The organism is Neorhizobium galegae (genome assembly GCF_017877055.1).
Taxonomy (GTDB): Bacteria; Pseudomonadota; Alphaproteobacteria; order Rhizobiales; family Rhizobiaceae; genus Neorhizobium; species Neorhizobium galegae_D.
In genome coordinates this window covers 1680034-1735324 of sequence record NZ_JAGIPG010000002.1, presented here as the reverse complement: position 1 = coordinate 1735324, position 55291 = coordinate 1680034, and the positions used below count along the sequence as shown (strand labels likewise).

Here is a 55291-nt window from a genome sequence, read left to right as displayed (position 1 = left end):
TCTGAAGCGTCGCAACCACCTTTGATCGTCACCGCCGCCATGCTCGCCATCGGCGACGAACTTTTGTCCGGCCGGACCAAGGACAAAAATATCGGCCATCTCGCCGATCTCTTGACGCTTTCCGGCATCGACCTCAAGGAGGTGCGCATCGTCGCCGACGAGGAGGATGCGATCGTCGAGGCGCTGAATGCGCTCCGCTCCCGCTACGACTATGTCTTCACCTCCGGCGGCATCGGCCCGACCCATGACGACATTACCGCAGACGCGATCTCGAAAGCCTTCGGCGTGCCCTGCATCCATGATCCCGATGCGATGAGGCTGCTTGCCGACATGTACAAGCGCCGGGAGATGGAATTCACCGAAGCTCGCCAGCGCATGGCCCGCATGCCCGAGGGCTCCAGGCATATTCCGAACCCCGTCTCGACCGCGCCGGGCTTCATCATCGGCAATGTCTATGTGATGGCCGGCGTGCCGCAGGTTTTCCAGGCGATGGTCGACAACGTGCTGCCGATGCTGCGCTCCGGCGCGAAAATGCTGTCGCGGGCGCTGCCCTGCCCCTATGGCGAAGGTGATATCGGCACGCTGCTGTCGGCCGTGCAGAAGGCGCATCCACAGACCAGCATCGGCTCCTATCCGAAATATGACGGGCAGCGGTTCTCGACCGAGATCGTCGTGCGCGCCCGCGACCCGCAGGTCCTGGACGCGGCCGCCCAAGCCGTGGCGGAGATGATCGCCGGCATCGACCGGGCCAAGATCCTCACCAATCCGACGGCCGACGCCTGACCCGCGGCACCCTGCCTTTCCTTCTATCGACGACCACTCCTTGACCGGGATCAAGGCGCGACACACCTATTTATCAGATACTGGTTCCCAATTCCGCAGAACCAGTTGATGAGGAGATACAGCTATGGCCTACAAGACCATTCTCGCCGTTCTCGACACCCCTCAAAACGCCAGGCAGATCACTGATTTCGGCATAGCGCTCGCCGAACGGTTCTCCGCCCATCTGATCGGCGTACATGCCGAAACGCTCGCCGCCGTGCCGCTGATTGCGCCGATGGAAATTCCCGACCCCGCCGCCGTGCAGATCCTCCAGGATGCGGCGCAGAAGGAAACCGCCGAGGTCGAGCGGATCTTCAAGGCCCAATCGGCCCGCGAGGGTCTTTCCATCGAATGGCGCAGCTTCATGTCGTCGGCCGGTTACGGTTCCCATTCGGTGATGGATACCGCCCATGCGGTCGACCTGATCGTCGCCAGCCAGAGCGATCCAGCCCATGCCGATCACCGCGCCGATCTGGAGACTTTCCTGTTCGACAGCGGCCGGCCGATGCTGCTCGTCCCCTATACGATGAAAGTGCCGCAGCCGATCAAGCGGGTGATGATCGCCTGGAACGGGTCGCGGGAAGCGGCGCGGGCAACCTTCGATTCGATGCCGTTCCTCAAAGGTGCCGACAGCGTCGAGGTGTTCTGCGTCGATCCGGGCGACCGCGGCGGCCAGACGCCGGACATGGCGGGCGCCGAGATCGCGACCACCCTTGCCCGGCACGGCATCAACGTGACGCTGTCGACGCAGGGAAAGAGCGGCATCTCTGCGGCAGCGGCGATCGAGAACCACCTGTCGGAAGGCAGCGTGGATCTTTTGGTGATGGGCGGCTATGGCCATTCGCGCTGGTGGGAAATGCTGTTCGGCGGCGTCACCCGCAGCCTGCTCGATTCGATGACGGCGCTGACTTTGCTTTCCCGCTGACAAATCCTTGCGTCACCGGGCGAATTGCCGCTATTAGCGAGAGCCAACAACATGCTTTCGCTAATGGTGGCCAGCCTCATGTCTCTTCCCGAAAAAGCCTTCCCCGTTTCCTGGGACCAATTCCATCGTGATGCCCGGGCGCTTGCCTGGCGTCTTGCAGGTCTCAAGCGGGATTTCCGCGCCATCGTCTGCATCACCCGCGGCGGCCTGGTGCCGGCGGCGATCATTTCGCGCGAACTCAATATCCGCCTCATCGAGACGGTCTGCATCGCCTCCTACCACGACTACGTCAACCAGGGCGAGATGAACCTGCTCAAGGGGATCACTCCCGAACTGACGGCCGACGAAGGCGCCGGCGTGCTCGTGATCGACGACCTGACCGATACCGGCAAGACGGCATCGGAAGTGCGCACCATGCTGCCGAAGGCGCATTTCGCCTGCGTCTATGCAAAACCCTCCGGCGTGCCGACCATCGACACTTTTGTCACGGAAGTCAGCCAGGACACCTGGATCTATTTCCCCTGGGACATGGGCTTTACCTATCAGGAGCCGATCGCCAAGGCGGACCGCAGCTAAGGTCTACAACCCTAACGTTTCGGGCGGGGCGCGACGACGTGGAGTGATCTCCGCGAGAACACGTCCTTCGGCCAGCCGCGAAATCCGTGCCTTTCGGCGTCGTGAAGGCGCGCGGAGGACTTCGTGTGCCCTGAATTTGGCATTCGTCAAGGAACTCGCATCGAGGTTTCGTTCCAAGCGCTATATTTCTGCTGCCTGATGCCGCTTTCCTCATGAGGGCGTGCTAATTTTATATTTTCTTCATATAAAGGAGGAACACTGTCGCCCGTAGGCTTTGCCTGACAATGGCGACACGGGCATGACGCCTGCCGTGTAACACTCCCAGCGTACGATGTCCGAATTCAATCCGCCTGACTGGGATCTCCCGGTCGCGTCTGCATGACATCGAGGCCCTGGATGCGTGATTTTTTGAATAGGATGCCGCTCACCACCAAACTGGCGGCGCTTATCGTCGCGGTCAACATTTGCGGCGTTTCCGCATTGGCAACCTATACCTGGATATCGGAAACACGCTTGCTGATCAGCACGGCGACGACACAGTGGTCACGCGGCGCGGAGCAATTCGCATCGGTTGCGGCCGGCGGCGTGAAATGGGGCAAGGTCAATGCGGTGCGGGAAGCCTACGCCTTGTCGCGCGACAATCCGGCCCTCAACCTGGTCCAGTTCGCCGCGTTCAACGCCGAACTCGCCCCAGTCGACATCTGGGCACGCGAAGGCGTACCAGGCGTCCTGTCCTCCGCCGAATTGGCCCAGGCGATCGGTCAGAAACCCGACGAAACGGTTGTCGATACGACACTGGCTTCCAGAGGTCTGGTCGGGATCATTGTGCCCCTGCCTCCAGACAAATCCGGCAAGGTCACAGGCTATCTCTTCACCGCCTGGTCGGTGGCGAAAATCCTCGCCACGGCACAGCAGGAGGTTTTGAATACGCTGCTTATCCAATTGCTCGTCATCACCGTAGCGGTCACAGCCTTCCTCTTTGCAATGCGCAGACTTGTCGGACGCCCCGTCAGGAACCTCAGTGCGCGCATCATCGCTTTGCAAACCGGCGACCTCACCTCCCCGGTCGAATACCAGCGCAATGGCGACGAGATAGGCGTTCTCTCGCGTGCCCTGGAAGTGTTCCGCGGAGAGGCTATTGCGAAGGTCGAAGAAGAGCGTATCGCCGCCGAGCAACGCCAGTCGCTTGACGAGGAACGCGCCCGCAATGCAAGGATCACCGAGGAAACCAGCAACACGCAACGGGCCGTCATGGCGCAGCTCGGACACGCGCTGGAGAGGCTTGCCGGAGGCGACTTTTCGACTCATCTCGATGGTCTCGGCCCGGATTTCGAAAAACTGCAGCAGGACTTCAACAACATGGTCGAGGCGGTTGCCGCCGCCCTGACGGAGATCAAGGAAGCCTCTCACCAGGTGGAGGATCGCTCCAGCGAGCTTGCTGGTGCCGCCGACCAGTTGGCTCAGCGCACCGAACGACAGGCCGCCGCGCTCCAGGAGACAGCCGCCTCCCTCGGTGAAGTCACAACAACGGTCAGAACCTCTTCGCAAAAGGCCGAGAGCGCCGGGCACCTCGTCGAAGAGACGAAGAAAGGCGCCCATTCCTCGGCAACCGTCGTCCGCAATGCAATCGGCGCGATGGACCGAATCCAGGCCTCCTCCAGCCAGATCGGCCACATCATCGGCGTTATCGACGAGATCGCCTTCCAGACCAATCTCCTGGCGCTGAATGCCGGCGTCGAGGCGGCGCGGGCGGGAGAGGCCGGCAAGGGTTTTGCAGTCGTTGCTCAGGAGGTACGGGAACTCGCTCAGCGTTCGGCCAACGCGGCCAAGGAAATCAAGGTTCTGATCACCAGCTCCAATCAAGAGGTGGCGGCCGGTGTCGGGCTTGTCAACGACACGGGCGACGCCCTTCTTCAGATCGGCGACCAGATCAACCGCATCAGCGACAGCATCGTTTCGATCGTGCAGTCCTATCGGGAACAGGCCATGGGCCTGCAGGAGATCAACACCGCCATCAATCAGATGGATCACGCAACGCAGCAGAATGCGGCGATGGTGGAAGAAACCAATGCCGCCTGCCAGGAACTGCTCTCTCAAGGCCGGCTGCTGCTGAGTTCGGCCAGCAGGTTTACTGTCGGAAAATCGGCCGGAGATGGCGCCCGGACCCACTCCGGATCGGGGAACCATCACTCTCTTTCCGACAAAAGATCCGGCCTTGCTGCTCCCATCAGACAGGCGTCCTGAAGACGCCTCTGCAGCCGCATGACTTCATAAACGTCAGCAACCTATGGAAGGGAAACACCTATGCATAAGATCGTCATCATGCTCCTTCTCGGCAGCACCGTACTCGCCCTGCCGCTTGGCACGGCTCTGGCCGAGGAGGCCCATGTCGCACCGGTGAGCGAATATGTCACCGCCAAGATAAAGCCCTGGCTCAACGATGCCGTGGTGATCTCGGCGATCAAGGCCCAGAACGCTGCCAATGCCAAGCTGAGCGACGCCGATATCCTGGCGCTCGACAAGAAATGGCGCGCCGAGGTCGACAGCTCCAATCGTGCGATGATCGACGGCGTGCTGAACAACGCTCTGTCGAAACTTCTCGTGGAAAAGAAGGAGAAGTCCGAGGGTGCCATTACCGAAATCTTCGTCATGGATGCCAAGGGGCTGAATGTCGGGCAGAGCGACATAACCTCCGACTACTGGCAGGGCGACGAGGCAAAGTTCAAGAAGTCCTTCGGTGCCGGCAAGAACGCGCTCTTCGTCGACGAGGTCGAAAAAGACGAATCGTCCCAGACGCTGCAATCGCAGGCAAGCGTGACGATTTCCGATGAGAGCGGAACGCCGATCGGCGCCGTTACCATCGGGATAAACGTCGATTCTCTCTGAGCCGGGCGAGATTGCTTCGGCGCTGCGGCATCGTTGAGGCCGCAGCGCCGGGACACATAAACCAGACTCTGGCCCCCCGATGACGAGCTTGTTCGGCAAACGTCCTCGCTTTTTCGAACAACCTACGTGGCCAGAGTTCTTGGGCTTAAGCCAGTCAGGACGCCTGGGCCTATTTCTTGGACAGAGCTTCACCCGTCGGGGGCCGTTCGCCAACGACTGATTCTCGTCAGCCCCTTCCAAAAATCCCGGTGCTTGTCATCAGCCCGCGCGGTCCAAAATCAGCGCGGGCTGATCTATTACTAGTGGCTGTGGATTCTTGAAGTGCCTCAATATGGTACGGCCGGACCTTCAAAACCGCGCTGAGCCGGGTTTGTCGTAGGGTATGGCTGTCACGAAATATTTCGGCACCTTCTTACGCAAGCTTCAAGCCGTCCTCGCAACTGCCTGAGAATCCTCGGCTATTTCTTCGTCCCCGTTATCCACAGCCTGACAGGCACAATATCTTGTGGTTACAAAAGCGTAGCGATCTACGCCTTGACGAATCTCTCGGGTCGTCCGACAGTGTCCCTTACGTTGCGGCGGCGACTGGACCGGAATCACGAGGCCGGTTCTTCTTCGAGTTTGACGGGAAAAGACCATGCAGTCCGGCTATGAGGGGCGGGCTGCTATCACGGTCTCCGTGCGTGCTCGATTTTCCGCTCCGGAACAACGGTTGGGACTGGCGGAAAGATTCTGTTAATACTATATGTAGTAGTGTTGCAGCCGTTATCACCACAACATACAGGTTGGCATCTACGGATGGTCACCTGGGATCGGAAACATTCAACCGGCTGCGCGCGTCGAACGCGTGGGCTGGAGCGGCACATCTGCGCTCTTCAATCGGGCGCCAACAGACGAGGGATTTAAGGCAATGCGCATCGAACGTCGTTTCACCAAGCCGGCCACAGGCGCTTACGGGGAAATCGAATTCCGCAAGGGGATCAGCGAGATCCGCAATCCGGACGGCTCGATCGTCTTCCGGCTTGCCGATATCGACGTGCCGGCGCAATTCTCCCAGGTCGCGACCGACGTTCTGGCGCAGAAATATTTCCGCAAGGCCGGCGTTCCGAAGATCCTGAAAAAGGTCGAGGAAAACGACGTCCCCTCCTTCCTGTGGCGCTCTGTAGCTGACACGGAAGCGATGAAGGCGCTGCCGAAGGAAGAGCAGTACGGCTCCGAAACCGATGCGCGCCAGGTTTTCTCCCGTCTTGCCGGCACCTGGACCTATTGGGGCTGGAAGGGCGGTTATTTCACCTCCGAAGAAGATGCCGCCGCCTTCATGGACGAGCTCGCCTACATGCTCGCCACCCAGCGCGTCGCCCCGAATTCCCCGCAGTGGTTCAACACCGGCCTGCACTGGGCCTATGGCATCGACGGCCCCGGCCAGGGCCATTTCTATGTCGACCCCTTCACGGGCAAGCTGACGAAGTCGAAGTCGGCCTATGAGCATCCGCAGCCGCATGCCTGCTTCATCCAGTCGGTCGAGGACGATCTCGTCAACGAAGGCGGCATCATGGACCTGTGGGTCCGCGAGGCGCGCCTGTTCAAATACGGCTCCGGCACCGGCTCCAACTTCTCGATGCTGCGCGGCGAAGGCGAAAAGCTTTCGGGTGGCGGCCGTTCTTCCGGCCTCATGAGCTTCCTGAAAATCGGCGACCGCGCCGCCGGCGCCATCAAGTCGGGCGGCACCACCCGCCGCGCCGCCAAGATGGTCGTCGTCGATATCGACCATCCGGATATCGAGGAATACATCAACTGGAAGGTCAAGGAAGAGCAGAAGGTGGCGGCCCTCGTCACCGGTTCAAAGATCGTCTCCAAGCACCTGAAGGCCATCATGAAGGCCTGCCTCAATTGCGAAGGCGGAAGCGGCGACGATTGCTACGACCCGCTCAAGAACCCGGCGCTGAAGCGCGAGATCAAAGCCGCCAAGAAGGACCAGGTTCCGGAAAACTATGTCGGCCGCGTCATCCAGTTCGCCCGCCAGGGCTACAAGGACCTGGAATTCAAGACCTATGACACGGACTGGGATTCGGAAGCCTACCTCACCGTCTCCGGCCAGAACTCCAACAACTCCGTCTCGCTCAAGGACGACTTTTTGCGCGCCGTGGAGACGGATGGCGACTGGAACCTCACCGCCCGCAAGGACGGCCGGGTGATGAAGACGCTGAAGGCCAAGGACCTCTGGGAACAGATCTCCTACGCCGCCTGGGCGTCCGCCGATCCGGGCATCCACTTCAACTCGACGATGAACGACTGGCACACGTCGCCTGCCGGCGGCCCGATCCGCGGCTCGAACCCGTGCTCGGAATACATGTTCCTCGACGACACGGCCTGCAACCTCGCCTCCATGAACCTGCTGCAGTTCAAGGACAAGGCGACCGCCCGCATCAACATCGCCGATTACGAACATGCGACGCGGCTCTGGACCGTCGTCCTCGAAATCTCGGTGATGATGGCGCAGTTCCCGTCGCGCCAGATTGCCGAACTTTCCTACCAGTACCGCACGCTCGGCCTCGGTTACGCCAATATCGGCGGCCTCCTGATGTCGACCGGCATCGCTTATGACTCTCCGGAAGGCCGCGCCATCGCAGGCTCGCTGACCGCAATCATGACCGGCATTTCCTACGCCACCTCGGCGGAAATCGCCTCCGAGCTCGGCCCGTTCCCGAACTACGCGCCGAACCGCGACAGCATGCTGCGGGTCATCCGCAACCATCGCCGCGCAGCACACGGCGAGACCTCCGGCTACGAACAGCTGTCGGTCAACCCGGTGGCGCTGATCCATTCGGAAAACCCGGACCAGGATCTGGTCGCCCATGCCAAGGCCGCCTGGGACAAGGCGCTTTCCCTCGGCGAACAGCACGGCTACCGCAACGCGCAGGTCTCGGTCATTGCGCCGACCGGCACGATCGGCCTCGTGATGGATTGCGACACGACCGGCATCGAGCCCGATTTCGCGCTCGTCAAGTTCAAGAAGCTCGCCGGCGGCGGCTACTGGAAGATCATCAACCGCGCCGTCCCGGAAGCGCTGCGCACGCTCGGCTACTCGGAAAGCCAGATCGCCGAGATCGAAGCCTATGCCGTCGGCCACGGCAACCTCAACCAGGCTCCGGGCGTCAACCCCGGCTCGCTGCGGGCCAAGGGCTTCACCGACGAGAAGATCGAGGCCGTCAACGGCGCGCTGAAGGCCGCCTTCGACATCAAGTTCGTCTTCAACCAGTGGACCTTGGGCGCCGACTTCCTCAAGGGCACGCTGAAGGTCAGCGACGAACAGCTCACCGACATGAGCTTCAACCTGCTCGAACACATCGGTTTCTCGAAGAAGGACATCGAGGCGGCCAACATCCATGTCTGCGGCGCGATGACGCTGGAGGGCGCGCCCTTCCTGAAGGCCGAACATCTGCCGGTCTTCGATTGCGCCAATCCTTGCGGCAAGATCGGCAAGCGTTATCTCTCGGTCGAAAGCCATATCCGCATGATGGCGGCCGCCCAGCCGTTCATCTCGGGTGCGATCTCCAAGACGATCAACATGCCCAACGACGCGACCGTCGAGGATTGCGGTTCCGCCTACATGCTGTCCTGGAAGCTCGGCCTGAAGGCCAACGCGCTTTACCGCGACGGCTCAAAACTCTCCCAGCCGCTCAACTCGTCGCTGATTGCCGATGACGATGTGGAAGACGCCGTCGAGGAACTGCTGGCCCAGCCGGCAGCCGCCCAAGCCGTGACGATCACCGAAAAGATCGTCGAGCGGATCATCGAAAAGGTCGTCCGCAGCCAGGAAAAACTGCCCGGCCGCCGCAAGGGTTATACCCAGAAGGCGAAGATCGGCGGACACACGATCTTCCTGCGCACCGGCGAATACGACGACGGCCGTCTCGGCGAAATCTTCCTCGACATGAACAAGGAAGGCTCGGCGCTGCGCGCCTTCATCAACAACTTCGCGATCTCCGTCTCGCTCGGCCTGCAGTATGGCGTGCCGCTCGAGGAATATGTCGACGCGTTCACTTTCACCAAGTTCGAGCCGGCCGGCATCGTCACGGGCAATGACGCGATCAAGAACGCCACGTCGATCCTCGACTACGTGTTCCGCGAACTGGCGATCTCCTATCTCGGCCGCCACGACCTCGCCCATGTCGATACGTCGGACTTCAACAACACCGCGCTCGGCCGCGGCGTCTCGGAAGGCAAGGCGGACGTGGTCTCCAAGGGCCTGACCCGCGGCTACAAGCCGGTGCTCGTCTCCGGCACCGGCGGCGACCGCCCGGCCGCCGAGATCAAGGGCTCGGCCACCGCCGCCCCTGCCCGCGCCTCGGCCGGCACCAACGTCACCGCCTTTGCCGGTGCCGCCGCCCGCAAGCTGGAACCGACGGTTGCCATCTCCACCTCCGAAATCGTCTCCTTCAAGCGGGACTACGAGGAGCGCGCCAAGGAACTCGCCGAAGAGATCGTCGAGGAACTGGCCGAGGAACAGGCCGCCACGACAGCGCTCTTCTCCGACAAGGCCGCCGACGAGGCTGCAACGGCGAAGACGGAAGCCAAGAAGGTCGAAAACGAACGCCGGATGCGCTCGATCGCCCAAGGCTATACGGGCAACATGTGCGGCGAGTGCCAGAACTTCACGATGGTCCGGAATGGGACTTGCGAGAAGTGCGACACTTGCGGTGCGACGAGCGGGTGCAGCTAATTAGCAAGGCGCTTTGATGTGGCGCGACAATCAGTATGACATAACGACACTATCGTGACACAAATGCCGCCCGAAACCTTTGGGCGACGTGTGTGTATCGTGATGCATTTAAGCGGCTACCCTAACGCAGCTTGAGCTGTGTGGTCGTCGGAGTGAAGTCTCCGAGACCAAGGCGGTGAGCTGGAATGCTCCAGATGTCGTCAATCCCATCAAGCATTGAGGTCTGGAGATGTCGGTTTTCTGCCTATGCGTAATCCCACGGAGTTATGCCGATGTTACATTGATGCGGCATCAGCTCTCTGAGCTTGATCGCTGCATTTTACGGGCCGGGATTGTCACTCAGCAAACCGTGAGGTCATTGAAAGAAAAATCATCGAAGCGGCTAGGCCAGGGAGCCACGAAAAATAGCAGATAAATCCAAACGTGTCAGTGGCAATGAGAGGGATCGTGTGATTTTCCATCAACGCGAACAGCACAGTTGTGATTCCGAGGGCAGACATTAGTGCGGAGCAGATCATGATGACGACTTCAAACATTCCGATATCCTCATTTTAGTCGTCTAAGCTTTGTTCTACTTTACGTGACTGTCAACATTTTTTCTGTAGCCGGGTGGCGCGTGAATTTGGCATTTGGCCAACTTTTCAACAACCTTCAAATACGGAGGTGATCCGACTGGGGCATCCTGGTTTTTGCCAGCGTTAATGTTGTGTCAAACCGATCTGTCGTCGTGTCACTATGCTTGTCGTAACCGATCTAAAAGCGCCTTAGTTCTGGGAGATTGAAATCCGTTTTATGTCATACTGATTGTCGCTCCACATTTGATGAGCATCTTTGACGAACGCGAAGTAGAGGCGGGCCATCATCGGCTCGCCTCTGCCATTTCGGCTCAAGTCGAAGTTCTCGTGGCGTCAACTGATTTGCTTCGGAAGGCTCTGCTTCATCAGGATGTCGCGCGACACGATCCAGAAGAACACGCGGACTATCTGGCTGCTTCTCAACTTGGCTTTCGAATCGTGAACCAAGTTGGAGCGGCAACAAAATTGCTAGATTGCGGATATTTCGTTCAGGCCGCTGGTCTGCTCCGCGATATTGCCGAAATCGGCATGCTCGCGCTATATTTCACTGAAATCCCTGAAGATGTGCGCCAATGGCGAAAGCTCAGTGGCAAGGATCAGTGGAAAAAATTTAGCCCGATGAAGCTCAACACTAAGCCTCGGCTGAAAGGCACCGCGCGGTTTGCTTCTCTCTACGAGAAATTCCACTTCTTTTCCGACTACGGCACACATCCATCGTCGACATCAATAATAGCTCATCATGACGGCAATCGATTCCACATCGGCCCCCACGTAAACGCGCAGCTTTATATCAATACGTACAGCGACCTAGCCAACCTAACGTGGCACACGACCGACGCATGCGGCAATGCGTATTTCAGCATATTTAGCGTCTCTGCAGCTGATCTCTACCCGAAAGAAACGCAACGTTTTATCGAATCTTGGAATGGCATTGCGCCACCACTTCGTCCTTAGTCTGAACATATTCGAAGAATGCCAGCGGTGCTCCCATCTCCCTCCTTGCGTGGGACGCCTCTTCTCGCCGTGCAGACGCACGGCGGCTGGGGAGGAGAGCTCATCCCGTCACAAACAGCCCACCTGCCTGCTTCGCCCCGCAAACTCCATGAGACCAAGGTCCCCGCCCCACCGGACCTTGGTCCCGAATGCAGGCTCATTGGCCCTAATCCCATGGATTTATATCGGCCGCTGCTCCAGAATGCGCGGCATCTGAAAAGCCCCCAAGCGCGGAGCGTCTCCCGGCTTGGGCAGGGCATATGGAGATCGGTAAATATGAACAAGGTCCTCAAGAACGGCATCGTTGTCCTGGCGCTTGCTGCAGTCTCCGTCGGCGGGGTAACCGGATTTTCAGACCTCGCTTTCGCCAAAGACGGAAATGGTGGCGGCAACGGCGGCGGTAATGGTGGCGGCCATGGCGGTGGAAACGGCGGCGGCAGCGGCACCGATCGCGACAACATCTCGAACCATGGCCATTCCGGCAAGAGCCGGTCGACCTCGGCCAGTCTCGGCTCCGGCAAGGAGCGGGCGAAGAAGGATGCCGACCGCAAGGTCTCGAAAGGAACGGCACCCGCGCAGAAAGCCAAGCCGCAGGCCGTAAAAGTGGCAGGCCTCAGCTCCCTGAAGCGCAATTACCACGCCTATCTCAACACAAGCGATCCGCGGATGGCCTCGCTCTCGGCCTACGTGAAGGCCTATGCCCAGTACGAACTGACGAACGGCATCGATCCCGCCGTCACGGATCCCGAACTCGGCGAAGCCGCCCTTCGCGATGCGCTGGAGGATTTCGCGGGCGCGCCGGTGAGCGACGAGGCCTTTGGATGGGCGCAGGACCAGCTTGGAGTAGGCCCCGCAGTCGGCAAGATCGACCAGGTCCGCGACCAACTCGACCCGGACGCCGCTCTCTGAGAGCTTGCCCTTGAAACCGGCAGCGCCGTATGCCTCCCGGCATACGGCGCTTTGCAGATTGTCGAACCGCACGATACCGTCTCCAGACCCGATGGATCCGAAGAGTTTGCGGTACTAGAGCATTTCCGGTGAAAACCGGATCACCTGAAATGCTCTATCTATTTGTTTTCACGCAGTCCGGACGCAAAACCGCTGACGCACTTTTGCTGGACGTGCTCTAGAACTTGTAGTTCACGCCGGCCTTCAGCGTCTGATCCCGCACATCGGTGCGCGAGGAAACGCCACCCGACGAGCTGCGGACGTCATTGGTCATGGTGTAATTGTATTCGAAGCGGGCCGACAGGTTGTCGGTGAGCTTCTGCTCGACGCCGGCGCCCAGGACCCAGCCCGGCTTCCAGCCGTCCGGACCGGACGTGCCATTCTTGCCGCCGAAGCTGGTGAGTGCGACGCCGGCGGTGCCGTAGACGAGCGTCTGGTTCAAGCCGACGCCGGCCTTGGCCTTGGCGGCCACGCGGCCCTTTTCCGTGATCTTGCCGCCCGGCACGCGGCTTTCCACGTTGCCGAGATGGGAGGCTTCGATTTCCGCGCCGACGACGCCGGAATCGAGGTCCATGTTGTAACCGCCGTGAGCGCCGAGAACGAGGCCCTTGTCGCCATCGAACGGGTTCAGCTTGCGGGATGCCATGCCGAGATCGGCACCGACATAGGCACCCCCCCAACCGGCCTTCGGCGCGCCGGCAGGCTCGTTATAGCTCGGAGGTTCGGAATAGGAGGTGAGGTCGGCAGCCCAGAGGGGCGTGGCAGCGAATGCGGTAAAGATCGCCAGGGCGAAGGGCTTCTTGTTCATGGTTGGCTTACTCCGTACAGCACCTGCATTTCAAACACATGCAGGCGGTTACTCAAAAGGTTACGCATCGCGCGGCAGCCACAGTCATCCCACCCAAGCCCCTCAGGCCCGGACCGCCGGCAGATATCCATCCATTTTTCACGAATTCATAAATACTCTCTTAACTGACCGGCCGCTGCCGCGGTGCCGCCGATCAACAAGTGTAACAGTCCCGAGAGCAGCCCCCTGCGCCGATGCGGGGCGAAGCGGCATCGCCACGAACGGGGGCTCTCTACGGGCGCATCGTGGCTGGATCCTCGGGTCATCCCCGGGTTTAACCCGAGGACGAGGATGACGGAGAGAGCGGCGGATGACGGAGGAGAGGGTACAACACCCAAGGTCGTCATCTGACATCCAAGGTCGTCATCCTCGGGCTTGACCCGAGGATCTACACTCCAGACGCCGACCTATCCGGGCACATTCGGCACCTCCCCGTCAGCCCCATCAAGCACTTAGCCTCCCCTTCATCCTCGCCTTCCCGACCCGTGCTTACAATCTCCCCGTTCCGTCACGGATACACCGGCAGGCGTGCCGGCGAGGCGGGACCGGCGCCGGGTGGATAGGAAAGGACGTAAGTCCTGCCATCCGGGGTTCGCGGACAATGGTCTCCCTCCGGCGACGTGGGACGGGTGAGAAGCTGTCGGACCGACTTCTCGTTTCGTTTTCCATCATGGAGCGCCGGGCGTGCCTGTGAGGCACACAGGGTGATCGGGGCCGCGCCGGGCGGCGTCCGAGGGTTTTTCAAAACCCGGATTGTGTGGCGCAGGTGGAAGACGATGCCGGGCGGCGGTCATGGCCTGCGGTATCATGGTCTGAGAGCGTGCATGACACACTCTCCGGAGGGGCACGCAACCGTTCCCACAACCCCCGTCATCGCAGAGGGACCGAAGTCGCGGATAATAACCGCCGAACGGGGCGCTGAGAGGTGTCACCTATTACTATCTTACGAGGCAGCTTTCAGCGCCCCGTCCGATCGCAGGCTTCAGACACGGCGCGACATCGCGCGTGAACGACACGGCATGCCCTTTCCCGCCCTTCCCCTACCGCGCCGAGCACGAACGGCCACCGAACCAACCCAAGGAGGTGGAAAACGGCAAATATCCCTGCCGCAGGAACCAAAGAGCATCCGGCGTGTTGGAGGGACGCAATCAAGATCAACAAACCGTTATCTTTCAGGAGGTTCACCATGGGACGCGGCATTCTGCTCTGGCTTCTCGGCATTCCACTACCGATCGTCATCCTTCTCGTTCTCTTCATGCGTTGAGGAGGCGAAACATGCCAATTTCATCCACAGGCTCCGCGATCGCAACTCCGGTGGAGTCGTCAAAATCCGCGATCGCATGGGGGCCGATCATCGGCGGCGCGGTCGCCGCCATCGGCATCAGCCTCATCCTCATCCTTTTCGGTTCCGGTCTCGGCCTCACCATGATCTCTCCCTGGTCGGGTGAAAGCAGCTCGGCTGCGACCGTCGGCATCAGCGCGGCGATCTGGCTGGTGGTGGTGCAATGGCTGTCGGCCGCGCTCGGCGGATATCTGACCGGCCGGCTGCGCACCAAATGGGCCGCAGTCCACACCGACGAGGTGTTCTTCCGCGATACCGCCCACGGTTTCGTGTCCTGGGCCGTCGCCACCGTCTTCGTCGCGGGCTTCCTTGCTTCGTCGCTCGGTTCGCTGGCCGGCGCCGGCGCTCAGGCGGTCGGTTCGGCGGCAGCGACCGCCGGCGTTGCGGGTTCGGCAGCGGCGGCAGCCTCCGACAATTCGTCCTCGGGCAATTCGTCCTCGGGCGGCACCGACATGGCAACCTCCTACTTCACCGATGCGCTCCTGCGTCCGCAGCAGGCCCAGGCCCGCGCCCAGAACGACAACACGGCCGCAACCGCGGAAGTGTCGCGCATTCTTCTCAACGGCGCCGTCCAGGGCGGCGTGCCGGAAGACGACAAGGCTTATCTGGCAACCATCGTCGCTTCCCGCACCGGCCTTTCGCCGCAGGATGCCCGCGCTCGCGTCGATGCGGTCCTGAAGCGGATCGAGGATGCCAAGGTCGCAGCCCAGCAGGCCGCGGACGAGGCCCGCAAGGCAGCCGCCACCACGGCGCTGGTCGGCTCGCTGTCGCTGCTCGTCGGCGCGTTTATCTCCTGTGCCGCCGCCGCACTCGGCGGCCGTCAGCGGGACGAGGAAGAAGACCTGCTCGTCGCGACGCGCTACTAACCGCCACGATCATGATCGAGCGGCCATGCGAGAGCGTGGCCGCTCTTTTTCGTCTCAAGGCTTGCCGGCGCGGATATGCAGGAAGATCGGCGCAACGCGGGTATCGGCGACGACCGGTTCTGCCAGCGCCAGCTCTTCCGACGCCATCGGCTCGCCGAACGCCTCGATCACCAGCCCCGTCTCGACGATCATCGAAACCCAGGTGGTCAGCGTCCGGTGGAACCGCGGCACCGAAAACTGCGTCAGCTTCGCCCGCTCCTCGGCGGGAATTTCCGAAAACAGCCAGCGCTCGATCCGCCCGTCCGTCTCGTCGAAATAGTCGGCCACCTGCACGGCCACCGCCTCGCCCGTCTCATCGCGGATATTTTTCCGCGTCGGCGGCACGAAGCAAGGATGCAGGATCGAGAACTGCAGGAAACCGCCGGGCTTCAGGACACGATAAACGCCCTTCAGCACCTGGCGCTGGTCGGCCATGTCCATCATCGACATGAAGGCGGTGACGAAATCGAAACTCTCGTCCGGAAAGTCGATCCCCTGCCCGTCGCCGAGCACGTAAGTAATGCCGAGCGGTTCGCTCTCCCCGGTTTCGCGGGCATAGCGGATGAAGGTCGGGGCGATGTCGAGGCCGGTCATCTCTGCCCCGCGCCGGGCGACTTCGCGGGTATTGGTGCCCTCGCCGCAGCCGAGATCCAGGCCCTTCAATCCGGCAACCGGCGGCAGCATGTCGAGAAAGGCCGGCGTGTTCAGCGCATCCCGATATTTGTCGTAACCGGCCCGCGAATAGATCGTCCAGGTCTCGGCATTGCTCTCCCAATGGGCGCCGACAACAGTCGCATCCATGCTCGTCTCCTCTCAATCGTCGGTTGGGCGGCGAGCTATATCCGCGACGGATGACAAAGGGAAGACGGCGGAAGCAAAAGAAAAAACCTTCCGGCAGCACAACCGCCGGAAGGTTCTGATTGGAACGGTCTTCCGCTCGGAAGTCGGGACCTTACTGCAGCGTGCGCTGGTAAGGCGGCATGTCCGCCGGAGTGCCCGGAGCCACGCCCGCCTCGCCGCCATCGAGGCCGGTCGCCACCACCGAGACCCGGAACTTGCCGTCCAGGCTGCGGTCGAAGATCGCGCCGACAACGATATCGGCATCGTCCATGACCTCGTCGCGGATGCGGCTTGCCGCTTCGTCCACCTCGAACAGCGTCATGTCGGAACCGCCGGAGATCGAGATCAGCACGCCCTTGGCACCCTTCATCGAGATGTCGTCGAGCAGCGGGTTGGCGATCGCGGCTTCGGCGGCGAGCAGTGCGCGGCCGTCGCCGGAGGCTTCGCCGGTGCCCATCATCGCCCGGCCCATGCCCTTCATCACCGATTTGACGTCGGCGAAATCGAGGTTGATGAGGCCTTCTTTGACGATCAGGTCGGTAATGCAGCCGACGCCGGCGAACAGCACCTTGTCGGCGGTCATGAACGCGTCGGCAAACGTGGTCTTGGCATCGGCGATGCGGAACAGGTTCTGGTTCGGGATGACGATGACGGTATCGGCAGCGCGGCGCAGTTCCTCGATGCCGGCATCGGCCGTCTTCATGCGGCGGTTGCCTTCGAAGGTGAAGGGCTTGGTGACAACGCCGACGGTGAGGATACCGGCATTGCGGGCGGCGTGGGCGATGACCGGCGCGGCACCGGTGCCTGTGCCGCCGCCCATGCCGGCCGTCACGAAGCACATATGCGAGCCGGAGAGATGATCCATGATCTCATCGATCGACTCTTCCGCGGCAGCCCGGCCGATCTCCGGCAGCGAGCCTGCGCCGAGGCCTTCGGTCACATGGGCGCCGAGCTGGATACGCCGCGATGCCTTGGACGTTGCGAGAACCTGCGCGTCGGTATTGGCGGCGATGAAATCGACGCCCTCCAGCTCCTCGGCGATCATGTTGTTGATGGCGTTGCCGCCGCCGCCGCCGACGCCGATCACGGTGATCTTCGGCCGCATTTCGGTGATCTGGTATTTCTTGCCGTCCGTCATCGCAATCTCCTTGGCATCGGCACCCGCCGGGCGGGCGGCCTGGTGGCACCCGAATCACATGTATTTTAGCTGGGCAACAAGGCAGAGGCTTGGCGAAAGAACAAGCTTCGCTGCACAGAAAGCCGCCGAAAGAAATTTTCCACAGTTGCGTGGAACCTTTTTCGGTTACAGCAATTGTGAGGATTCGATCACAAAAGAGAGAGGAGCCCAGCGTATCATGCCTACGTCCGCCGCACGTACGTCCATCGCCCCGCCGGATGACCATATCCTCACCGTTCAGGAGGCTCTCGAACCGCTCTTTCTTGCGCTCGAAGAGGAGGCGGAGATCAAGATGATCGCCGCCGCCGTCAAGGCCGGCTGGTCGGTGGAGGACGCCGTCACGGCGATCGACGAGCTTCGCCGGACAGAGCTCGTGTCCGACAGCTGGGCCCATTGATCCATCACAAAAACTCGTTCGCCCGCGCGCCGAAGATGTCCTAGACCTACCGCACCGCATACAGCTCTGGCGAGGACATCATGACCATCAGGAATATCTGCATCTATGGGGCCGGCGCTCTCGGCGGCGCGTTCGCGACGAAGATCGCGAGCGGTCTCGGCGCGGAGGCGAATGTCTCCGTCGTGGCGCGCGGCGCACATCTTGCCGCCATTCGCGAAAACGGCCTGACCGTCGAACGGGGCGGCGATGCCGCGCCGCTCCATGCGCGTGTCACCGCCACCAGCGACCCGTCGGAGCTGCCGAAACAGGACCTGATCGTCACCGGTCTCAAAGGACACCAGCTTGCGGGTGCGGCCGAGGGCCTTGCCGGCCTTCTCAAGGAAGGCACGCGGGTCATCATGATCCTCAACGGCATTCCCTGGTGGTATTTCCATCGGGATTCCGAAAGCGGGCATGCGGAACGACAGCTCCCGGAACTTGATCCGGAAGGCAAGCTCTGGCGGCTGGTCGGCCCGGAACGCGTTATCGGCTGCGTCGCCTATCAGGGCGCCGAGGTCACCGAGCCCGGCACCATTCGCCTCAATGGCGACGGCCGCTTTTTCCTCGGCGAACCTTCCGGCGCGCTTTCGCCGGACCTGGCGTCGATCTGCGAGCTTCTTGGACGCGCCGGCCTCAATATCATTCCGACCGAGCGTATCCGCGATGCGATCTGGACCAAACTGATGGGCAATGCCGCCTACAACCCGATCAGTGCGCTTACCCGAGGCCGGATGAACAGCATCATGGACAATGCGCCGCTCGCCGCACAGATCGGCAAGGTGATGACCGAAACCAGGGCAGTCGGCGAGGCGCTCGGCGCGGTCTTCAGCGGCAGCGTCGACGAACAGCTTAACCGGTCGGGTGGTTTCGGTCCGGTCAGGACCTCGATGCTGCAGGACCTGCTTGCCGGCAAGGCGCTGGAGATCGTGCCGCTGACCGGCATGGTGGTGGCGCTCGGCAAGCTCGCCGGCGTGCCGACACCGACCTGCGAGACGGTGCTGGCGCTGACCGTCCAGCTGGACCGCGAAAACCTCAGAAACTGATTCAAGTCTTTCCGAACGAGATTCCGCAGATGCCGGCAAGTGCTTGAAACCGCAGCCCATGCCAGCCTTTCGGCCGGCATAGCATTGCCTATGATTTACTTCTTCACCTGCTCCGCCCAGTTCGGCGCGTTGCTCTTGCCGTCCAGGAAAGGCAGCACGGTCGACGCCAGGGCGGGCGATGCGAATGCTTCGTAATGGGTGAGATCGGGCAGGATCGCCAGCCGGTTCTTCGGCATGTTCTCCCGCATCCAGCCTGCATCCTTCAGGCCGCCGCCGAGCTTCTGATAAAACTGGACGATATGCTCCGGGCGTACCATGTCGCTGTCGCCGAAGACCAGCATGACCGGCATGGTCAGCTTGGCGACCGCATCGGAGAAATCGTAATCCCGGCGCATCAGATCACCCATCGCATCGAGAAGCCGCGGGAATTCGGAGACGTCCGGAGCCACGGCCTTGTAGGAGATGAACATCGGCGTGTCCTTCATCATCTCGGCCATGGCACCGGTGACGGACTCCTGCTGCGGGATCATTTCAGGAAAGAAGCCGCTTTTGGCGAACGGCGCCGAGGCTATGACGAGCCGCCGTACTTTTTCCGGCGCCTGAGCCGCCATCTGCAGGGCGATGCCGCCGCCCATGGAATAACCCATCACATCGACCTGGCGATAGCCGAGCTCGGAGACAATCTTGCTCATGTCGGCGCCCATGGCTTCCAGGCTGATCGGACGCTTGCCGAGCGAGGTGCGGCCATGGCCCTGCAGGTCGACGGCGATGACCTGGCGGTGCTCCGTCAGCGCCGGCATGATCGGTGCGAACATATCGACGGAGCCGAGACCGCCATGGAGCAGCAGGAGCGGTTCACCCTCCCCGCGGATCTCGTAATAATAGCTGATGCCGCCGGCCTCGACATGACCCTTCTTCGATGGCTCGGCGAGGGTCGCCTGCGGTGCGGCCGATTTCGGCTCCTGCGCTTCGGCGAATGCCGGAACGAAGGATGCGGCAAAGGCCGCAATTGCGGTAGCGAATATCCTGGTCGACATGACGTCCTCCTCGGGGATCGGTTGGTGATGCCCCAAGGACGGAGTGGAAGGGCGTGGGCCGACAATCCACGCCAAAATTCTTGCCACGCCAAAAATTCCTGACGCAAAGAAAATCCCGCCGCGAGGAGACGGCGGGACAGGCAGATTGGAGGTCAAAATACTATTCTTGTGCGGCGGCTGCAGGGGAAGAAAGCCGCCTAATTGTCTTCGGCGCGGCATGGGGATTGTGCCGGCTGAAGTTGGTCTTCAGAGAACTAAACACATAGGTAACTGCAATGTTCCACCATTCGTTAACGACACATCGTTAAGATTGATGAACTTCTATGCTGGCATCAATGAGGCAGGAATGGCCGTCCCGAATTTCCGCTTTACCCACTACGATCTCAAACCGCAGCGCGCGGGGACGACGATCGAGGTGACGTTGAATGCGGTGAATAACGTGCGCCTGATGAACGCTGCCAATTTTCAGCGCTTTACCGAACTGCTTGATTTCAAATATGTCGGGGGCGTTGCCAAGCGATCCCCTATCCGTCTGGTGATCCCCGAGGCTGGCCACTGGCACGTCATCGTGGACATGGAAGGCCACCACGGGCTGGCGGAATCTTCCGTCAGGCTGATCGGGGCGCCAGCCAATGTCCTGGCCCAGAAACAGGCCTCCTGATCGGTTTCAGCAGAGGATCTACTTGGGGTTTCGTTCCTTGCGAAGCTTGGCCCACCAGTCGAGCCGCTTGCGGATGTCACGCTCGAAACCGCGTTCAGGCGGATCGTAGAATGTCTGCCGGCCCATTTTCTCCGGAAAATAATCCTGACCTGAAAAAGCATCCGGCTCGTCGTGGTCGTAGCGGTACCCGTCGCCATATCCCTCGCCCTTCATCAGCTTGGTCGGGGCATTCAGGATATGCTTGGGCGGCAGCAGCGAACCGTTTTCCTTGGCGGCCCGGGTGGCGGCCTTGAAGGCGGTATAGACCGCGTTGGATTTCGGCGCGGTCGCCAGATAGACGCAGGCCTGCGCAAAGGCCAGCTCCCCTTCCGGCGAACCGAGATAGTCATAGGCGTCCTTGGCGGCATTGCAGACGACCAGCGCCTGCGGATCGGCAAGGCCGATATCCTCGACCGCCATGCGCACCAGCCGGCGGCCGAGATAAAGCGGATCCTCGCCGGCATCGAACATGCGGGCCAGATAATAGAGCGCAGCATCGGGATCGGAACCGCGCACAGACTTGTGGAGCGCCGAGATCAGATTGTAATGCCCGTCCTGCGCCTTGTCATAGACCGGAGCACGGCGCTGGACGATCTGGGTGAGACCCGTCGTATCGAAGACCTCCCCTTCCCGCGCGGCGCGCCAGACTTCTTCGGCAAGCGTCAGCACCGCGCGGCCGTCGCCATCGGCCATGCGGATCAGGCTGGCACGCGCATCCTCGTCGAGCGGCAGCGGCTTGCCTTCGGCCTGTTCGGCTCGGGTGAGAAGCTCGCTCAGGCTTTCCTCGTCATGGCTGCGGAAGGTCAGCACCCGGGCCCGCGACAGGAGAGCGGCGTTGAGTTCGAAGCTCGGGTTTTCGGTGGTGGCGCCGACCAGGATGACGGTGCCATCCTCCATGACGGGCAGGAAACTGTCCTGCTGGGCGCGGTTGAAGCGATGGATCTCATCGACGAAGAGCAGCGTCTGGCGCCCGTCCATTCGGCGCAGGCGTGCGGTCTCGAAGACCTTCTTGAGATCGGCGACGCCGGAGAAGATCGCCGAGATCTGCTCGAAGGCAAGCCCCGCCTCGCCCGAAAGCAGCCGCGCCACCGTGGTCTTGCCGGTGCCGGGCGGACCCCAGAAGATCATCGAACCGAGCGAGCCGCTATCGATCATCCGCCGCAGCGCGCCGTCCTCGCCCGTCAAATGCGGCTGGCCGGTGACTTCGGCGAGCGACTTCGGCCGCAGGCGGTCGGCAAGCGGCCGCCGGTTGGCGACCTCTTCCGGAACCTTCGGCGCGAAAAGATCACCGCTCATCGGAAGAACTGCCGGATACGTTGGCCGCCACGTTCGATCTCGACCCGCCAGAAGCCCGGATCGTCGTCGAGCATGGTTTCCATGCCCTTGGTACTGGTAACCGCGGTACCGTTCAGGGAGATCAGAATGTCCTTCGGCTGGAAGCCGAGGCGGGCAGCGGGAGAGTTGCGCGTCACGTCGGTCACGACCACCCCGGTCTTTTCAGCCGGGATGCGCAGTTCGGTCGCGAGCTTCGGCGACAGATTGGCAACCCGAAGGCCGGCAAACGGATTGCGCCCCTCGATCAGCCGCTCGTCGCGCGGCGTGGTTTCCGGGGCGGTGTTGAGCGCGAGGTTCACCTGCCGCTGGCCGTCGGCGGTCTGGACGGTCAGCACCGCCTGCCTGCCGAGACCGGCGGTGGTCAGCCGATAACCCAGCGCATCGGGATGCTCGACCGAAATGCCGTTGACCGCGGTCACCACTTCGCCGGGCTTGAGGCCGGCCTTGTCCGCCGGTCCGCCCTCGACAACGCGGGTCACCAGCGCGCCGCGGGCGGTCTTGAGGCCGAGCGCTTCGGCGACATCCGAATTGACCGCATCGAAGCTTGCGCCGACGAAGGGGCGTTCGAAGCTGGTCTTGCCTGCGGCAGCCGCCGCCAAAAAGACTTTCACGAGGTTGGCGGGGATCGCGAACCCGATGCCATTAGAACCGCCGCCGCGTGAAAAGATCGCGGTGTTGATGCCGATCAGCTCGCCGTTCATATTCATCAGCGCGCCACCGGAATTGCCCGGATTGATCGAGGCGTCGGTCTGGATGAAGAAGCCGAAATCGCCCGTGGTGACCTGGTTGCGGGCCAGCGCGGAGACGATGCCGCTGGTCACCGTCTGGCCGACGCCGAACGGGTTGCCGATCGCCAGCACCAGATCACCCACTTCAGTCCGATCGGAATCACCGACGGCGAGAACCGGAAAATGCTCTTTCGACTTGATGCGCAGCACAGCCAGATCGATGCTCTCGTCCTTCAGCACGACGTCGCAGGGGAATTCGCGGCCGTCGGCAAGCGCGATCTTGATATCGTCGGCGCCTTCGATCACGTGATTGTTGGTAACGACGAGGCCGTCAGCCGCAAGGATGACGCCGGAGCCGAGCGACGACTGCTTTTCCGAACGGTTCGGCATGCGCTGGCCGAAGAACTGCTCGAAGAAGGGGTCCCCCGCGAACGGATTGAGGCGCTGCACCACCCGCTCGGCATAGACGTTGACGACGGCGCCGGCGGTCTGCTTGACGAGCGGCGAGAAAGAGAGCTGCATTTCCTGGCGGCTCTGTGGCACCACCTTCTCCTGCGCGACCGCCGCCACGGGCATCAGGAGAGCAAGGGCGAGAAGGCCGGTCGACACGCGTTTCGGCATGGTCAGCATGTAAGTCCTCATGTGAGAAAAATCCGGATCGATTTGTAGCGCGAGACGCTAGAAAGGAAAGGTGGCGGAACAACGGAAACGATGGCGAAAACCGTCAAGCTTTTCACCCTATATAGGGCCGATATGCGGAGAAAAACATGACCTGGCTGGCAAGTGCAAAAGGTTGGGCAAAACGGCTGAAACGCGACATCCTGGCGTTGTGGTTCGCTTCGCGCGATCGCCGCGTGCCATGGCATGCCAAGCTCACCGCCGGCGCGGTCGCAGCCTATGCGCTGTCGCCGATCGATCTCATTCCGGATTTCATCCCGGTCCTCGGTTATCTCGATGATCTGCTGATCGTGCCGCTCGGCATCATGCTCGCCGTCAGGCTCGTGCCGGAGCCGTTGATGAGCGAGTTCCGCCAAGACGCCGCGCGCTGGGCGGAACGCCCTACCAGCCGTGCCGGTTTCGCCTTCATCATTGCCATCTGGCTCTGTTGTCTCGCCTTCGCTCTCTGGAGTCTCTGGGAACTGAGGTGATCTCCAGGCGTTGCGCATGGAGATCTGGAGTGCAGCCATGAGACGTTTTACCATCGCAATCGCCTTGACGACCAGCCTTCTTCTCGGCCTGACGCTTTCAGGCCTGCCCCGAACTGCAGCCGCTGCGAGTTTCGACTGCGAACGGGCAGACCTTGCGGCCGACGAGAAGGTGATCTGCGACACGCGCACGCTCAACGATGCCGACGTGAAAATGGTCACCACCTTCGATATCCTCACCGGCCTGATGGCGATGGGCAACCGCGGCAAGCTGCAGGACGAACAGAGCGCCTGGCTGAAGAAACGCCAGGCCTGCGGCGAAGATGTCGAATGCATCCGGGCGTCGTATACGGAGCGGCTGAAGCAGCTGGATGAGGCTTACGAGAACTTGAGCCGGCCGCTGTGAACCAGGCGTACACCTCAGCGCGGTGTTGTGGTTAGAATCCCGGCGATGCGGCGAATGACCAATTGCTTGACCTCGTCGGACAACTTGCCGATCGGTTCGACATGGCCGGCCTCGACGGTATCGATCTTGACGGGACGGACAACGGATGGCGCTGGAAGCCCTGCGCTGGCGTGATCCGGGATCTCGATATCGTCGATCCAAGGGCGATTTTCGGCCGAGGTGATCATGACCACCCACAGCAGGGCCGCATCTTCTCCGATCCCGCCGGACGACACAACGAGTGCCGGGCGGCGCTGTCGAGTATCCCGATCCGTATAGGGAAACGGTACCCGGACGATATCTCCCTGCTCAAAGGCCGGTATAGGCCTTCCGATCGGCGTCGCTATCCCACTCATCGAACGTGGCAAACGGATCATCGACCGGCTGGGACGCGCGAGCGATCAACACCCGGCCATCCGGCTCGAATGTGTAGACCACTTCATCGCCTTCCCGCAGCTTGAGGGCATTGCGAACGGATTGCGGAATGGTCGTTTGTGATTTGCTGGTGAGCCGGCTGGTAATCATCGGCGCCTCCTTTTGTCATTATTGTAAGGAATTTCCTTACCAAAACTAGGAGGGCGCGAACCAAGGAGACTGCCGGCCGCGTTGAACACGGCCGGCAGTCGCTACCTTTACTCCGGCAAGATCCGCACGGCGCCCTTGTCAGCACTCGCAGCAAACGCGGCGTAGGCCTTCAGCGCGGTCGTGACGTTGCGCTTGCGGGGATGCGACGGCTTCCAGCCGAAGGCGTCCTGCTCCTTGCGGCGCTCGGCGAGGACGGCGTCCGAAACCGCGAGATTGATCGTGCGGTTCGGGATGTCGATCTCGATCTTGTCGCCTTCGCGCACCAGGCCGATCGTGCCGCCGTTGGCGGCTTCCGGCGAGGCGTGGCCGATCGAGAGGCCGGACGTGCCGCCGGAGAAGCGGCCGTCGGTGATGAGGGCGCAGGCCTTTCCGAGGCCCTTCGATTTCAGGTAGCTGGTCGGATAGAGCATTTCCTGCATGCCCGGGCCGCCCTTCGGGCCTTCGTAGATGATGACCACGACGTCGCCCGCGACGATCTCGTTGGCGAGGATCGCCTTGACGGCGGCATCCTGGCTTTCGAAGACGCGGGCCGGACCGGTGAATTTCAGGATCGAGTCGTCGACGCCGGCCGTCTTCACGATGCAGCCGTCGATGGCGATATTGCCCTTGAGGACCGCAAGGCCGCCGTCCTTGGAGAACGGATGTTCGACCGAGCGGATGACGCCCGCTTCGCGGTCGGTGTCGAGATCGTCCCAGCGGGCGTCCTGGCTGAACGCAACCTGGGTCGGAATGCCGCCCGGTGCTGCGCGGAAGAAGTTGCGGACCGTCTCGCTGTTGGTGCGGGTGATGTCCCAGCGGTCGATCGCATCGCCGAGCGTTTCTGCATGGACCGTGAAGCAATCGCGGTTGAGCAGCCCGCCCTTGTCCAGTTCGCCAAGGATCGACATGATGCCGCCGGCGCGGTGGACGTCTTCCATATGGACGTCGGCCTTGGCCGGCGCGACCTTGGAGAGGCACGGCACCTTGCGCGACAGCTGGTCGATGTCGTCGAGGGTGAAATCGACCTCGCCCTCATAGGCGGCGGCGAGGATGTGCAGCACGGTATTGGTCGAACCGCCCATGGCGATATCGAGCGCCATGGCGTTTTCGAAGGCCTCTTTGGTGGCGATCGAACGCGGCAGGACGGAATAGTCTTCCTGCTCGTAGTGACGGCGGGCGAGATCGACGATCAGGTGGCCGGCCTCGACGAACAGGCGCTTGCGGTCCGCATGGGTGGCGAGCGTCGAGCCGTTGCCGGGCAGCGACAGGCCGAGCGCTTCGGTCAGGCAGTTCATCGAATTGGCGGTGAACATGCCCGAGCACGAACCGCAGGTCGGACAGGCCGAGCGCTCGATGACCTTGACGTCCTCGTCGCTCATCTTGTCGTCGGCGGCGGCGACCATGGCGTCGATCAGGTCGAGCGAATGGGTCTTGCCCTTCAGGACCACCTTGCCGGCCTCCATCGGGCCGCCGGAAACGAAGACGGCCGGGATGTTGAGGCGCATGGCAGCGTTCAGCATGCCGGGGGTGATCTTGTCGCAGTTGGAGATGCAGACCATGGCGTCGGCGCAGTGGGCGTTGACCATGTATTCGACCGAGTCGGCGATGATCTCGCGCGAGGGCAGCGAATAGAGCATGCCGTCATGGCCCATGGCGATGCCGTCGTCGACGGCGATCGTGTTGAATTCCTTGGCGACGCCGCCGGCCGCCTCGATCTCGCGGGCGACGAGCTGGCCGAGGTCCTTCAGGTGCACGTGGCCGGGCACGAACTGGGTGAAGGAGTTGACCACCGCGATGATCGGCTTGCCGAAGTCGCTGTCCTTCATGCCGGTTGCGCGCCAAAGCCCGCGCGCGCCCGCCATGTTGCGGCCGTGGGTCGTGGTTCTCGAGCGGTAAGCTGGCATGGTGTTGTCCTCGATCTCTTGTTCGGGCCGGCGCAGTCTACCCCTTTCGGGAGACGCGCGCAAAAGCCCATGGTTTTGCGGCTTTCCTAGCGCAAAGCGCCCGGAGTGTCACTATCATGACAGGCCAAAGCGGTACGGTTGGACTTGAGCGTCGGACCAGGCGCCCTCACCTCTCCCGCAGTTCATCAGGATGGACGTCGAAGTGTTCGAGGATCATCTTGACGTTGCGGCGGTGCGACTTGAAGAAGAGGTCGAAGACATCGCCCGCCAGCGGCACGCTGCCGAGCAGGGAGTCGGCAGCGACATTGCCGAGCATGCGGGTGAGCTTTGCGGGCGGCAGGCCGAGCTTGCGCGCTTCGTTGACGATGTAAAGGCCGACCAGCGCACCGCCAGCATCGCCCACGAGCGGGATGAGGCCGAAGACGGAGTCGGCGCCGAAACGGATACGGGTGCCCGGAATGCCGATCGCCGTATCCATCAGCCGCGCGATCCCCGCAAGGCGGCGCAGGCGCCGCAATCTCTCGGCGCGATCGGCAATTGTTTCAATCCGCCCGGCATCCCAGGTGCGTGCCGTCATCTAAAATCTCCTCCTGGCGGGCGAATGCCCTGAGATGAGAACTGAAGAAACCGAAATGGGGTTCCATCGATGGCATTTCCATCTGCAAACCTCCGGTTTTTCACGCAAACGTGGCTCGCAGCAATCTTCGCGCCGCTGTGAAACCTTTCGGTTCCGCGTTACGTATAGGAGCAAGAAGGCACTCGTTGCCGCAGAGGAGATTTTCGACATGTCCGCCTATCGTCCGCCGCATATTCCGGCTTCCGAAATCACCCCCCGCGACATCTACATGTCGCGCCGGAATTTTATGGGCGCTGCGGCCGTCGCCGGGCTTGCCTTTGCGGGCGCCGACACCGCCTTCGCAGCACCGCTGACGGCCAATCCGAGTGCCTACAAGCTGGATGAAAAGCTGACGCCGAAGGAAGCGGTCACCACCTACAACAATTTCTACGAATTCGGCGTCAACAAGGACGATCCCGCCGCCAATTCCGGCGACTTCAAGCCGACGCCGTGGTCCGTCAAGGTCGATGGCATGGTCGGCAAGCCGAAGGAATTCGGGCTTGAGGAACTGATGAAGATGAACCTCGAGGAGCGTACCTACCGGATGCGCTGCGTCGAGGGCTGGTCGATGGTGATCCCGTGGATCGGCTTCCCGCTGTCTGCGATCCTCGACCAGGTCGAGCCGCTCGGCAGCGCAAAATACGTCTCGTTCGAAACCGTGGTGCGGCCGGAGGAAATGCCGGGCCAGAAGGGATTCTTCCAGCCCCTGCCGTGGCCCTATATCGAAGGGCTGAGGCTCGACGAGGCGCGCCATCCCCTGGCGATCCTCGCGGTCGGCCTTTACGGCGAGACGCTGCCGAACCCCAACGGCGCGCCGATCCGGCTCGTCGTGCCGTGGAAATACGGGTTCAAGAGCATCAAGTCGATCGTCAGGATCTCGCTCGTCGAGAAGCAGCCGGAAACGACCTGGAAGAACGCCAACGCCCGCGAATACGGCTTCTACTCCAACGTCAATCCGGCGGTCGATCATCCGCGCTGGAGCCAGGCGACGGAACAGAGGATAGGCGAAGGCGGCTTCTTCGGTGCCAACCGCCGGCCGACGCTTCCCTTCAACGGTTATGCGGATCAGGTGGCAAGCCTCTATGACGGCCTCGACCTGAAAGCGAACTACTGATGGCCTCCATCCCCGCCCTGCCCCGCCGCTATCACAAGGCAAGCGTCTGGGCGCTCTACGTGATCGGGCTCGCTCCTGCCGTCTGGTATTTCTATCTAGGGCTGACGGGCGGGCTGGGCTTCAATCCGGTCAAGGAGTTCGAGCACCAGCTCGGCATCTGGGCCCTGCGGTTCATCATCGCGACGCTCGCGATCACGCCGTTGCGCGATCTCGCGGGGATCAACTGGGTGCGGTATCGGCGGGCGCTCGGGCTGATCGCCTTCTATTACGTGGCTCTGCATTTCTCGGTCTATGTGTCGCTCGACCTGCGCTTCAATTTTGGCGCGGTGGGCGGCGATATCGCCAAGCGGCCCTATATCACTATCGGCTTTGCCTGTCTGCTGATGCTGATCCCGCTTGCGGTCACCTCCAACAACTGGTCGATCCGCAAGCTCGCCCAGGGCTGGAACAGGCTGCACAGGCTGATCTACCTGATTGCCGCCGGTGGGGCGCTCCACTACGTACTGGCGGTCAAATCGGTGACGCTGGTGCCGTTCATTCACATCGCGCTGATTGCTCTATTGCTGGTCTATCGATCCCTCAGGCGGCCGATCCTGAACTGGAGAAGGGGCAATAACAAACCGGCAAAACCCGTCGTTTCCCAGAGGGCAAGGCAAAACGGTTGACGCGACGGATGGATCGGGCACCGCAGTCCGGATAAATGCCTTCAACGCAAAAGAGCCGGATCCATCGATCCGGCTCATCTTATATTCGGCAGCCGTTCAGGCTACTTAGAAGTGCTTGCGGAAGAGCAGCTTGTCGAGCGACAGGTAACCTCCTCCGAAGGCAGCGTAGAGGAAGGCGCCTCCGGTCCAGAACAACGAGGCCAGCTCGGCTTTGCCCTGAACCTGTTCGAGAAAGATGTGCCCACCATCCTTCAGCCGCACCAATGCCTGCGGCGTGAACAGCTCCTGGCCGCCGGCTTTCAGCGCCTCGATGCCGGCAGGCGTCAGGAAAGCTTCGCCATAGGGGTGGGTGACGTGGAACCAGAGCGTGATGGCCAGCATGACGCCATTGGCCAGCGCTATGGGCCGGGTGAAGAGGCCGGCGGCGATGAACATGCCGCCGAAAAATTGCAGGGCGGCGAGGAAGGGCGACCAGAACCAGCCCGGATACATGCCAATACCTTCGACGAAGCCGACCTGCGCGAACGGCGCCATGATCTTCGGCCATCCTTCGATCACCAGCATGCCGCCGACCGCCAGCCGGAATATGCTCCAGGCCATCGGCTGCGCCAGCTTTTCATAGACAGGGGCCAAGGCGGGAATGACGAGTTCGTCTTTTGCGTTATCAAAAACTACATGTTCAACCATTTTTCGTACCTCACGATTTTGTCTTAATGCCGAGACCTTATCGCTTTGGCAGGGGAAGCTCTTGACGCAGGTCAAGCCGGGCGGACGATCACCGAGATCACACCGCGGGTGACCGCAAACGCAAAAAAGCCGGGCGTTTCCACCCGGCTTTTTCAATTCCGACGATGCGGAAAATTATGCGGCTTCGGCAGCGTCTGCTTCGGCAGCAACGCGAGCCTTGTCGGCTGCGCCCTTGGCATCGACATCGCGCTCAACGAACTCGATGACGGCCATGGCAGCGTTGTCGCCCTGGCGGAAGCCGGCCTTCATGATACGCAGGTAGCCGCCGTTGCGGGTTGCGTAACGCGAGGCGATGGCGTCGAACAGCTTCTTGACGGCATCCTGGTCCTGGATCTGCGAGATCGCCTGACGACGAGCGTGCAGGTCGCCGCGCTTGCCCAGCGTGACGAGCTTTTCAACGATCGGACGGATTTCCTTCGCCTTCGGAAGGGTCGTGACGATCTGCTCATGGGTGATGAGCGAAGCCGCCATGTTGGCGAACATCGCCTTGCGGTGGCTTGCGGTACGATTGAGCTTGCGGCCGGCTACTCCGTGGCGCATGGCTATTCTCCTTTAATGCAGGTACCCATTCTTCTTAGGGCCTGCCGTTTCCTGGCACATACAGACATCCGGATCCTTGGACAAGGTGCCTGCTGTTTGACGGGGAAAGGCAGTCAAAACCTGCCTTTTTTGTTTTCAGTACTGGTCTTCGTAACGCTTGGCGAGATCTTCGATGTTTTCCGGCGGCCAGGCGGGAACTTCCATACCCAGATGGAGGCCCATGGATGCCAGAACTTCCTTGATCTCGTTCAGCGACTTGCGACCGAAATTCGGAGTCCGCAGCATTTCCGCCTCGGTCTTCTGGATGAGGTCGCCGATATAAACGATGTTGTCGTTCTTCAGGCAGTTGGCCGAACGGACGGAAAGTTCCAGTTCGTCCACCTTCTTGAGAAGCGCCGGGTTGAACGCGAGTTCGGTAACCGACTCTTCCTCGACGTCCTTCTGCGGTTCGTCGAAGTTGACGAAGACCGAGAGCTGGTCCTGAAGGATGCGGGCGGCGAAGGCAACGGCGTCTTCACCCGTGACCGAGCCATCGGTTTCGATGGTCATGGTCAGCTTGTCGTAGTCGAGAACCTGGCCTTCGCGGGTGTTTTCCACCTTGTAGGACACTTTCTTGACCGGCGAATAGAGGCTGTCGACCGGGATCAGGCCGATCGGAGCATCTTCGGCACGGTTACGATCGGCCGGGACATAACCCTTGCCATTGTTGACCGTGAATTCCATGCGGATCTCGGCGCCCTCGTCGAGGGTGCAGATGACATGATGCGGGTTGAGGATTTCGATATCGCCAACCGTCTGAATGTCGCCGGCGGTTACCGAGCCCGGGCCCTGCTTGCGCACGACCATGCGCTTTGCGTCATCGCCATCCATCTTGATGGCGATTTCCTTGATGTTGAGCACGATGTCCGTCACATCTTCCCGGACGCCCGGGATGGAAGAGAACTCATGCAATACGCCGTCGATCTGCACGGCGGTCACAGCCGCACCGCGCAGAGACGACAGAAGCACGCGACGAAGCGCGTTGCCGAGCGTCAGGCCGAAGCCGCGCTCGAGGGGTTCGGCAACCAGGGTTACCTTGGTACGGCCGGAGGAGGAGAATTCCACCTTGTTCGGCTTGATCAGTTCCTGCCAGTTCTTCTGGATCATCACTTAATACCTTCCGTTCGTTGCCACCATCCAATCGTGGCAACCGAGCATGAGGAGCACCGATCGGGACAATGCCCACCGGCGATATGGGCAAAGCCGCCGAACCTCCAGGGAGGGTCAGGCGGCTATTCCCGAGTTCAGACAGAGGCTGCCCAATTCTCAACACGAGATCCGGCAGCCCCTCAATTTCCGACGATCAGACGCGGCGCTTCTTGCGCGGGCGGCAGCCGTTGTGCGGGATCGGGGTCACGTCGCGGATCGAGGTGATCATGAAGCCGGCAGCCTGCAGAGCGCGCAGAGCCGATTCACGGCCGGAACCCGGGCCGCAGACTTCGACTTCCAGCGACTTCATGCCATGCTCCTGCGCCTTCTTGGCGCAGTCTTCGGCAGCGATCTGAGCGGCGAACGGGGTCGACTTACGCGAACCCTTGAAGCCCTTTGCACCAGCGGACGACCAGGCAATCGCATTGCCCTGAGCGTCGGTGATGGTGATCATCGTGTTGTTGAAGGTAGAATTGACGTGGGCAACGCCCGACGTGATGTTTTTACGCTCGCGTCTACGGACGCGGGTGGCTTCCTTGGCCATTTTATCCCTTTCGTTGATCTCTGCACCGCCGTAATTCCAGCGGCTCCACCTGGGAGTGAGCAGTCAATAGTGATTAGTGAGCAGGACCTAATCACTGCTCACTAACAACTAATCACCCCAAATTACTTCTTCTTACCAGCGATAGCCTTTGCCGGACCCTTGCGGGTGCGGGCATTGGTGTGCGTGCGCTGACCGCGGACCGGGAGGCCGCGGCGATGACGCAGGCCGCGGTAGCAGCCAAGGTCCATCAGACGCTTGATGTTCATCGCGGTTTCGCGACGAAGATCACCTTCGACCTGGTAATCGCGGTCGATGGTTTCGCGGATCTGGAGGATTTCCGAGTCCGTCAGCTGATGGACGCGCTTTTCAGCCGGAAGACCGACCTTCTCCATGATTTCCGATGCGAATTTCGGGCCGATCCCGTGAATGTAGGTCAGCGCGATGACAACGCGCTTCGCAGTCGGGATGTTGACGCCAGCGATACGTGCCACGCCTATTCTCCTTGTTCCAGTTGCCATCCGGCAAGTGGTACTTCTTCCATGAAAGCGGCCAGATGGGCCACCAGTTCAAACACCATACGGAACAGGCCAAAACGACCAGTCCCGGATGTCCTTGCGGGAAATCCGCGCCGATCGCTTAAAGCTGTCGCGAGTTGGCGCGGTGTTTAACGGAATCAGTGCTGAAAAGCAACCGTTCCGCCCAAGATTCTTTAACAGATCGATGACGGCTCAAAGAGCCGCCAGAATATTTTCGATATCGGCCGTGACCTTGTCCATGTCCGCCATGCCATCGACGGCCTTGAGCTTGCCCTTGGCATGGTAATAACCGATCAGCGGCGAGGTTTCCTTGTAGTAGACCTCGAGGCGCTTGGTCATGGTCTCGGCATTGTCGTCGGGACGGCGCTTGAAATGCGTCGAACCGCACTTGTCGCAGACGCCCTCCTGGGACGGCTTCTTGTCCGTATCGTGATAGGTCGTGCCGCAGTTCGCGCAGGAATAACGGCCGGAGACCCGACGCACGAGCTCCTTGTCATCGACACGCAGTTCGATGACCACGGAAAGGTCGAGGCCCTTCGCCTTCAGCATCGCCTCGGTCGCATCCGCCTGCACCAGGGTGCGCGGGAAACCATCGAGGATGAAGCCATTGGCGCAATCGGGCTGGTCGATGCGCTCGGAGACGATCGCGTTGACGATCTCGTCGGAGACAAGATTGCCGGCATCCATGACGGCCTTGGCGCGCTTGCCCACTTCCGTCCCGGCGGCAACCGCTGCACGCAGCATGTCGCCCGTGGAGAGCTGCGGGATACCGTGCTTCTCCACGATCCGCTGGGCCTGGGTCCCCTTACCCGCGCCCGGCGGCCCCAAAAGAATCAGTCTCATCGTCCCCTCTTTCCTCCGCGCAGTTTCGACTTCTTGATCAGACCCTCATACTGCTGCGCAATGAGGTGCCCCTGAATCTGTGCTACCGTATCGAGGGTTACACTGACAACAATCAAAAGCGAAGTCCCACCAAGGGCTAATGGCACGCCGGTGCGGGCCACCAGGAATTCCGGCAGGATGCAGACAAAGACAAGGTAGATCGCGCCGATGACCGTGATGCGGGTCAGCACATAATCGATGTATTCAGCCGTGCGTTCACCCGGACGGATGCCCGGAATGAAGCCGCCATGCTTCTTCAGATTGTCGGCAGTGTCCTTCGGATTGAAGACGATCGCCGTATAGAAAAAGGCGAAGAAGGCGATCAGCAGGCCATAGAACAGCATGAACAGCGGCTGGCCGTGGCCAAGCGCCGAGATGATCATCGTCGCCCAGGCCGGCAGGCCGGCATTGCCGGCAAAGCCCGCGGCCGTCGCCGGCAGAAGCAGCAGCGACGAGGCGAAGATCGCCGGGATGACGCCCGAAGTGTTGAGCTTCAGCGGCAGGTGCGACGTATCGCCCTGGAACATGCGGTTGCCGACCTGGCGCTTCGGATACTGGATCAGCAAGCGGCGCTGGGCGCGCTCGACGAAGACGATCAGCGCGATGACGCCGATGGCGACGATCAGGACGGTGAGAATCAGCGCCGTCGGCAGAGCGCCGGTGCGGCCGAGTTCGAGCGTGCCAGCAAGAGCGGTCGGCAGGCCGGCGGCGATGCCGGAGAAGATGATCAGTGAAATGCCGTTGCCGATGCCGCGCGAGGTGATCTGCTCACCGAGCCACATCAGGAACATGGTGCCGCCGAGCAGCGTCACGACCGTCGAAATCTTGAAGAACCAGCCCGGATCGAGCACCAGGCCCTGGCCGCTCTCGAGACCGGCTGCGATACCGTAGGCTTGCAGCGTACCGAGCAGCACCGTGCCGTAGCGGGTGTACTGGTTGATGATCTTGCGGCCGGCTTCGCCTTCCTTCTTGAGGTTTTCAAGCGAGGGGACGACCGAGGTCATCAGCTGCACGATGATAGATGCGGAAATATAGGGCATGATGCCGAGCGCGAAGATCGCCATGCGCTCCACTGCACCGCCCGAAAACATGTTGAAAAGTCCGAGGATGCCACCGGCCTGGCCGCGGAAGGCCTGCGCATAGGCTTCGGGGTTCAAGCCCGGAAGCGGAATATGGGTACCGAGGCGATACACGAGAAGTGCCGCGAGGGTAAACCAAAGCCGCTTCTTGAGATCCTCCGCTTTTGCGAAAGTCGCAAAATTCAGATTGGAGGCAAGTTGTTCCGCTGCAGAAGCCATGCAATTCTCCGCCTGACCAATTCTCCGGCGGCGGGGGAAATGCCGGGTCCGGAAAGCAGTCTAAAAAATCTGGTTCAAAAAACCGGGCGCGCGAGATTGCCAATGCAATCGGATGCCTCACCCTGTTTTCCGTATGATCCCGGTCAGGCGACCAACAGGATCGCTTCGGGATCGTGAGGCTCACATATGGAGATAAAATCGCCCGGTGTGAAGCACAAACCGGGCGATTTCAAAACGATTTATTCGGCCGCTGCTTCGGCTACGACGAGCAGCTTGATCGAAGCGCCGGCCTTCTCGATCTTCTCTACGGCAGCCTTGGAGGCGCCCGCAACTTCGATCGAAACCTTCGACTTCAGCTCGCCGTCGGCGAGGAGACGAACGCCGTCCTTCGGGCGACGGATGACGCCGGCAGCCTTGAGGGCGGCAGCATCGATCGTTGCCTTCGGGTCGAGCTTCTTGGCATCAATCGCGGCCTGAATACGGCCGAGCGAAACGGTGGCGTAGTCAGTCTTGAAGATGTTGGTGAAGCCGCGCTTCGGCAGGCGACGATAGATCGGCATCTGGCCGCCTTCGAAGCCCTTGATGGCGACGCCGGAACGGGCCTTCTGACCCTTCACGCCGCGACCACCGGTCTTGCCCTTGCCCGAACCGATGCCGCGACCTACGCGGATACGGTCCTTGGAAGAGCCCTCGTTGTCCTTGATCTCATTCAGTTTCATGGTCAATTCCTCCGTCTCACTTCTCGTCGACGACGCGAACGAGATGCTGGACAGCCCGGATCATGCCACGAACGGAAGGAGTATCTTCCAGCGTACGGGTCCGGTGCATCTTGTTGAGGCCGAGACCGATCAGCGTCTGACGCTGTACGGCCGGGCGGCGGATGGGGCTACCGGTCTGCTCGACCGTAACCGTCTTCTTGGCTTCTGCCTGAGTGGCTTTCTTGGCCATTATCGCTCTCCTTATTCTTCCTGCGCATTGCCGGAAGCGGCGCGGCGAGACTGCAGCGTTGCATACTTGATGCCGCGCTGAGCTGCTACGTCCTTCGGATGCACCTGATGCTTCAGGGCGTCGAACGTGGCGCGAACCATGTTGTAAGGGTTCGACGAACCGGTCGACTTGGCAACGACGTCATGGACGCCGAGCGTTTCGAATACGGCGCGCATCGGGCCGCCGGCGATGATGCCGGTACCAGCCTTGGCCGAGCGCAGCAGAACCTTGCCGGCGCCGTGACGGCCGTTGACATCGTGATGCAGCGTACGGCCATCACGCAGGGGAACGAAGATCAGATCGCGCTTTGCGCTTTCGGTCGCCTTGCGGATGGCTTCCGGCACTTCGCGTGCCTTGCCATGGCCGAAGCCGACGCGGCCCTTCTGGTCGCCGACGACGACGAGAGCTGCAAAACCAAAACGACGGCCGCCCTTGACGACCTTGGCGACGCGGTTGATCGCGACCAGCTTGTCGACGAATTCGCTATCGCGCTCTTCGCGGCTCTGGCGATCTTCGCGCTGGCCTCTTCTTTCTTGTGCCATTGTTCTTTTCCTTTTTCTTTTCCGGGTGCAATGGGCAATTTCCGGGAGCCAACCATCCCCTGCCCGTGAAGGACTAGGATGGGACGACTGATGCGTGCGGCGAACCGCATTTCGCCCGCCTCCCCTTCTTCAGGGATGCGGGCGAAAATTCTTAGAAGCTCAGGCCGCCTTCGCGGGCAGCTTCGGCGAGCGCCTTGATGCGGCCGTGGTAGATGAAGGCGCCGCGGTCGAACACGACTTCCGTCACGCCGGCCTTGGTGGCGCGTTCCGCAACCAGCTTGCCGACAGCGGCGGCAGCCGCAACGTCAGCGCCGGTCTTCAGCGAGGCGCGCAGACCAGCGTCGAGCGTGGAGGCGGCAGCAAGCGTGCGGCCGGCCACGTCGTCGATGACCTGGACATAGATGTTCTTGGACGAGCGGTGAACCGACAGACGCGGACGGCCGTTTGCGACCTTCTTGATCTGGCGGCGAACACGGCTCGCACGCTTGGTGAGTGCTTCTTTTCTCGTTGCCATGATCCGTCGTCCTTACTTCTTCTTGCCTTCCTTGCGGACGATCCGTTCCTCAGCGTACTTGACGCCTTTGCCCTTGTAGGGCTCTGGACCGCGGTATTCACGGATCTCCGCGGCAACCTGACCGACCTGCTGCTTATTGATGCCGGTGACGATGATTTCCGTCGGCTTCGGCACGGCAATGGTGATGCCTTCCGGGGTCTGATAGACCACGTCGTGGGAAAAACCGAGAGCCAGCTGCAGGTTCTTGCCCTGCAGCGATGCGCGGTAACCAACGCCGTTGATTTCAAGCTTGCGCTCAAAACCGTCCTTCACACCCTTGAAGATGTTTTCGATCATCGTGCGGGACATGCCCCACTTCGAACGAGCATCCTTGCTGTCGTTGACCGGGGTCACCGAGACAGCATTGTTTTCGAGTTCCAGCTTGATTTCGTCGTTTGCGACGAAGAAAAGCTCACCCTTCGGGCCCTTGGCAGTCACTTTCTGGCCATCAACAGTGGCCGTGATCCCTGCAGGAACCGGAACGGGTTTTTTACCGATACGAGACATGTTTCAATCCTGTCTGTTCGCTATGGAGTTCCCCTACCCTGTCTTAGAAGACAGAGCAGAGAACCTCGCCACCAACGTTCTGTTCGCGAGCCTGGTGATCGGCCATCACGCCTTTCGGAGTCGAAAGGATGGTGATGCCGAGGCCGTTCGCGACCTGCGGAATGGACTTTACCGAGACATAAACCCGGCGGCCCGGCTTGGACACGCGGCCGATCTCACGGATCACCGACGCGCCTTCGTAGTACTTGAGTTCGATTTCGATCTCGGCCTTGCCGTTACCGTAGTCGATTTCCGAATAGCCGCGGATATAGCCTTCAGCCTGCAGAACGTCGAGGACGCGGGCACGCAGCTTGGAAGCAGGCGTGGACACGGTCGACTTGCGGCGGGCTGCGCCGTTGCGGATACGGGTGAGCATATCGCCCAAGGGATCAGTCATGGTCATCTAACGATCTCCTTACCAGCTCGACTTGACGATGCCCGGCACCTTGCCGAGATTGCCGAGCTCACGAAGCGCGATACGCGACATCCTGAGCTTGCGATAGAAAGCGCGCGGGCGACCGGTGACTTCGCAACGGTTGCGGATACGCGTCTTCGAGCCATCGCGCGGCAGAGAAGCGAGCTTCAGGGTTGCCTTGAACCGTTCTTCGATCGAAAGTTCCTGGTTCATGATGGTTGCCTTCAGGGTCGCACGCTTGGCGGCCTGGTTGGCAACTGTCTTGCGGCGGCGCTTGTTCTTTTCAACTGCGCTGGTTTTCGCCATATGGGAGTTCCTTCTAAACGCTCGTCGTTACGGTTACTGGCGGAACGGGAAGTTGAACTCTTTCAAGAGAGCCCGTGCTTCGTCGTCCTTGGTAGCCGTCGTGCAAACGATGATGTCCATGCCCCACATCTGATCAACCTTGTCGTAATTGATCTCTGGGAACACAATGTGCTCCTTGATGCCCATGGCGAAGTTGCCACGGCCGTCAAAGCTTTTCGGGTTCAAGCCACGAAAGTCGCGAACGCGCGGAAGCGCGATGTTGATCAGACGGTCCATGAATTCGTACATGCGGGCGCCGCGAAGCGTGACCTTTGCACCGATCGGCATGAATTCGCGAACCTTGAAGCCCGCGATGGAATTCCGTGCCTTCGTGATGACCGGCTTCTGGCCGGCAATGGCGGCCAGGTCGGCGGCAGCCACGGAAGGCTTCTTCGAGTCAGCCGTCGCTTCGCCGACACCCATGTTGATGACGATCTTGTCCAGCCTGGGGATCATCATGTCGTTGGTGTAGGAGAACTGCTCCTTCAACGCGGCGCGGATACGGGAATTGTATTCCACCTTGAGCCGCGGCTCATACTTTGCCTCAGCCATCGATCACATCTCCCGTACGCTTGGCTACACGCACCTTCTTGCCGTCGACGACGGAGAAGCCAACGCGGGTCGGCTTGCCGTCTTTCGCGACGATCGCGATGTTCGACAGGTGAATGGACGCTTCCTTGTTGATGATGCCGGCTTCCTGCGTCTGAGACTGACGCTGGTGGCGCTTCACCATGTTGATGCCACGCACGACGGCGCGGTCTTCCTTCGGCATAACCTGAAGGACTTCGCCGGTACGGCCCTTGTCCTTGCCGGCGAGTACGACGACGCTGTCGCCCTTCTTGATCTTGTTCATCGCATGAGCTCCTTACAGTACTTCCGGAGCCAGCGAGATGATCTTCATGTGGTTCTTGGCGCGAAGTTCGCGCGGAACCGGTCCGAAGATACGGGTGCCGATCGGCTCTTTCTTGTTGTCGATGAGGACCGCTGCGTTGTTGTCGAAGCGGATGACGCTGCCGTCCGGACGACGGATGTCCTTGGCGGTACGCACAACAACCGCCTTCATCACGTCACCCTTCTTGACGCGGCCGCGCGGGATGGCTTCCTTGATCGAAACGACAATGATGTCGCCGATGGAAGCGTACTTGCGCTTGGAGCCGCCCAGCACCTTGATGCACATGACACGACGTGCGCCGGAATTATCCGCCACGTCGAGGTTTGTTTGCATCTGAATCATGTCAGGTCGCCTTTTTCTAATGACCGGAACGACCGGGCGTTAAAAACGCCCCGTTTCGGCTTATGGACAGAATCTCGTTGTGCGCGGGTGGGGTCTTGCCAAGGTGGTTTCCTTAAAAGGACCTTCCCTGCGCTCAAAGCAAAAGAACGCTCGTTTCCGAGCGTCCTGCGCCAGTGGGGGCTTCATACAGGATTCTGCGCCGGGCGCAAGGCCCAGACGCAATCCGAAGCAAATTAAGCCTGGGCGGAAACGACCGTCCAGGTCTTGTCCTTGGAGATCGGCGCGCATTCCTCGATGGAAACGACGTCACCTACCTTGTACTGGTTGTTCTCGTCATGCGCCTTGTACTTCTTGGAACGGCGGACCGTCTTCTGAAGCAGCGGATGCGCGAAGCGGCGCTCGACCCGGACAACAACGGTCTTCTCGTTCTTGTCGGAAACTACGACGCCCTGCAGAATGCGTTTCGGCATATTATTTTTCCTTAGGCCTTGGCTTCTGCCGCCTTCTGGCGGGCAATGGTTTTCACGCGGGCGATGTCCTTGCGGACTTCGGTGATGCGCGAGGACTTCTCGAGCTGACCGGTAGCCTTCTGGAAGCGCAGGTTGAACTGCTCCTTCTTCAGGTCGGCGAGCTTGTCCTTGAGCTGATCGGCCGTGAGGCCGCGAACGTCTTCGGCTTTCATGTGCCTTGCTCCTTACTCTGCGATGCGCTGTACGAAGCGCGTCTTGACCGAGAGCTTGGCAGCACCGAGACGAAGCGCCTCGCGGGCGAGCTCCTCGGAAACACCGTCGATCTCGAACATCATGCGACCGGGCTTGACCTTGCAGGCCCAGTATTCGACGCCGCCCTTACCCTTACCCATGCGGACTTCGGTCGGCTTTGCGGTGACCGGAACGTCCGGGAACACGCGGATCCAGACACGGCCGGCGCGCTTCATCGCGCGGGTGATCGCGCGGCGGGCCGCTTCGATCTCGCGGGCGTTGACGCGGTTGGGTTCCTGGGACTTCAGGCCGAATTCACCGAAGGCCAGGTCGAAGCCGCCCTTGGCCACACCCTTGATGCGACCCTTGAACTGCTTGCGGTACTTGGTACGCTTTGGCTGCAACATTTTCTTACTTCTCCGAGCTTATCTTTCGCCAGCGTTGATCAAGCGTTTTCGCGGCGGCGATCGCCACGGTCACCACGATCGCCGCGTTCGCGGCTTGCGGGACCCTGGGCATCGCCTTCCATGGCGCGACGTTCAGAAGCCATCGGATCGTGCTCAAGGATTTCGCCCTTGAAGATCCAGACCTTGATGCCGCAGATGCCGAATGCGGTTTCGGCTTCCGCCGTACCGTAGTCGATGTCTGCACGCAGCGTATGAAGCGGAACGCGACCTTCGCGGTACCATTCGGTACGGGCGATTTCAGCACCGCCGAGACGGCCGGCGCAGGTGATCTTGATGCCTTCGGCACCGAGACGCATGGCCGACTGAACGGCACGCTTCATCGCACGGCGGAAGGCCACGCGACGCTCGAGCTGCTGGGCGATCGACTGGGCGACGAGCGTCGAGTCGATTTCCGGCTTGCGCACTTCAACGATGTTGAGATGCGTTTCCGAATTGGTCATCGTTGCGATCTTCTTGCGAAGCTTCTCGATGTCCGCACCCTTCTTGCCGATGATCAGGCCCGGGCGAGCCGAGTGGATCGTGACGCGGCACTTCTTGTGCGGACGCTCGATGACCACCTTGGCGATACCGGCCTGCTTCAGTTCCGACATCAGGTAGGCGCGGATCTTCAGGTCCTCATGGAGGAGCTGACCGTATTCCGCGTTGTCGGCGAACCAACGGCTGTCCCAGGTGCGGTTAATGCCGAGGCGGAAACCGATCGGATTAATTTTCTGGCCCATTATGCAGCCTCCCCTTTTTCCTCGACTTCGCGCACGACGATCGTCAGATGCGAGAAAGGCTTCTCGATCCGCGATGCACGGCCGCGGCCGCGAGCGTGGAAGCGCTTCATCACGATCGACTTGCCGACATAGGCTTCCGAAACGATCAACGCGTCGACGTCGAGGTCATGGTTGTTTTCGGCATTGGCGATTGCGGACTCGAGGGTCTTCTTCACCGTGCCGGCGATGCGCTTGCGCGAGAATTCGAGTTCTGCAAGCGCGCGTTCGACCTTCTTGCCGCGGATCATGGCGGCAACGAGGTTCAGCTTCTGGGGGCTGACGCGGAGCGTACGCGCAACTGCCTGCGCCTCGTTATCCTTCAGCCGGCGTTCGGTCTTAGCCTTCGCCATGATTACTTCCTCTTCGCCTTCTTGTCCGCGCCGTGACCGTAATAGGTACGGGTGGGAGCGAATTCACCGAACTTGTGTCCGACCATGTCTTCGTTGACGCTGACCGGAATGTGCTTGCTGCCGTTGTAGACGCCGAACGTCAAGCCAACGAACTGCGGCAGGATGGTGGACCGGCGGGTCCACATCTTGATTACTTCACTCCGTCCGCCTTCGCGCACCTTCTCAGCCTTCTTGAGAAGATAGCCGTCAACAAACGGACCTTTCCATACTGAACGAGCCATTAGTGACTTCCTCTCTTACTTCTTGCGCTGGTGGCGCGAACGCATGATGAACTTGTCCGTGGACTTGTTCGAACGTGTGCGCTTGCCCTTGGTCGGCTTGCCCCAGGGGCTGACCGGATGACGGCCACCCGAGGTGCGGCCTTCACCACCGCCGTGCGGATGGTCGACCGGGTTCATGACGACGCCGCGGTTATGCGGACGCTTGCCGCGCCAGACGGTGCGACCGGCCTTGCCGTCGTTGATGTTGCCGTGATCCGGGTTGGAAACCGCACCGATCGAAGCCAGGCAGGAGCCCGGTACGAGGCGCTGTTCGCCGGAGTTGAGGCGCAGGATCGCCATGCCGGCATCGCGGCCGACGAGCTGAACATAGGTGCCGGCGGAGCGAGCCATCTGGCCACCCTTGCCCGGCTTCATTTCGACGTTGTGAACGATCGAGCCGACCGGGATGTACTGCAGCGGCATGGTGTTGCCGGGCTTTACGTCGACGGCCTTTTCGGACGCGATCACCTTGTCGCCGGCAGCAAGACGCTGCGGAGCCAGGATGTAGGCCTGCTCGCCGTCGGTATAGGTGACGAGAGCGATGAAGGCCGTACGGTTCGGGTCGTATTCCAGACGCTCGACCGTGCCTTCGACGTCGAACTTGCGACGCTTGAAGTCGATCAGGCGATAGGTCCGCTTGTGACCGCCGCCGATAAAGCGGGCGGTGATGCGGCCGTAGTTGTTGCGACCGCCGCTCTTGGAGAGACCCTCGGTGAGCTTCTTGACGGGCTTGCCCTTCCAGAGGCCGGACCGGTCGACGATGACCAGCTGACGCTGGCTCGGGGTCGTCGGGTTGTAGCTTTTCAATGCCATTATCTTATACCTCAGAGACCGGTGGAGACGTCGATCGTCTGACCTTCGGCCAGGGTGACGACAGCCTTCTTGACGTCCTTCTGCTTGCCGATGAAGCCGCGGAACCGCTTCACCTTGCCCTTGCGGACAAGCGTGTTGACGGCCGTGACCTTCACACCGAACAGCGCCTCTACGGCAGCCTTGATTTCCGGCTTGGAAGCAGTCTTGGCAACGTTGAAGACGACCTGGTTCTGTTCGGATACCAGCGTCGACTTTTCGGTGATCGAGGGAGATACGATCACATCATAGTGGCGAATGTCGGTCACTTGAAACGCTCCTCTAGAGCTTCCACGGCCGCCTTGGAAAGCACCAGCTTGCCGCGACGCAGGATGTCGTAAACATTGATGCCCTGAACAGGCAGAACGTCGACGTTCGGGATGTTCTGGGCTGCGAGCTTGAAGTTGCTGTCGAGCTCAACGCCGCCGATGAACAACACGTTGGTGAGGCCGAGCGAAGCGAACGAACCGGCAAGCGCCTTGGTCTTTGCTTCGGCGGCAACCAGGTTGTCGACGATGATGATGTCTTCAGCCTTCATCTTTGCAGAGAGGGCGTGACGGAGAGCCAGGGCGCGAACCTTCTTCGGAAGGTCATGCTCGTGGCTGCGAACGACCGGGCCGTGAGCCTTGCCGCCGCCGCGGAACTGCGGAGCGCGAGCCGAATGGTGACGAGCGCGGCCCGTACCCTTCTGCTTGTACATCTTGGCGCCGGTGCGGGAGACTTCAGCACGACCCTTGGTCTTGTGCGTACCCTGCTGCTTCTTGGCGAGCTGCCAACGAACCATACGGGCCAGAATGTCTTCGCGGGGATCGAGGCCGAAAATCTCGTCCGACAGGGCTACCTTGCCGGCGTCTTTTCCCTCGAGGGTCTTGACGTTAAATTCCATGTGCTTGGCTCCCTTACTTCGCGGCCGACTTGACGGCATCGCGAACGACGATCCAAGCGCCCTTGGAGCCGGGAACGGCACCCTTGACGAGGATCAGGCCACGGTTCTCGTCGGTGGAAACGACTTCGAGGTTCTGGGTGGTGATACGCGTCTGGCCCATGTGACCAGCCATGCGCTTGCCCTTCCAGACCTTGCCCGGATCCTGGTTGTTACCAGTCGAACCATGCGAACGGTGCGAAACGGACACACCGTGCGTGGCGCGGAGACCACCGAAGTTATGGCGCTTCATGGCGCCGGCGAAACCCTTACCGATCGAGGTACCGGTGACGTCCACCAGCTGACCCGCCGTGAAGTGACCAGCCGTCAGCTCGGTGCCGACGTCGATCAGATTGTCTTCGGAAACGCGAAACTCGACGAGCTTCGCCTTCGGCTCGACTTCGGCAACGGCGAAATGGCCGCGCAGCGCCTTGGTCGTGTTCTTCACCTTGGCAGTGCCGGCACCCAACTGAACGGCAGTGTAGCCATTCTTGTCTACGGTGCGCTGAGCCACGACCTGGCAGTTTTCCAACCGCAATACGGTTACAGGGACATGCTCGCCTGCGTCGTTGTAGACGCGCGTCATTCCCACCTTCTGTGCAATTACACCTGAACGCATCGGTTCAATCCTTCTCACTCAGCCCGAGACAGACGTCTCAGAGCTTGATCTCAACATCGACACCAGCGGCGAGGTCGAGCTTCATCAGCGCGTCCACCGTCTGCGGTGTCGGGTCAACGATATCGAGAAGGCGCTTATGCGTGCGCATCTCGAACTGCTCGCGGCTCTTCTTGTCGATGTGGGGGGACCGGTTAACCGTAAACTTCTCGATGCGGGTCGGAAGCGGAACGGGGCCCCGGACGCTTGCGCCGGTGCGCTTCGCCGTCGACACGATCTCGCGCGTCGACGCGTCGAGAATGCGGTGATCGAACGCCTTCAGGCGAATGCGGATATTTTGGCCGTTCATTCGACGTTATCCTTGTTGTCTGTTTATCCACGTGCCAACCCAATAGGGCACGGGTTGTTCTCTTACCTTAAGGCGGACCACCGGTTTCAAAGATCGAAGGGGACACCGAAATACGGCGTCCCTTTCCAGTCTTCGGGCCTTTGGCCCACCTTGTTTGTTCATTGCCCGCCTCGAACCCGAAGCAGACGGCAAATCACGCTCGCGCGCCATTTGCTACATTTTTGTGTCATACGCAAGCGGCCAAGGCCGCTTGCGTTAAAACTTACTCGATGATCGAGGCGACGATGCCGGCGCCGACGGTGCGGCCGCCTTCGCGGATCGCGAAGCGCAGCTTTTCTTCCATCGCGATCGGAACGATCAGCTCGACGGCAACCGTGACGTTGTCGCCCGGCATGACCATTTCGGTGCCTTCCGGCAGCGACACGATGCCCGTCACGTCCGTCGTGCGGAAGTAGAACTGCGGACGGTAGTTGGTGAAGAACGGCGTATGACGGCCGCCTTCTTCCTTCGTCAGGATGTAGGCTTCGGCCATGAACTTCTTGTGCGGCTTGACCGAACCCGGCTTGCAGAGAATCTGGCCACGCTCGACGCCGTCACGGTTCACGCCGCGAACCAGTGCGCCGATGTTGTCGCCGGCCTGGCCCTGGTCGAGCAGCTTGCGGAACATTTCAACGCCGGTCACCGTCGTCTTCGAGGTCGGGCGGATGCCGACGATCTCGACTTCTTCGCCGACCTTGACGATGCCGCGCTCGACGCGGCCGGTCACGACCGTACCACGACCCGAGATCGAGAACACGTCTTCGATCGGCATCAGGAACGGCATGTTGATCGGACGCTCAGGCGTCGGGATGTAGGCGTCGACAGCGGCCATCAGCTCGCGGATCGAATCCTCGCCGATCTTCTTGTCCGAATCTTCAAGAGCGGCAAGCGCCGAACCCTTGATGATCGGGATGTCGTCGCCCGGGAAGTCGTAGGACGACAGAAGTTCGCGCACTTCCAGCTCGACGAGCTCGAGAAGCTCGGCGTCGTCGACCTGGTCGACCTTGTTCAGGAACACAACGATCGCCGGAACGCCGACCTGACGGGCGAGCAGGATGTGCTCGCGGGTCTGCGGCATCGGTCCGTCGGCTGCCGAGCAGACCAGGATCGCGCCGTCCATCTGCGCCGCACCGGTGATCATGTTCTTGACGTAGTCGGCGTGGCCGGGGCAGTCGACGTGCGCATAATGGCGGGCCGGCGTCTCATATTCGACGTGTGCCGTCGAAATGGTGATGCCGCGAGCCTTCTCTTCAGGAGCCGCGTCGATCTGGTCATAGGCCTTGTACTCGCCGAAGTACTTCGTGATCGCGGCCGTCAGCGACGTCTTGCCATGGTCAACGTGACCGATCGTGCCAATGTTGACGTGCGGCTTGTTGCGCTCAAACTTGCTCTTTGCCATTTCCGGCTTCTCCGTTCTTATCCCCGTCAGGGGTTATTCTCTAATTGATTGGGCGGGTTACCCCGGTCACTTCTGACCGGAGTACTTTGCCTGGATTTCGTTTGCGACGTTGGTCGGAACCGGTGCGTAGTGATCGAAGGTCATCGAGTACTGCGCGCGGCCCTGGGACATGGAGCGCAGGTTGTCGACGTACTTGAACATGTTCGCGAGCGGCACGTGGGCGTTGATCACGACGGCGATGCCGCGCGATTCCTGGCCCTGGATCTGGCCGCGACGGGAGTTCAGGTCGCCGATGACGTCACCGACGTAATCTTCCGGCGTGACGACTTCGACCTTCATCATCGGCTCGAGGAGCTGGGCACCGGCCTTCTTGGCTGCTTCACGGAAGCAGGCACGGGAGGCGATTTCGAATGCCAGAACCGACGAGTCGACGTCGTGGAAGGCGCCGTCGATGAGGGTCGCCTTGACGCCCAGCATCGGGAAGCCAGCCAGCGGGCCGGAAGACAGGACGCTTTCGATGCCCTTCTGGACGCCCGGGATGTATTCCTTCGGAACAGCACCACCGACGATCTTGGACTCGAACTTGAAGTCGTCGCCATCCGGGTTCGGTTCGAAGACGATCTTGACGCGCGCGAACTGGCCGGTACCGCCGGACTGCTTCTTGTGCGTGTAGTCTTCTTCGTGCTTGCGCGTGATGGTTTCGCGGTAGGCAACCTGCGGAGCACCGACGGTGGCTTCGACCTTGAACTCGCGACGCATGCGGTCGACGAGAATGTCGAGGTGAAGTTCACCCATGCCGGCGATGATCGTCTGGCCGGATTCCTCGTCGGTCTTGACGCGGAAGGACGGGTCTTCGGCAGCCAGGCGGTTGAGCGCGAGGCCCATCTTTTCCTGGTCGCCCTTGGACTTCGGCTCGATGGCGATCTGGATGACCGGCTCGGGGAATTCCATGCGCTCGAGGATGACCGGCTTCAGCGGATCGCAGAGCGTGTCGCCAGTGGTGGTTTCCTTGAGGCCTGCAAGAGCCACGATGTCGCCTGCGAAGGCTTCTTCGATGTCTTCGCGGGAGTTCGAGTGCATCTGCAGCATACGGCCGACGCGCTCGCGCTTTTCCTTGACCGTGTTCAGCAGGGCCGCGCCCTTTTCGAGCTTGCCCGAGTAGATACGGCAGAAGGTCAGCGAACCCACGAAGGGGTCGTTCATGATCTTGAAAGCGAGCATCGAGAGAGGCTCGTTGTCATCGGCATGACGGTCGATCTCGGCTTCGGTCTTGACGTCGATGCCCTTGATCGCCGGAATGTCTGCCGGGGACGGCAGGAATTCGACAACGGCGTCGAGGAGCGGCTGAACGCCCTTGTTCTTGAAGGCGGAGCCGCAGAACATCGGGAAGAACTTGACGTCGATCGTGCCACGACGGATGAGCGCACGGATCTTATCGTTGTCCGGCATGACGCCGTTCAGATAGTTTTCCATGGCTTCTTCGTCGATGTCGACAACGGTCTCGATCATCTTTTCGCGGAATTCCTCGGCACGAGCCTTCAGGTCTTCCGGGATTTCGACGACGTCCCATTGAGCGCCGAGCGACTCGTCGCGCCAGACGAGAGCGTTCATCTCGATCAGATCGACGATGCCCTTGAACTCGGTTTCGGCACCGATCGGCAGCTGGCAGACGACCGCAGTCGCGCCGAGGCGCGTCTTGATCATCTCGACCGAGCGATAGAAATCGGCGCCGGTCTTGTCCATCTTGTTGCAGAAGATCAGACGCGGAACGTTGTACTTGTCGGCCTGGCGCCAGACGGTTTCCGTCTGCGGCTCAACGCCGGCATTGGCGTCGAGAAGAGCGACAGCACCGTCGAGCACGCGCAGCGAACGTTCGACTTCGATGGTGAAGTCGACGTGGCCGGGGGTGTCGATGATGTTGAAGCGGCGCATCTTGCCGTCGCGGCCCTTCCAGAAGGTCGTGGTCGCAGCGGAAGTGATCGTGATGCCACGCTCCTGCTCCTGCTCCATCCAGTCCATCGTGGCTGCGCCGTCGTGAACTTCGCCGATCTTGTGCGACTTGCCGGTGTAATAAAGAATACGCTCGGTGGTCGTGGTCTTGCCGGCGTCGATATGCGCCATGATACCGAAATTGCGGTAGTCTTCGATTTTATATTCGCGAGCCATAGGACTGCCTTTCGAAATTCGATCGAGTGAAGATTACCAACGGTAATGCGAGAATGCGCGGTTGGCGTCGGCCATCTTGTGCGTGTCTTCACGCTTCTTGACGGCGCTGCCACGGTTGTTCGCAGCATCCATAAGTTCACCGGAAAGACGATCGACCATGGTGGTCTCGTTACGCTTGCGGGCGGCAGCGATCACCCAGCGGATCGCGAGAGCCTGACGGCGCTCGGGGCGAACGTCGACCGGAACCTGGTAGGTCGCACCACCAACGCGGCGCGAACGCACTTCGACATGCGGCGCGACATTGTCGAGCGCCGAATGGAAGATACCCAGCGGGTCGGCCTTGGCCTTGCCCTGCACGACGTCGAACGCGCCGTAAACGATGTTTTCAGCCACGGACTTCTTGCCGTGGAGCATGATCGCATTCATGAACTTCGTGACGACCAGATCGCCGAACTTCGGGTCCGGATTGATCTCACGCTTCTCTGCACTATGGCGTCGGGACATACTTCTTGTCTCTCAATTGTTGCGGGCGCTTTACCACGCGGAGAACCTCGCGCAGCGCCGGATAATCAGAATACCGAATTACTTCGGACGCTTCGCACCGTACTTGGAACGGCGCTGCTTGCGGTTCTTGACGCCCTGGGTGTCGAGAACGCCGCGGATGATGTGGTAGCGAACGCCCGGCAAGTCCTTGACGCGGCCGCCGCGGATCATCACGACGGAGTGTTCCTGCAGGTTGTGGCCTTCACCCGGGATGTAGCCGATGACTTCGAAGCCGTTGGTCAGGCGGATCTTGGCAACCTTACGCAGAGCCGAGTTCGGCTTCTTCGGGGTCGTCGTGTAAACGCGGGTGCAAACACCGCGCTTCTGGGGGTTTTCCTGCAGAGCAGGAACCTTGTTACGCTTTACGTTCGCCTGGCGAGGCTTGCGGATCAGCTGGTTTACGGTAGGCATTCAACCATCCCTTACGTTTTTCTCAGTACCCTTTCGGGCCGATCTGATGCCGTTTCCGGCGGCGGCACACACATTTCCTCATGCGCAAAACGTGGCCCGATCCGCTTTTCGGATGGACCACAGAAAGCAGAGGACGCATTCCTCATGCGTCGTGCGTGCAGCATTCGTGTCTTCAACGTGCGTATGGAACCGTGTCTGAGGCATACTCCGGAACGAGTCGTTCCGAACGGGCAAGCCTCACATCGCTTCCGATGCGGGGCGTTTACTGTTTTCCCCCCTGCCCGTCAAGACCAAATCCTAAATTATTGCCCCAAACCCTTGGTTTCGGGGCCAAACGGAGGGTTTCGAGACAGGGTTTCCAGAAATATGAGATGGCCTCGCGGATAATGTTTGGGAATCATCGCCGATCACACTAAAGAGTGCGGGAACCTTCCGTTCCGCCTCGTCTTCGGACGTTACCAGGGATTCGCTCGCGGAGATGACCATGATCGCCACACCCGACAACGACAACAACCTCGACGGGCCGATGGTCTTCATCATCATCGGCAAGGGTTATGAGAAAAAGGGCGCCGAAGGCATCGAGCTGCATATCATGCTGCGCGCACCCGACGACGATTCCGCCGTCCGCGAGGCGCTCAACGCCCTCTCGGAAGAAGGCTTCATCGAGGCCGACCTCGACCAGATCGGCGTCCTGACCGACGAACCCACCGACGAGCCGCACGCCTCCGCCTACCAAGGCGCCCTTGAAGGCGAGGTGGCGATCATCCGGTTCGAGTAGTCTCGATCTTCGAAGAGGCCTGGCTGCCCTCGCCTCCTCCCGCTGGCGGCCGCAAGGAGGCCGGCCCTCCGCTCACCGGCTTTTGTCTCTCTCCACCTCACCAACGGGGCAGCGCCTAACCAAGCCGGTCGTATTCGCGGAGGAGCTGTCGCGGCGTACTTGCCCTCTAAGCATTTCACCAAACCATGCACGAGCCGCCGAACAGTTTCGGCGGCTTTTTTTATGTCCGCCCCCTCGCCGCCTGAAACGAAAAAACCGCCCGGATCGCTCCGGGCGGTTTTTGATGTTCAATCGGCAGCAGCCGGGTTATTCGGCGGCCGGAGCCTTTTCGCCGGCGAGGTCCTGAAGCATCGGGGTGGCGGACGATGCGCCCGAACCCTTCTTGCGTTCTTCCAGGATGAGCTCGTCGCGCGAGGTGGCGATGCGGCGGATCTGGGTCATGGTGCCGCCGGTACCGGCCGGGATGAGACGGCCGACGATGACGTTTTCCTTGAGGCCCTGCAGCGTGTCGGTCTTGCCGGCGATCGCAGCTTCCGTCAGCACCTTGGTGGTTTCCTGGAAGGAAGCGGCCGAGATGAAGGACGGGGTCTGCAGCGACGCCTTGGTGATGCCGAGCAGAACCGGTTCGCCGTAAGCGGGCTTCTTGCCTTCTTCGACGAGACGCTCGTTGGCTTCGTCCAGTTCGATCCGGTCGACATTGTCACCGACGATGTACTGGCTGTCGCCGGCATCGGTGATCTCGACCTTTTGCAGCATCTGACGGACAATCACCTCGATGTGCTTGTCGTTGATGACAACGCCCTGCAGGCGGTAGACTTCCTGGATTTCGTTGACGAGGTAGGAAGCGAGTGCTTCCACGCCCTTGATCGCCAGGATGTCGTGCGGCGCCGGATTGCCGTCGAGGATGTAGTCCCCCTTCTCGATGTAGTCGCCTTCCTGAAGATGGAAGGGCTTGCCCTTCGGGATCAGGTATTCGACCGGTTCGACGCCATCTTCGGCAGGCTCGATCATGACTCGACGCTTGTTCTTGTAGTCGCGGCCGAGGCGGATCGTACCATCGATCTCAGCGATGATGGCGTGATCCTTCGGACGACGGGCTTCGAAGAGCTCGGCGACGCGCGGCAGACCACCGGTGATGTCCTTGGTCTTGGCGCTTTCCAGCGGCACGCGGGCGAGAACGTCGCCCTGGCTGACCTTCTGACCCGGCTCGACCGACAGGATGGCGTCGACCGACAGGTTGAAGCGGGCTTCGCCGCCTCGGGCCAGTTTCATGATGCTGCCCGAAGCGTCCTTGATGACGATCGCCGGCTTCAGGTCGACACCGCGCGGCGTCGAACGCCAGTCGATGACCTGACGCTTGGTGATGCCGGTGGATTCGTCGGTCGATTCCGAAACCGAGATCGAGTCGACCACGTCTTCGAACTGAACCGTACCTTCGACTTCCGTCATCATCGGGCGTGTGTAGGGATCCCACTCTGCCAGACGCTGACCGCGACGCACCTTGTCGCCATCATCCACGAACAGCTTCGAACCGTAGGCGACGCGCTGCGAGGAACGCTCGACGCCGCGCTCGTCAAGGATGGTGACCGCCATGTTGCGGCCCATCGCGACGAGAACGCCTTCGGAGTTCCGCAGCATGTTGCGGTTCTTGATCTGGATCGTGCCTTCGTACGACGCTTCCAGGAACGACTGGTCGACCACGTTTGCCGTACCGCCCAAGTGGAAGGTACGCATGGTGAGCTGGGTTCCCGGCTCGCCGATCGACTGAGCCGCGATGACGCCGACGGCTTCGCCCATGTTGACCGGAGTACCACGGGCCAGATCTCGGCCGTAGCAGACCGAGCAGACGCCCGTCTGGACTTCGCAGGTCAGTGCCGAACGGATGCGGATCGACTGGATACCAGCCTTTTCGATCTCGATGACATCCGGCTCGAGGATCATCTTGCCGGCATCGACGATGCGCGCACCCGTGACCGGGTGATCGATATCGTCGAGTGCGGTACGGCCAAGAACACGAGCGCCGATGGAAGCCACGACCTGGCCGGCGTCAACGATCGCCGTCATGGTGAGGCCGCTTTCGGTGCCGCAGTCGACCAGGTTGACGATGCAGTCCTGCGCCACGTCGACGAGACGACGGGTCAGGTAACCGGAGTTCGCCGTCTTCAAGGCGGTGTCTGCGAGACCCTTACGGGCACCGTGGGTCGAGTTGAAGTACTCGTTAACGGTCAGACCTTCCTTGAAGTTCGAGATGATCGGCGTTTCGATGATCTCGCCCGACGGCTTGGCCATCAGGCCACGCATGCCGCCCAGCTGACGCATCTGGTTCGGAGAACCGCGGGCGCCCGAGTGGGACATCATGTAGATGGCGTTCATCTGCTTCTGGCGACCGGTTTCCGGGTCGAACTCGACGGCCTTGATGCGGGCCATCATGTCTTCGGCAACCTTTTCGGTGGCCTTGCCCCAGGCGTCGACGACCTTGTTGTACTTTTCGCCCTGAGTGATCAGGCCGTCATTGTACTGCTGCTCGTATTCCTTGACCAGGGATTCGGTATCACCGACGATCTTCGCCTTGGTTTCCGGGATGATCATGTCGTCCTTGCCGAACGAAATGCCGGCCTTGCACGCATGCGTGAAGCCGAGCTGCATGATCCGGTCGCAGAAGATCACCGTGTCCTTCTGACCGCAGTGACGGTAGACCGTGTCGATCATCTTGGAGATGTTCTTCTTGGTCATTTCCTGGTTGCAGGTCTCGAACGGCACGTTGACGTTCTTCGGCAGAAGTTCGCCGATGATCATGCGGCCGGGGGTCGTTTCATAGATCTTGGACACCAGCTTGCCGTCGGCATCCATGGTCTTGAAGCGGCCGCGGATCTTGGCATGCAGGGTGACGACCTTGTTCTCCAGCGCATGGTGCAGTTCACCCATGTCGGAGAAGGCCATGCCTTCACCCGGCTCGTTCTGGTTCATGATCGCCAGATAGTAGAGGCCGAGAACCATGTCCTGCGACGGAACGATGATCGGTGCGCCGTTCGCCGGGTGCAGGATGTTGTTCGTCGACATCATCAGCACGCGGGCTTCGAGCTGGGCTTCGAGCGACAGCGGCACGTGAACGGCCATCTGGTCGCCGTCGAAGTCGGCGTTGAAGGCCGTGCAGACGAGCGGGTGCAGCTGGATCGCCTTGCCTTCGACCAGGATCGGTTCGAAGGCCTGGATGCCCAGGCGGTGCAGCGTCGGCGCGCGGTTCAGGAGAACCGGATGCTCGCGGATGACCTCGTCGAGGATATCCCAGACTTCCGGCTTTTCCTTTTCAACCAGCTTCTTGGCCTGCTTGACGGTCGAGGAATAACCCTTGGCGTCGAGGCGGGCGTAGATGAACGGCTTGAACAGTTCGAGCGCCATCTTCTTCGGCAGGCCGCACTGGTGCAGCTTCAGTTCCGGACCGGTGACGATGACCGAACGGCCGGAATAGTCGACGCGCTTGCCGAGCAGGTTCTGGCGGAAGCGGCCCTGCTTGCCCTTGAGCATGTCGGACAGCGACTTCAGCGGACGCTTGTTGGCGCCGGTGATGACGCGGCCACGGCGGCCGTTGTCGAACAGCGCGTCCACAGATTCCTGCAGCATGCGCTTTTCGTTGCGGATGATGATGCCCGGAGCGCGCAGTTCGATCAGGCGCTTCAGACGGTTGTTACGGTTGATGACGCGACGATAGAGATCGTTCAGGTCGGAGGTCGCGAAACGGCCGCCATCGAGCGGAACCAGCGGACGCAGGTCCGGCGGGATCACGGGCACGACCTTCATGATCATCCATTCCGGCCGGTTGCCGGATTCCATGAAGTTCTCGACGATCTTCAGGCGCTTCATCAGCTTCTTCTGCTTCAGATCCGACGTGGTGTCGGCCAGCTCCGAGCGCAGGTCGCCAGCGATCTTTTCGAGGTTCATCGAGGCGAGCATCTCATAGATGGCCTCGGCGCCGATCATCGCCGTGAACTGATCTTCGCCGAACTCGTCGACGGCGATCATGTATTCTTCTTCGGAAAGAAGCTGGTTTTCCTTGAGCGAGGTGAGGCCCGGCTCAGTGACGATGTAGTTCTCGAAATAGAGAACGCGCTCGACATCCTTCAGCGTCATGTCGAGAAGGGTCGAGATGCGCGACGGAAGCGACTTCAGGAACCAGATATGGGCGACGGGAGCGGCGAGCTCGATATGGCCCATGCGCTCACGGCGAACGCGCGACAATGTGACTTCGACGCCGCACTTTTCGCAGATGATGCCCTTGTACTTCATGCGCTTGTACTTGCCGCACAGGCACTCGTAGTCCTTGATCGGCCCGAAGATGCGGGCGCAGAAAAGGCCGTCGCGTTCCGGCTTGAAGGTACGGTAGTTGATGGTCTCCGGCTTTTTGATCTCGCCGTAGGACCAGGAGAGAATCTTCTCCGGAGACGCGATCGAGATACGGATCGAGTCGAAGTGCTGTGCAGGCACCTGCGGATTGAAAAGATTCATGACCTCTTGGTTCATGCCTATCTCCTTTAGGGGCGGAAGCCCTCAGCTTGCGATCGGAGCAGTCCAAATTCCCGGGACGGACCGTCCGATGCTTTAAAACGGTATTAGCCGCGAAATGCGGCGAAAGTTTCCCTATCCTGCCGGCGGATCCGGCGGAGGGAGCAGCGCGCGCCTTCAATCGGCGCGCGCCTTATTATGATCATTCGGCTGCGTCGGGCAGCTGGCTAACGTTTGCGTCGTCGATCTTCGAGTTCTCGAGCTCGACGGACAGGCCGAGAGAGCGCATTTCCTTGACGAGAACGTTGAAGCTCTCCGGAATGCCTGCCTCGAACGTGTCGTCGCCGCGCACGATCGCTTCGTAGACCTTGGTACGGCCGGCCACGTCATCCGACTTCACGGTCAGCATTTCCTGCAGCGTGTAGGCGGCGCCGTAGGCTTCGAGCGCCCAGACTTCCATTTCGCCGAAGCGCTG

At 60.9% G+C, this 55291-nt stretch carries 62 protein-coding genes (2 of these 62 running past the window's edge); 17 read left to right on the top strand and 45 right to left on the bottom strand.

Annotation, left to right across the window (positions count from 1 at the left end; genetic code table 11):
• From J2857_RS19100 to J2857_RS19075, 6 genes are all read left to right on the top strand, one after another.
• Positions 1–783: the 3' portion of a competence/damage-inducible protein A gene (locus J2857_RS19100; RefSeq protein ID WP_210011597.1), read on the top strand. Its footprint begins 3 nt before the window's first position; 783 of the gene's 786 nt are visible here — the last part of the coding sequence; its start codon lies beyond the left edge, outside the window; the stop codon is at positions 781–783.
• A gap of 124 nt (positions 784–907) precedes the next feature.
• Positions 908–1747, top strand: a complete 840-nt coding sequence (locus J2857_RS19095; protein ID WP_210011596.1) for a universal stress protein — start codon at positions 908–910, stop codon at positions 1745–1747.
• Positions 1748–1825: 78 nt separating this feature from the next.
• Positions 1826–2323: a xanthine phosphoribosyltransferase gene (gene gpt, locus J2857_RS19090; protein ID WP_210011595.1), complete on the top strand. Its 498-nt coding sequence runs from the start codon at positions 1826–1828 to the stop codon at positions 2321–2323.
• A gap of 396 nt (positions 2324–2719) precedes the next feature.
• Positions 2720–4567, top strand: coding sequence for a methyl-accepting chemotaxis protein (locus J2857_RS19085; protein ID WP_210011594.1), 1848 nt, complete (start codon positions 2720–2722; stop codon positions 4565–4567).
• 60 nt (positions 4568–4627) lie between these two features.
• On the top strand, positions 4628–5209 hold the full coding sequence (locus tag J2857_RS19080; protein WP_210011593.1) for a hypothetical protein: 582 nt from the start codon (positions 4628–4630) through the stop codon (positions 5207–5209).
• A 910-nt stretch (positions 5210–6119) separates the two neighbouring features.
• Positions 6120–9932, top strand: a complete 3813-nt coding sequence (locus tag J2857_RS19075) for a vitamin B12-dependent ribonucleotide reductase (protein WP_210011592.1) — start codon at positions 6120–6122, stop codon at positions 9930–9932.
• 335 nt (positions 9933–10267) lie between these two features.
• On the opposite strand, the gene J2857_RS19070 is transcribed toward J2857_RS19075, so the two are convergent.
• The gene (locus J2857_RS19070; RefSeq protein ID WP_210011591.1) at positions 10268–10468 is read right to left on the bottom strand and encodes a hypothetical protein; all 201 of its coding nucleotides are present in this window, start codon (positions 10466–10468) and stop codon (positions 10268–10270) included.
• A gap of 285 nt (positions 10469–10753) precedes the next feature.
• On the opposite strand from J2857_RS19070, the gene J2857_RS19065 reads away from it, so the two are divergent.
• Together J2857_RS19065 and J2857_RS19060 are read left to right on the top strand one after the other, a co-directional pair.
• On the top strand, positions 10754–11461 hold the full coding sequence (locus tag J2857_RS19065; protein WP_210011590.1) for a hypothetical protein: 708 nt from the start codon (positions 10754–10756) through the stop codon (positions 11459–11461).
• Between the two features lie 315 nt (positions 11462–11776).
• Positions 11777–12409 (top strand): hypothetical protein, encoded by a 633-nt coding sequence (locus J2857_RS19060; protein ID WP_210011589.1) that lies wholly within the window; start codon positions 11777–11779, stop codon positions 12407–12409.
• 217 nt (positions 12410–12626) lie between these two features.
• Here the strand turns inward: J2857_RS19060 and J2857_RS19055 are convergent, their stop codons facing one another.
• Positions 12627–13256, bottom strand: coding sequence for an outer membrane protein (locus J2857_RS19055; protein WP_210011588.1), 630 nt, complete (start codon positions 13254–13256; stop codon positions 12627–12629).
• Between the two features lie 1314 nt (positions 13257–14570).
• Between J2857_RS19055 and J2857_RS19050 the strand changes: the two genes are divergently transcribed.
• Positions 14571–15503, top strand: a complete 933-nt coding sequence (locus tag J2857_RS19050) for a hypothetical protein (RefSeq protein ID WP_210011587.1) — start codon at positions 14571–14573, stop codon at positions 15501–15503.
• A gap of 54 nt (positions 15504–15557) precedes the next feature.
• On the opposite strand, the gene J2857_RS19045 is transcribed toward J2857_RS19050, so the two are convergent.
• Both J2857_RS19045 and ftsZ read right to left on the bottom strand, forming a co-directional pair.
• A complete protein-coding gene (locus J2857_RS19045; protein ID WP_210011586.1) occupies positions 15558–16343 on the bottom strand; it encodes a class I SAM-dependent methyltransferase in 786 nt (261 codons plus the stop codon).
• Positions 16344–16494: 151 nt separating this feature from the next.
• Positions 16495–17520: a cell division protein FtsZ gene (gene ftsZ / locus J2857_RS19040; RefSeq protein ID WP_210011585.1), complete on the bottom strand. Its 1026-nt coding sequence runs from the start codon at positions 17518–17520 to the stop codon at positions 16495–16497.
• Positions 17521–17737: 217 nt separating this feature from the next.
• On the opposite strand from ftsZ, the gene J2857_RS19035 reads away from it, so the two are divergent.
• Both J2857_RS19035 and J2857_RS19030 read left to right on the top strand, forming a co-directional pair.
• On the top strand, positions 17738–17956 hold the full coding sequence (locus tag J2857_RS19035; RefSeq protein WP_210011584.1) for a hypothetical protein: 219 nt from the start codon (positions 17738–17740) through the stop codon (positions 17954–17956).
• An 80-nt stretch (positions 17957–18036) separates the two neighbouring features.
• On the top strand, positions 18037–19038 hold the full coding sequence (locus J2857_RS19030) for a ketopantoate reductase family protein (RefSeq protein WP_210011583.1): 1002 nt from the start codon (positions 18037–18039) through the stop codon (positions 19036–19038).
• Between the two features lie 95 nt (positions 19039–19133).
• Here J2857_RS19030 and J2857_RS19025 read toward each other — a convergent pair whose 3' ends face one another.
• Positions 19134–20075, bottom strand: a complete 942-nt coding sequence (locus tag J2857_RS19025) for an alpha/beta fold hydrolase (protein WP_210011582.1) — start codon at positions 20073–20075, stop codon at positions 19134–19136.
• Between the two features lie 346 nt (positions 20076–20421).
• On the opposite strand from J2857_RS19025, the gene J2857_RS19020 reads away from it, so the two are divergent.
• On the top strand, positions 20422–20736 hold the full coding sequence (locus J2857_RS19020; protein ID WP_210011581.1) for a DUF1883 domain-containing protein: 315 nt from the start codon (positions 20422–20424) through the stop codon (positions 20734–20736).
• An 18-nt stretch (positions 20737–20754) separates the two neighbouring features.
• Here the strand turns inward: J2857_RS19020 and J2857_RS19015 are convergent, their stop codons facing one another.
• Together J2857_RS19015 and J2857_RS19010 are read right to left on the bottom strand one after the other, a co-directional pair.
• Positions 20755–22071 carry a replication-associated recombination protein A gene (locus J2857_RS19015; protein ID WP_046635325.1) on the bottom strand — a complete coding sequence of 439 codons (1317 nt, stop codon included), beginning with the start codon at positions 22069–22071 and terminating at the stop codon, positions 20755–20757.
• Positions 22068–23468, bottom strand: a complete 1401-nt coding sequence (locus J2857_RS19010) for a DegQ family serine endoprotease (protein ID WP_210011733.1) — start codon at positions 23466–23468, stop codon at positions 22068–22070. The genes J2857_RS19015 and J2857_RS19010 overlap by 4 nt, the downstream gene beginning before the upstream one ends.
• Positions 23469–23605: 137 nt before the next feature.
• Between J2857_RS19010 and J2857_RS19005 the strand changes: the two genes are divergently transcribed.
• Together J2857_RS19005 and J2857_RS19000 are read left to right on the top strand one after the other, a co-directional pair.
• Positions 23606–23986 carry a YkvA family protein gene (locus J2857_RS19005; RefSeq protein ID WP_210011580.1) on the top strand — a complete coding sequence of 127 codons (381 nt, stop codon included), beginning with the start codon at positions 23606–23608 and terminating at the stop codon, positions 23984–23986.
• Between the two features lie 37 nt (positions 23987–24023).
• Positions 24024–24389 (top strand): lysozyme inhibitor LprI family protein, encoded by a 366-nt coding sequence (locus tag J2857_RS19000; RefSeq protein WP_210011579.1) that lies wholly within the window; start codon positions 24024–24026, stop codon positions 24387–24389.
• Between the two features lie 14 nt (positions 24390–24403).
• Here the strand turns inward: J2857_RS19000 and J2857_RS18995 are convergent, their stop codons facing one another.
• From J2857_RS18995 to J2857_RS18980, 4 genes are all read right to left on the bottom strand, one after another.
• Positions 24404–24784: a type II toxin-antitoxin system PemK/MazF family toxin gene (locus J2857_RS18995; protein WP_245363425.1), complete on the bottom strand. Its 381-nt coding sequence runs from the start codon at positions 24782–24784 to the stop codon at positions 24404–24406.
• Positions 24738–24953: a type II toxin-antitoxin system PrlF family antitoxin gene (locus J2857_RS18990; protein WP_210011578.1), complete on the bottom strand. Its 216-nt coding sequence runs from the start codon at positions 24951–24953 to the stop codon at positions 24738–24740. The genes J2857_RS18995 and J2857_RS18990 overlap by 47 nt, the downstream gene beginning before the upstream one ends.
• Before the next feature lie 107 nt (positions 24954–25060).
• Entirely contained in the window at positions 25061–26896 is a 1836-nt protein-coding gene (gene ilvD, locus J2857_RS18985; RefSeq protein ID WP_210011577.1) for a dihydroxy-acid dehydratase, read from the bottom strand.
• 166 nt (positions 26897–27062) lie between these two features.
• Positions 27063–27473, bottom strand: a complete 411-nt coding sequence (locus J2857_RS18980) for a DUF4112 domain-containing protein (protein ID WP_210011576.1) — start codon at positions 27471–27473, stop codon at positions 27063–27065.
• Positions 27474–27681: 208 nt separating this feature from the next.
• Here J2857_RS18980 and msrP point away from each other — a divergent pair, with 208 nt between their 5' ends.
• Together msrP and msrQ are read left to right on the top strand one after the other, a co-directional pair.
• Positions 27682–28626: a protein-methionine-sulfoxide reductase catalytic subunit MsrP gene (gene msrP, locus J2857_RS18975; protein WP_210011575.1), complete on the top strand. Its 945-nt coding sequence runs from the start codon at positions 27682–27684 to the stop codon at positions 28624–28626.
• Positions 28626–29291, top strand: a complete 666-nt coding sequence (gene msrQ, locus J2857_RS18970; protein WP_210011574.1) for a protein-methionine-sulfoxide reductase heme-binding subunit MsrQ — start codon at positions 28626–28628, stop codon at positions 29289–29291. Before msrP ends, msrQ begins: the two co-directional genes overlap by 1 nt.
• 105 nt (positions 29292–29396) lie before the next feature.
• Here msrQ and J2857_RS18965 read toward each other — a convergent pair whose 3' ends face one another.
• The 32 genes from J2857_RS18965 to rpsL all read right to left on the bottom strand — a co-directional run bounded on the left by J2857_RS18965 (position 29397) and on the right by rpsL (position 49538).
• Positions 29397–29978, bottom strand: a complete 582-nt coding sequence (locus J2857_RS18965) for a DoxX family protein (RefSeq protein ID WP_210011573.1) — start codon at positions 29976–29978, stop codon at positions 29397–29399.
• Between the two features lie 174 nt (positions 29979–30152).
• Positions 30153–30578, bottom strand: coding sequence for a 50S ribosomal protein L17 (gene rplQ, locus J2857_RS18960; RefSeq protein WP_007766870.1), 426 nt, complete (start codon positions 30576–30578; stop codon positions 30153–30155).
• A 135-nt stretch (positions 30579–30713) separates the two neighbouring features.
• On the bottom strand, positions 30714–31724 hold the full coding sequence (locus J2857_RS18955; protein ID WP_007766867.1) for a DNA-directed RNA polymerase subunit alpha: 1011 nt from the start codon (positions 31722–31724) through the stop codon (positions 30714–30716).
• 196 nt (positions 31725–31920) lie between these two features.
• Entirely contained in the window at positions 31921–32310 is a 390-nt protein-coding gene (gene rpsK, locus J2857_RS18950; protein WP_007766864.1) for a 30S ribosomal protein S11, read from the bottom strand.
• A 122-nt stretch (positions 32311–32432) separates the two neighbouring features.
• Positions 32433–32801 (bottom strand): 30S ribosomal protein S13, encoded by a 369-nt coding sequence (gene rpsM / locus J2857_RS18945; RefSeq protein WP_037084707.1) that lies wholly within the window; start codon positions 32799–32801, stop codon positions 32433–32435.
• Positions 32802–33038: 237 nt separating this feature from the next.
• The gene (locus tag J2857_RS18940; protein ID WP_210011572.1) at positions 33039–33689 is read right to left on the bottom strand and encodes an adenylate kinase; all 651 of its coding nucleotides are present in this window, start codon (positions 33687–33689) and stop codon (positions 33039–33041) included.
• The gene (gene secY, locus J2857_RS18935) at positions 33686–35026 is read right to left on the bottom strand and encodes a preprotein translocase subunit SecY (protein WP_210011571.1); all 1341 of its coding nucleotides are present in this window, start codon (positions 35024–35026) and stop codon (positions 33686–33688) included. Before secY ends, J2857_RS18940 begins: the two co-directional genes overlap by 4 nt.
• Before the next feature lie 239 nt (positions 35027–35265).
• Positions 35266–35745 (bottom strand): 50S ribosomal protein L15, encoded by a 480-nt coding sequence (gene rplO, locus J2857_RS18930; RefSeq protein WP_210011570.1) that lies wholly within the window; start codon positions 35743–35745, stop codon positions 35266–35268.
• 16 nt (positions 35746–35761) lie between these two features.
• Positions 35762–35974: a 50S ribosomal protein L30 gene (rpmD, locus tag J2857_RS18925; RefSeq protein WP_037084714.1), complete on the bottom strand. Its 213-nt coding sequence runs from the start codon at positions 35972–35974 to the stop codon at positions 35762–35764.
• A gap of 11 nt (positions 35975–35985) precedes the next feature.
• The gene (gene rpsE / locus J2857_RS18920) at positions 35986–36555 is read right to left on the bottom strand and encodes a 30S ribosomal protein S5 (protein WP_037084719.1); all 570 of its coding nucleotides are present in this window, start codon (positions 36553–36555) and stop codon (positions 35986–35988) included.
• A gap of 151 nt (positions 36556–36706) precedes the next feature.
• Positions 36707–37069 carry a 50S ribosomal protein L18 gene (rplR, locus tag J2857_RS18915; RefSeq protein WP_037084721.1) on the bottom strand — a complete coding sequence of 121 codons (363 nt, stop codon included), beginning with the start codon at positions 37067–37069 and terminating at the stop codon, positions 36707–36709.
• Between the two features lie 12 nt (positions 37070–37081).
• A complete protein-coding gene (gene rplF, locus J2857_RS18910) occupies positions 37082–37615 on the bottom strand; it encodes a 50S ribosomal protein L6 (RefSeq protein ID WP_037084723.1) in 534 nt (177 codons plus the stop codon).
• 43 nt (positions 37616–37658) lie between these two features.
• Entirely contained in the window at positions 37659–38057 is a 399-nt protein-coding gene (gene rpsH / locus J2857_RS18905) for a 30S ribosomal protein S8 (RefSeq protein ID WP_037084724.1), read from the bottom strand.
• Between the two features lie 12 nt (positions 38058–38069).
• Positions 38070–38375, bottom strand: coding sequence for a 30S ribosomal protein S14 (gene rpsN, locus J2857_RS18900; protein ID WP_007770129.1), 306 nt, complete (start codon positions 38373–38375; stop codon positions 38070–38072).
• A gap of 33 nt (positions 38376–38408) precedes the next feature.
• On the bottom strand, positions 38409–38966 hold the full coding sequence (gene rplE, locus J2857_RS18895; RefSeq protein ID WP_210011569.1) for a 50S ribosomal protein L5: 558 nt from the start codon (positions 38964–38966) through the stop codon (positions 38409–38411).
• Entirely contained in the window at positions 38959–39267 is a 309-nt protein-coding gene (gene rplX / locus J2857_RS18890) for a 50S ribosomal protein L24 (protein ID WP_007770136.1), read from the bottom strand. The genes rplE and rplX overlap by 8 nt, the downstream gene beginning before the upstream one ends.
• 12 nt (positions 39268–39279) lie before the next feature.
• A complete protein-coding gene (gene rplN, locus J2857_RS18885; protein ID WP_007770138.1) occupies positions 39280–39648 on the bottom strand; it encodes a 50S ribosomal protein L14 in 369 nt (122 codons plus the stop codon).
• A 233-nt stretch (positions 39649–39881) separates the two neighbouring features.
• Complete coding sequence (gene rpsQ, locus J2857_RS18880; RefSeq protein ID WP_037084728.1) at positions 39882–40118, bottom strand: 30S ribosomal protein S17; 237 nt, start codon at positions 40116–40118, stop codon at positions 39882–39884.
• An 11-nt stretch (positions 40119–40129) separates the two neighbouring features.
• Positions 40130–40330, bottom strand: coding sequence for a 50S ribosomal protein L29 (gene rpmC, locus J2857_RS18875; RefSeq protein ID WP_007770142.1), 201 nt, complete (start codon positions 40328–40330; stop codon positions 40130–40132).
• A 12-nt stretch (positions 40331–40342) separates the two neighbouring features.
• Positions 40343–40756, bottom strand: coding sequence for a 50S ribosomal protein L16 (gene rplP / locus J2857_RS18870; RefSeq protein ID WP_007770145.1), 414 nt, complete (start codon positions 40754–40756; stop codon positions 40343–40345).
• 38 nt (positions 40757–40794) lie between these two features.
• A complete protein-coding gene (rpsC, locus tag J2857_RS18865; RefSeq protein WP_007770147.1) occupies positions 40795–41535 on the bottom strand; it encodes a 30S ribosomal protein S3 in 741 nt (246 codons plus the stop codon).
• Positions 41535–41924, bottom strand: coding sequence for a 50S ribosomal protein L22 (rplV, locus tag J2857_RS18860; protein WP_007770149.1), 390 nt, complete (start codon positions 41922–41924; stop codon positions 41535–41537). Before rplV ends, rpsC begins: the two co-directional genes overlap by 1 nt.
• 2 nt (positions 41925–41926) lie before the next feature.
• A complete protein-coding gene (gene rpsS, locus J2857_RS18855) occupies positions 41927–42205 on the bottom strand; it encodes a 30S ribosomal protein S19 (RefSeq protein WP_007770151.1) in 279 nt (92 codons plus the stop codon).
• A gap of 15 nt (positions 42206–42220) precedes the next feature.
• On the bottom strand, positions 42221–43057 hold the full coding sequence (gene rplB / locus J2857_RS18850) for a 50S ribosomal protein L2 (RefSeq protein WP_037084730.1): 837 nt from the start codon (positions 43055–43057) through the stop codon (positions 42221–42223).
• Positions 43058–43068: 11 nt separating this feature from the next.
• Positions 43069–43362, bottom strand: coding sequence for a 50S ribosomal protein L23 (locus J2857_RS18845; RefSeq protein ID WP_007761057.1), 294 nt, complete (start codon positions 43360–43362; stop codon positions 43069–43071).
• Positions 43359–43979 carry a 50S ribosomal protein L4 gene (rplD, locus tag J2857_RS18840; protein ID WP_037084733.1) on the bottom strand — a complete coding sequence of 207 codons (621 nt, stop codon included), beginning with the start codon at positions 43977–43979 and terminating at the stop codon, positions 43359–43361. Before rplD ends, J2857_RS18845 begins: the two co-directional genes overlap by 4 nt.
• A 13-nt stretch (positions 43980–43992) precedes the next feature.
• Positions 43993–44634: a 50S ribosomal protein L3 gene (rplC, locus tag J2857_RS18835; RefSeq protein WP_037084734.1), complete on the bottom strand. Its 642-nt coding sequence runs from the start codon at positions 44632–44634 to the stop codon at positions 43993–43995.
• A gap of 37 nt (positions 44635–44671) precedes the next feature.
• A complete protein-coding gene (gene rpsJ / locus J2857_RS18830; RefSeq protein ID WP_003547547.1) occupies positions 44672–44980 on the bottom strand; it encodes a 30S ribosomal protein S10 in 309 nt (102 codons plus the stop codon).
• 262 nt (positions 44981–45242) lie between these two features.
• Positions 45243–46418, bottom strand: coding sequence for an elongation factor Tu (gene tuf / locus J2857_RS18825; RefSeq protein ID WP_037088622.1), 1176 nt, complete (start codon positions 46416–46418; stop codon positions 45243–45245).
• Between the two features lie 66 nt (positions 46419–46484).
• Positions 46485–48584 (bottom strand): elongation factor G, encoded by a 2100-nt coding sequence (gene fusA / locus J2857_RS18820; protein WP_210011568.1) that lies wholly within the window; start codon positions 48582–48584, stop codon positions 46485–46487.
• 33 nt (positions 48585–48617) lie between these two features.
• A complete protein-coding gene (rpsG, locus tag J2857_RS18815) occupies positions 48618–49088 on the bottom strand; it encodes a 30S ribosomal protein S7 (RefSeq protein ID WP_007755828.1) in 471 nt (156 codons plus the stop codon).
• 78 nt (positions 49089–49166) lie between these two features.
• Entirely contained in the window at positions 49167–49538 is a 372-nt protein-coding gene (gene rpsL / locus J2857_RS18810; protein WP_003547537.1) for a 30S ribosomal protein S12, read from the bottom strand.
• A gap of 484 nt (positions 49539–50022) precedes the next feature.
• On the opposite strand from rpsL, the gene J2857_RS18805 reads away from it, so the two are divergent.
• Positions 50023–50316, top strand: coding sequence for a transcriptional regulator (locus J2857_RS18805; protein ID WP_210011567.1), 294 nt, complete (start codon positions 50023–50025; stop codon positions 50314–50316).
• A gap of 306 nt (positions 50317–50622) precedes the next feature.
• Here J2857_RS18805 and rpoC read toward each other — a convergent pair whose 3' ends face one another.
• Together rpoC and rpoB are read right to left on the bottom strand one after the other, a co-directional pair.
• Entirely contained in the window at positions 50623–54834 is a 4212-nt protein-coding gene (gene rpoC / locus J2857_RS18800; protein WP_210011566.1) for a DNA-directed RNA polymerase subunit beta', read from the bottom strand.
• A gap of 184 nt (positions 54835–55018) precedes the next feature.
• Positions 55019–55291, bottom strand: partial view of a DNA-directed RNA polymerase subunit beta gene (rpoB, locus tag J2857_RS18795; protein ID WP_210011565.1) — the 3' portion only. 3864 nt of this gene lie beyond the right edge of the window; 273 of the gene's 4137 nt are visible here — the last part of the coding sequence; its start codon lies beyond the right edge, outside the window; the stop codon is at positions 55019–55021.

Coding starts and splice junctions, on each gene's coding strand:
- J2857_RS19095 (WP_210011596.1), top strand. CDS start 908: ATGGCCTACAAGACCATTCTCGCCGTTCTCGACACCCCTCAAAACGCC.
- gpt (WP_210011595.1), top strand. CDS start 1,826: ATGTCTCTTCCCGAAAAAGCCTTCCCCGTTTCCTGGGACCAATTCCAT.
- J2857_RS19085 (WP_210011594.1), top strand. CDS start 2,720: ATGCGTGATTTTTTGAATAGGATGCCGCTCACCACCAAACTGGCGGCG.
- J2857_RS19080 (WP_210011593.1), top strand. CDS start 4,628: ATGCATAAGATCGTCATCATGCTCCTTCTCGGCAGCACCGTACTCGCC.
- J2857_RS19075 (WP_210011592.1), top strand. CDS start 6,120: ATGCGCATCGAACGTCGTTTCACCAAGCCGGCCACAGGCGCTTACGGG.
- J2857_RS19070 (WP_210011591.1), bottom strand. CDS start 10,468: ATGTTTGAAGTCGTCATCATGATCTGCTCCGCACTAATGTCTGCCCTC.
- J2857_RS19065 (WP_210011590.1), top strand. CDS start 10,754: ATGAGCATCTTTGACGAACGCGAAGTAGAGGCGGGCCATCATCGGCTC.
- J2857_RS19060 (WP_210011589.1), top strand. CDS start 11,777: ATGAACAAGGTCCTCAAGAACGGCATCGTTGTCCTGGCGCTTGCTGCA.
- J2857_RS19055 (WP_210011588.1), bottom strand. CDS start 13,256: ATGAACAAGAAGCCCTTCGCCCTGGCGATCTTTACCGCATTCGCTGCC.
- J2857_RS19050 (WP_210011587.1), top strand. CDS start 14,571: ATGCCAATTTCATCCACAGGCTCCGCGATCGCAACTCCGGTGGAGTCG.
- J2857_RS19045 (WP_210011586.1), bottom strand. CDS start 16,343: ATGGATGCGACTGTTGTCGGCGCCCATTGGGAGAGCAATGCCGAGACC.
- ftsZ (WP_210011585.1), bottom strand. CDS start 17,520: ATGACGGACGGCAAGAAATACCAGATCACCGAAATGCGGCCGAAGATC.
- J2857_RS19035 (WP_210011584.1), top strand. CDS start 17,738: ATGCCTACGTCCGCCGCACGTACGTCCATCGCCCCGCCGGATGACCAT.
- J2857_RS19030 (WP_210011583.1), top strand. CDS start 18,037: ATGACCATCAGGAATATCTGCATCTATGGGGCCGGCGCTCTCGGCGGC.
- J2857_RS19025 (WP_210011582.1), bottom strand. CDS start 20,075: ATGTCGACCAGGATATTCGCTACCGCAATTGCGGCCTTTGCCGCATCC.
- J2857_RS19020 (WP_210011581.1), top strand. CDS start 20,422: ATGGCCGTCCCGAATTTCCGCTTTACCCACTACGATCTCAAACCGCAG.
- J2857_RS19015 (WP_046635325.1), bottom strand. CDS start 22,071: ATGAGCGGTGATCTTTTCGCGCCGAAGGTTCCGGAAGAGGTCGCCAAC.
- J2857_RS19010 (WP_210011733.1), bottom strand. CDS start 23,468: ATGCTGACCATGCCGAAACGCGTGTCGACCGGCCTTCTCGCCCTTGCT.
- J2857_RS19005 (WP_210011580.1), top strand. CDS start 23,606: ATGACCTGGCTGGCAAGTGCAAAAGGTTGGGCAAAACGGCTGAAACGC.
- J2857_RS19000 (WP_210011579.1), top strand. CDS start 24,024: ATGAGACGTTTTACCATCGCAATCGCCTTGACGACCAGCCTTCTTCTC.
- J2857_RS18995 (WP_245363425.1), bottom strand. CDS start 24,784: ATGAGTGGGATAGCGACGCCGATCGGAAGGCCTATACCGGCCTTTGAG.
- J2857_RS18990 (WP_210011578.1), bottom strand. CDS start 24,953: ATGATTACCAGCCGGCTCACCAGCAAATCACAAACGACCATTCCGCAA.
- ilvD (WP_210011577.1), bottom strand. CDS start 26,896: ATGCCAGCTTACCGCTCGAGAACCACGACCCACGGCCGCAACATGGCG.
- J2857_RS18980 (WP_210011576.1), bottom strand. CDS start 27,473: ATGACGGCACGCACCTGGGATGCCGGGCGGATTGAAACAATTGCCGAT.
- msrP (WP_210011575.1), top strand. CDS start 27,682: ATGTCCGCCTATCGTCCGCCGCATATTCCGGCTTCCGAAATCACCCCC.
- msrQ (WP_210011574.1), top strand. CDS start 28,626: ATGGCCTCCATCCCCGCCCTGCCCCGCCGCTATCACAAGGCAAGCGTC.
- J2857_RS18965 (WP_210011573.1), bottom strand. CDS start 29,978: ATGGTTGAACATGTAGTTTTTGATAACGCAAAAGACGAACTCGTCATT.
- rplQ (WP_007766870.1), bottom strand. CDS start 30,578: ATGCGCCACGGAGTAGCCGGCCGCAAGCTCAATCGTACCGCAAGCCAC.
- J2857_RS18955 (WP_007766867.1), bottom strand. CDS start 31,724: ATGATCCAGAAGAACTGGCAGGAACTGATCAAGCCGAACAAGGTGGAA.
- rpsK (WP_007766864.1), bottom strand. CDS start 32,310: ATGGCCAAGGAAGCCACCCGCGTCCGTAGACGCGAGCGTAAAAACATC.
- J2857_RS18940 (WP_210011572.1), bottom strand. CDS start 33,689: ATGAGACTGATTCTTTTGGGGCCGCCGGGCGCGGGTAAGGGGACCCAG.
- secY (WP_210011571.1), bottom strand. CDS start 35,026: ATGGCTTCTGCAGCGGAACAACTTGCCTCCAATCTGAATTTTGCGACT.
- rplO (WP_210011570.1), bottom strand. CDS start 35,745: ATGAAACTGAATGAGATCAAGGACAACGAGGGCTCTTCCAAGGACCGT.
- rpmD (WP_037084714.1), bottom strand. CDS start 35,974: ATGGCCAAGAAAGCCACTCAGGCAGAAGCCAAGAAGACGGTTACGGTC.
- rpsE (WP_037084719.1), bottom strand. CDS start 36,555: ATGGCACAAGAAAGAAGAGGCCAGCGCGAAGATCGCCAGAGCCGCGAA.
- rplR (WP_037084721.1), bottom strand. CDS start 37,069: ATGGCAACGAGAAAAGAAGCACTCACCAAGCGTGCGAGCCGTGTTCGC.
- rplF (WP_037084723.1), bottom strand. CDS start 37,615: ATGTCTCGTATCGGTAAAAAACCCGTTCCGGTTCCTGCAGGGATCACG.
- rpsH (WP_037084724.1), bottom strand. CDS start 38,057: ATGACCATGACTGATCCCTTGGGCGATATGCTCACCCGTATCCGCAAC.
- rpsN (WP_007770129.1), bottom strand. CDS start 38,375: ATGGCGAAAACCAGCGCAGTTGAAAAGAACAAGCGCCGCCGCAAGACA.
- rplE (WP_210011569.1), bottom strand. CDS start 38,966: ATGGCTGAGGCAAAGTATGAGCCGCGGCTCAAGGTGGAATACAATTCC.
- rplX (WP_007770136.1), bottom strand. CDS start 39,267: ATGAACAAGATCAAGAAGGGCGACAGCGTCGTCGTACTCGCCGGCAAG.
- rplN (WP_007770138.1), bottom strand. CDS start 39,648: ATGATTCAGATGCAAACAAACCTCGACGTGGCGGATAATTCCGGCGCA.
- rpsQ (WP_037084728.1), bottom strand. CDS start 40,118: ATGCCGAAACGCATTCTGCAGGGCGTCGTAGTTTCCGACAAGAACGAG.
- rpmC (WP_007770142.1), bottom strand. CDS start 40,330: ATGAAAGCCGAAGACGTTCGCGGCCTCACGGCCGATCAGCTCAAGGAC.
- rplP (WP_007770145.1), bottom strand. CDS start 40,756: ATGTTGCAGCCAAAGCGTACCAAGTACCGCAAGCAGTTCAAGGGTCGC.
- rpsC (WP_007770147.1), bottom strand. CDS start 41,535: ATGGGCCAGAAAATTAATCCGATCGGTTTCCGCCTCGGCATTAACCGC.
- rplV (WP_007770149.1), bottom strand. CDS start 41,924: ATGGCGAAGGCTAAGACCGAACGCCGGCTGAAGGATAACGAGGCGCAG.
- rpsS (WP_007770151.1), bottom strand. CDS start 42,205: ATGGCTCGTTCAGTATGGAAAGGTCCGTTTGTTGACGGCTATCTTCTC.
- rplB (WP_037084730.1), bottom strand. CDS start 43,057: ATGGCATTGAAAAGCTACAACCCGACGACCCCGAGCCAGCGTCAGCTG.
- rplD (WP_037084733.1), bottom strand. CDS start 43,979: ATGGAATTTAACGTCAAGACCCTCGAGGGAAAAGACGCCGGCAAGGTA.
- rplC (WP_037084734.1), bottom strand. CDS start 44,634: ATGCGTTCAGGTGTAATTGCACAGAAGGTGGGAATGACGCGCGTCTAC.
- rpsJ (WP_003547547.1), bottom strand. CDS start 44,980: ATGAACGGCCAAAATATCCGCATTCGCCTGAAGGCGTTCGATCACCGC.
- tuf (WP_037088622.1), bottom strand. CDS start 46,418: ATGGCAAAGAGCAAGTTTGAGCGCAACAAGCCGCACGTCAACATTGGC.
- fusA (WP_210011568.1), bottom strand. CDS start 48,584: ATGGCTCGCGAATATAAAATCGAAGACTACCGCAATTTCGGTATCATG.
- rpsG (WP_007755828.1), bottom strand. CDS start 49,088: ATGTCCCGACGCCATAGTGCAGAGAAGCGTGAGATCAATCCGGACCCG.
- rpsL (WP_003547537.1), bottom strand. CDS start 49,538: ATGCCTACCGTAAACCAGCTGATCCGCAAGCCTCGCCAGGCGAACGTA.
- J2857_RS18805 (WP_210011567.1), top strand. CDS start 50,023: ATGATCGCCACACCCGACAACGACAACAACCTCGACGGGCCGATGGTC.
- rpoC (WP_210011566.1), bottom strand. CDS start 54,834: ATGAACCAAGAGGTCATGAATCTTTTCAATCCGCAGGTGCCTGCACAG.